Origin of the sequence: Anabaena cylindrica UHCC 0172 (assembly GCF_034931625.1) — a bacterium.
GTDB classification, from domain to species: Bacteria; Cyanobacteriota; Cyanobacteriia; order Cyanobacteriales; family Nostocaceae; genus Anabaena; species Anabaena cylindrica_A.
In genome coordinates, this window is sequence record NZ_JAYGGY010000021.1 from 1 (window position 1) to 57,671 (window position 57,671).

Genomic DNA, 57,671 nt, shown 5'->3' on the forward strand with positions numbered 1-57,671 from the left:
GGACTTAAAACGTTTTACTTCTAGTCCTAGAGGTCCAAAAAAACCACAGCCTCAATGACTCATTTAAATTTAGATTATACTGTCCTTCAATAATACCAATTAATTGATTTTCTCCTGAATTATTGAAGTAAATACCCGTACCGGAAGGTAAGCCTTGAGGAGTTGAGCCAAGGCTATATTTATCGAGAATGCCAGATAGTTGAATTTGGTCGTTAATGGGGTCAAAGTTTTGAATTAAAATAGGATATTGCAGATTAGAATTACTCTGATTATTTCCTAAGTTAAATAGTTCTGAATTATCAGTACCAACAAGAGCTTGACTCATATTAATACCAGTTGAATGAACAATTTTTTGTTGTATAAACTCTGATGACCATTTAATACCATTGGCAAAAACAAATTCCTCAATTTTCCCATTTTCATTAAATTGTTGATTGATGATAATACTATCAGATTGATTATTAGTGAAGGTAATTTTGAGATTTTCTGGCTGATTACTCACTTTTGACAATAGTACATTACTGGGTAAGATTCCTTCACCAAAAATTAATTGATCATTATTACTTGGACTATTATCAAAAATCAAATCATTACCACTACCGTAAGCAAAGAAGTATAGATCATTCCCATTTCCTCCTTCTAATAAATCTTTTCCGGTTTCAGTCGTATTCTCTGCAATGTTATTGTTTAAAGATTCATTGGTAAAACGACCAGATAGAAAATCATCTCCGTCTCCCCCTTGAATTAGATCAATACCTGCCCCTCCTACTAGATAATCATTACCGTTACCTCCATAAATAATCACATCTTGTTGACCTGAATTAGTAATATGATCATTGCCATCGTGACTAAAGATAAATTCTGCATTAATTTGATTTAGGTCAAGGGTTATAGAGTCAGAAGTAGAAACAAAAATAGCATCAAGTCCTTCTCCTGCATTAATAACTTGATCTTCTGCATCAATCAATAGGACATCATTACCTTTCCCGCCTTGTAATTTATCCGCACCTAAACCACCAATTAAAAAGTCATTATTATCACCACCTATTAAGGTGTCATTGCCATTTCCTCCATCAACAAATATAGCTTCTGTGCCTGATGTGTATAAGGTATCGCTACCATCATTTCCGATGACAATTGTGGCTTGATATTGATGCAAATCAAGAACATAATCTTGAGATTTTTCTAATACAAGTAAAGAATGTAACCGTTCAGGGGGGGGTGTAAAGAAGAAGAAAAATTACCCCCAAAATCAAGCAATAAAATTAAGCAGCTTTTAAAAAATTAGAATCATCAGCATCAGCAGTAACTTGTGGAAGCAAAGAAGGTGCAGTTTTCCTATCACGAGCAGCAACAACAGCCTGAGTCATAAACTCCAAAACATTGCGCTTTTGGGATTTGAGCGTTGTTACAACAGTGAGCATCCGAGCCACAAAAATACTACCAGCTTGAGTTTGAGAACCAAAGCTAGTCCGTCGCCAAATAACAGCAGGGCGAATAGCCCTTTCAGCAGCATTATTAGTAGGTTCGACACCAACAGTTGTCACAAATAACCACATCGCCGACTCAACTTTGAGTAATTGACGACAAGTGCGGACAGTTTTTGCTAAAGGTGTTTTTTCCCGACTGGTAATCTCATAACCGTCAGCTTCTTGTAAAGTTGCTCTGATAGATGAGCGAATCTCCTCAACCAACTCCACAAAATCTGCACGAGATAAAGTCCCATCTCGGACTCGATGCCAAAGTTCAAACAACTTCTCTTGTTGTTTCACCAGTGCAGTTCCCAATTCTGCGGAAACTCCAGTCCGTTCTGATATTTTAATAAATTCCCGTCGCAGATGCGCCCAACATAGTTGCCGACGTTCCAAGTCTACCCAGTTGTAAGCACCATGACGGTCGGAGTTTAAAATTCCACTGAAGTTTTCACCCAATAAATTCTTTGCGCTTTGGGTACAACGGGTCAGGGCTATTTCAAAAAATGTTACTAGGGGTGTGACTGCAACCCATAACCAGGCTTTTCTCTGTTCAGGATTGAGACCATCAATATTTCGTTGATTGAAGCTGGTTTCATCTGCTCCAACGACGTTTGCATTTTGGATATACAGTTTGGCTTCATCTACACTACTTCCTACGGCGTTACTCGCTTCCATTCGTAGTTTGTTAATGCTTGCCAATGATATTGAGATTCCAAATACTTCTTGCATGGCACTTTTTACCATTCTTTGACTGTGGCGATATACTCCACTTAGCAATGCCACTAGTGCTACTACTCTTACTCCGTAGCCGCTTGGGTTCACATCTTCTGGTAATACTGCACGAGTTTTAGTACCACATCCATTACAGGTCAACTGATGTAGACGATGTTCTATGACTATGGGATTGATGGGTGGAATTTCTACTCTCTGGTGACGATAGGGGTTTGTATCAACTCCAGTCAGGGCTGCTCCACAATTGGTACATTCTTCTGGATGATGTTCTTTTACTTCCTTGCATTCTTCTATGGGGTATAAGTCCCGACTATTTCCTTTATGACCTGGTTGACCCCCTCGTTTTTTACCACTTTTTGTCTTTTGTGGCTTTTTTCCAAATCCCAGTGGGTCACTTGAGGGTGGTGATGATGAGTTAACGGAAGTCCGATTAACTTTTTCTAATAATTGTTCTTGTACACTCAGGACTTCTGCTAGTTTCTTTTCCTGTTGTTCTATTTGCTGCGCCATTTCCTCCACCAGTTTTTTGACGCTGGTTGGAGTCTTTCCCCAATCTTCCTGGGATATCTGCTCTAAGTGATTGACGCGCTTTTGTTCCATGTTATTTAATTTATCAGATTTTGGGCAGAATTTTTTCCTATCTCTTTTCTACCCCCTGAACGGTTACTAAAGAATTAGCTAAATTTTCTAATTGGATTTGTATTATACCATCAAGATTATTGGTAAGAATGCCAAGTTTTTCTACTAATAATCCCGCATCCCCTAATAATCCTAAGTTGCCGTTACTATTGGTATAACTACTAACACGAAGGATTTTATTTCCTTCATATTCAGTATTAACTGTAATATTTTGCAAATTAATAGAAGTAATACCTGCACTCTCAAGATTAGAAAGTTCATTACTTTCAGAAATGCCATTTTGATTGAGGTCTTGCCAGATTAAGATTTCACTAAATCGTGTATCTTGGCTACTAATGATGCTGTCTTTATTACTATCAAATGTGGCTAATGCTTGAAGACCAGAATTAAATTTATTTCCGCCGAATTTTTCGGAGAATATTTCTTCAATACTGTTGATAGTGCCATCGAGATTAATATCAACGGTTAAAATACCATCTTTTGCGCTAACCCAACCTGTATTTTCAGTATAGCCATCTCCATCCATATCAAAGAAAATGTTAGAATCATCAAGGCTAATTAATTTAATGCCATCATTGTTTAAATCGAGGATTACGGGATCTATTCTTTCTAAAAGTCCTGAATTTGAATTAAGGAAAAATTCTTCTCTCTTTTCTTTTGTCCAGAAAATTTCATCTGAATTATTTATCAAGATTGAATTATTTACCAAATAGTCTATATTTCTTTCTAGCCAGTGATATATATTATCATCTACTGAAGACCAAAGTAATGATCCACCTAAGATTACTCCTCCTATAATTAATGCGGCACCACCAATTTCTACTGTTACTCCTGCTACTATCAAAAGTTCAACAATTTCTGTTCCAATTGCTGTTCCACCCAATGCAATCCCTTCTCCTGCACCAAAATCAAAAGTAAAACGTCCCCAATTAAATCCTTTTTCTTTGGAATAATAATCTTCCGAGGCTAATTGAATGGCGACTCCTATCAGTTTATTGGTTTTTCCGAGAATGCCTATTGAGTCTGCTAATTCATCACCATTTTTTTTCAGTAATTTTTTAAAATATTCTTCTAAAGCAGCCGTTTTACCAGACCAATAAGCACCCGGTACGTCAGTAAGTTGTAATGAATCAGGATAACCGTAAAACTCGACTATATTTTCAGCTATATTATCAATAGAAACAATATCAGCCGCAATACTATCAATATATTCTTCTAACCAATCTTGATAGATGGAAGATGAATCTTGATTTACTCCGTTATCATTGTTTGGTTTCGTTATTATACCACTTATTGAAATTACCTTCCCTTCTGGGTCTTTGGTAATAAAAAAGATGTTAGTTTCTGGATTGGTAATAATATTACCATTTGCATCTAGTCCATTGGTTTCTGAAATGGGTATCAAATTACCTTGAGAATCGTAGTAATATTGGTTCAGTGGTTGTTCCTGTAAATCAAGATTTTGATTGCCAGTATTACTATTTTGATTGTTATCTGCTGAAGAATTATTGCTTGAAGTAGTATCACTCGGCGAAGTAACTGATGAATCTGAATTGCTGTTATCGCTATTTACTGGTGGTTGTTCACTATTATCATCTGTAATATGACCATCACTATTATTTCCAGTAATTTCATTATCGGTCAAATTAGAACCATCGGAATTTAATAAATCTTCTGAAGGATCTGGACTATTATCATTAATATTTGTTGTCTCACTATCTTCTACTGGATGAGTATTAGGTTCACATTCACAGTTATTTAGATGATTATTTACAAAGTCTCTGAGTTCATCATCCCAGATATTTAAACCTGATGTTACAGCAGAAATCCAAGTCGCAATATCATCCGATGCGATCGCATTAGAAATTACAGAAACAGTTTCAAAAATATTTAAGAATTGATCCAGAGGAATTTCATTAAAGACTTGTCCTAATCCGGTTCTTGACAAATTAGATAGTTCGTTACCAAAATTATGACTAATAACTGTGGCAATTTGTCCTAAATAACTTAAACCTCCTAAAATATCACCATTTTCAATAGTTTGAATAGCAAAATATGTAGGATTAGCAATTTGACCTGCCGTCAATAACAATCTCACCGGATCAAAAAGACCATTAGCACTACTAATTAAGGCAGGATTCACCGTTGCAATGATATTAGCTACTCCTTGAACTACATTCAGCACTCCTAAGATAGATTGATCAGATTCAAATGCTAAATAAGAGCTATAGGCTGTACCAATAACTTGTTTAGAAACTTTGAGAGCTTGAATAATTGTCTCTGAACCCGGAGGTAAAACAGCAATACCAAAAGTAGCAATGGTCATTGTGGTTTGATAAATCGCTCCTAACCAATCTCCTTGAATTGCACTCTGAATCGCTCCAATTGCTCCACTAGCTGCAATTAATGAGCTACCAATGATATTAAGAGTGGAGGTTGCGGCTCCAATTGCTCCACTGATTGCTGGAGCTAAAAGACCTGTTAAAACTGTTCCTACTAAAGCTAAAGCAGAGGCCGCCAGGGGAAACGCATCTTATCAATAAGGACAATTGAATCTCAATAACGACCTATAAATTCGCATTAATGCCTCCTTATTGACAATACTTTAATCAATCACCATGACTCCAAAAAAATCAATCAAACGATAAATTAAGATTTCTTCGTTGATACATCAAAATTGTATTTTGTCAAGATAATTTAGATGCGTTTCCCCTGGTGTCGGTAGAGTCACTCATTTACTTATCCGAATGGGGATTCTATTCTTCAACGTCAAATTTTTGGATGTAGAATACAACTTAGAGATAAGTTAAAGATAACTGAAAGATAACCTTGTTAACTTTCTCTACTGTTTTTATTTACTAGTTTTTAATAAACTTAGAATATATTGTGTTTTGGACTACTAAAATTAATATTTTTTTATATTCTTGTCAGATTTGTTGACAAACCCTACCTTGTTATGTGTATTATTCTCATGAGATGAAAATAATGTTTCCTCTAAATAATGTTTCCTCTAAAAACAATTTTTTTAGATACACGCAACCTTGATTTAAGTGAATCTGTAAAAGCCGTAAAAGCCGTAAAAACCAGGTTTTTGCACTATTCATTTAATAAAAAGCATAAGTAACAATTTTAAGTAATTCATACAAGTTACTTAATCAAGTTTTCTATAGGCTAATTATTTAAACTTGCTTAACCTAATATCAATTGCTTAACTGGACAAAACCCATACATATAAACAGGATGTAGCTACTTATAACCATGCATAATATATATTGGAATATAAAAATAAACCTAAATCGGATATTCCTCAAAGCTGCATAAATTCCAGTAAAAATTTATTTGTCAATAGAGATAAACAAACATAGATGTATGAGGAGAAGAGTTGTGGAACGAGAACAGATTTTAAGTATCGTTTTGAAATATATCAAATTAAATTTATATATAGACAATCATTTAAATATTGATTTATCTAAATCTTTAGAAGACTTAGGAGGTGATAGTTCTGTAATTGAGGTAGTGGTTGCCTCATCACTAAAAGAACTGTTAATCAATGAGGAATATACAAAACTGCTAATTGAGAAAAATCTTAGGAGTATTAATGAATTAGTAGATATTTTAGTCGAAATTAAAAATATTAAAATCGCAGATCAAAATGGCTATCAAAATAGTAAAACTTTGATTTCCAAACAGAATAATCTTCTAGAAAACATAAAAGGACTAGACCTAAAAGAACTGGTAGATTTTTGGATCACTACTATTAGTAATGAAGTGGCTTCCATTCTAGGGCTATCTTCATACCATTCCTTCGATATCCATCAAGGTTTCTTTGAGATGGGTATGACCTCTCTAATGGTGATTGAGCTACAAAATCGGCTACAAAAAATATTGGGAGAATTATTATATATTGCCGATTCAATAGTATTTGACTATCCTTCTATCAACTCACTAGCTAATTATTTATTGACAAATATTTCCAAGCTAGATAATGGGAAAGAATCTCCCAAAAAGATGACATTCCTACAATCTGACACAGAAAATTCTCAAGAATTAGAAGCAGTCGCTATCATTGGCATAGGTTGTAGATTTCCGGGTGAAGCTAATAGCCCCGAAATTTTTTGGCAACTACTGAAAAATGGTATAGATGCCACATCTGATATTCCTAGTAACCGATGGGATATCGACTATTATTATGATAGCCGTCCCCAAATTGAAGGTAAAACCTATGTTCGTCGTGGCGGCTTTTTAAATGCAATTGATCAATTTGATGCCGAATTTTTTGGTATTGCTCCACGAGAAGCTATTAATCTTGACCCCCAACACCGCATTCTTTTAGAAGTTGGTTGGGAAGCATTAGAACACGCTGGACAAGCACCAGAAAAATTGATGTCTAGTCAGACAGGGGTATTTATTGGATTACTCAATGCAGATTATGCCAAATTACAAGTACAAACAGGTGATCCAACTAGATTTAATGCTTACTACGGAACAGGTACAACCTTAAGTGCAGCCGCAGGTCGATTATCCTATTTTTTGGGTTTACAAGGCCCTGCTATGGTGGTTGATACTGCTTGTTCTTCATCTTTAGTTACTGTCCATCTTGCTTGTCAAAGCTTACGTAATGGAGAATCTGATCTAGCACTTGCAGGTGGATGTAACCTCATACTTTCACCAGATAGTAGTATTTATCTTTCTCAAGCAAAAGCAATATCCTCTGACGGACGCTGCAAGACCTTTGATGTTACGGCTGATGGATATAGTCGCGGAGAAGGTTGCGGTATTGTAGTACTAAAACGACTTTCTCAAGCCATAGCTGATGGAGATAAAATTTGGGCAGTGATTCGTGGTAGTGCAGTCAATCACGATGGACATACTAGCGGTTTTACAGTTCCCAATGGATTATCCCAGGAAGATCTGCTGCGGAGTGCTTTGGATAATGCAGGTATAGAACCTCATCAAGTCAGTTATATAGAAGCGCACGGAACCGGTACACCTTTAGGAGATCCGATTGAAGTCAGAGCTATTAGTTCAGTTTTTAGTCAAGGACGGACTCCAGAACAACCATTAAGAATTGGTTCTGTAAAAACTAATATTGGACATTTAGAGTCATCTGCTGGGATTGCGGGATTAATTAAAGTAGCTCTTGCTCTCCACCATCAAGAAATTCCTCCTCATCTTCATTTTAAAAATCTAAATCCCAGGATTTCGTTAGAGTTAAGTAATCTCGAAATTCCTACAAAGCTGACTCCTTGGGTAAGAAGTACAGAACTTCGTCGTGCTGGAGTTAGTTCCTTTGGTTTAAGTGGGACAAATGCTCATATTTTGTTAGAAGAAGCTCCTGAGAATTTACCAAAAGCTGATATTCCAGAAATAGAACGTCCTGTACATATCCTCACATTATCAGCGAAAACTGAACAGGCATTAGGGGAAACTGTAGAGCAATATCGGCAATATTTGACGGAAAATTCGGATTTATCAATTGCTGATGTTTGTTATACTGCAAATACTGGGCGATCGCACTTTTCAGAAAGATTAGCAGTTATTTGTACATCTACCCTAGAATTACCAACTCAATTAACTACTATTTTAGAATCAAAACTCACATCTGATTCTTACTCTGTTAACACCAAAATTGCCTTTGTATTTTCTGGAGGTAGTTTGTTCCCAGAAATAGGCTATCAACTGTACAACAGTCAACCAGAATTTCGTCAAACACTGGAGCGATGTAGTCAGATTTTAGAACCCTATTTTGGGCAATCTTTCCTAGAAATTATTTATACAGATTTAGAACAACTCCCCACTGTGGGAAAGCCATTTGTATCCTTTGCTATAGAATATGCCCTAGCGCAAATGTGGCAATCTTGGGATATTCAACCAGATATTGTAGTTGGTTATGGTGTGGGTGAATTGGTAGCTGCTTGTGTAGCTGGTACTATGACTTTAGAAGACAGTTTTAGCATCCTAGAGCAAAGATTCACCAGTAGATTCATTTCCATTTCTACGCCCCGTATTCCTATCATCTCAGGGTTAACTAAACAAAAACTTACAGACGCAGAAATTTTTAATCCAGAATATTGGCATCAATGCTGGCAGAATAAAGTGTCAGACCTACCAACAGTTATAAAATCTGGTGAATCTAACTTATGGATTGTGCCTAATTATGGCAAATCTGAACAAGAGAAAGAAATTTGGCTACCATCTTTAAAACCAGGATTTGAAGATTGGCAAACCATAAGCGAAGGTCTGACTCAACTTTATCTACAGGGACAAAATATCAACTGGCAGGGATTTGATCAAGGTTATTTCCGACAAAAAGTAATTTTACCCACCTATTCTTTTCAAAGAAAACAATATTGGTTATCTCTACCGACCCAACCTCAATCTACTCCATTTTTCCATTCTCCATCTTTGCGTCGCCTCAATTCTCCGCTTACAGAAATCATTCAATTTGAGTCTCAAATTAGCTTAAATACTCTTTCTTTTCTAGCGGATCACAAAGTCTATGGAGTAATAGTTGTTCCTGCCACTTTATATATAGCTATGGTACTAGCTGCGGCTATAGAAATGTTCGGGGAAACTGCTTGTAGCATTGAAGAGTTAACTTTTCTCAAGGCATTAAGTTTAGATGAATTAGAAATTTGTACTCTGCAACTTATTCTTAAACCTGAAGGTAATCAAAAAACATCTTTTCAGGTATTTAGCTTAAACAATCAAGAACAGAATTGGCAATTACATATCACTGGAAATTTCAGAGTTAATAATAGTGAAAATATTAGCCATCAAGATTTAGCCAATCAAATTAAAAGCCGATGTCCAGATGTAAATACAGGTGAAAAAATTCTCTATGAAGCTGCTACTCAAAGAGGACTTTATTTAGGACAGAGTTTTCAATGGGTTAATTCCATTTGGCAGCAACCAGGAGAAGCTATTGGTGAAATTCAAGTTCCTTTAGGGATAGAAACAAATACTATATATCCCTTACATCCGGGATTAATAGATGCTTGTTTGCAAATGCTCAATGCTACCTTACCTGCACAAGCTTGGGATGGAACTGCCTATGTTCCAGTGAAAATTGATTATCTTAACTTTGTTTCTGTTCCTGATTTACAAACATCACTTTGGGTTCATGGTTTATTGAAGTCAGAAAATGTTGCAGATACAAAGACATTAGCAGGAGATATCTGGCTTTTTGATGACAACGGACAAGTTTTTCTAGAAGTTGGCAATTTAAAAGTTAAACAAGTCAGCCAAAATGCTCTATTACCTCAACATTCTCCTGAATTTGTTGATTGGTTGTATCAGCTAAAATGGCGATTAGTTACTCAATTTACAACTTCCAAATTGACAAAACAAGGTAGATGGATTATCTTTGCTGACCAAGGTGGTTTAGGTGAAGTTTTAGCTAATCATTTACAACAACAAGGACAACAATATACATTAATTTATTCAGGGCAACAAAATCATCAAAACACTGAACAAAAAATCTGGTTAAATCCAGAAAATAGAGATGAATTTGAGCAACTTTGGCAAAAGATATCTGAAGATAATCTGCCTTTGTTGGGTATAATTCATCTCTGGAGTTTAGATACTAAATCTTCAACAGAACCAACAGATCAAAAATTAGTTTGTTGTAGTAGCTTGTACCTGATTCAAACTTTAATCAAACAAGACAAATTCAAAAGTTACAAATTGCATTTTATCACCCAAGGCGCTCAGGCAGTAACTTCCCAAGATGATATTGCTATTGCTCAATCACCATTATGGGGAATGGTACGGACTTTATCCTATGAACACCCAGAAATAGATTGGCAAATTACTGATTTATTACCAGGGAATTTAGAGAATCAAGCTACATCAATTTTGGCAGAATTAGCCAATATAAATAAAAATGAATATGTAGCCTATCGAAAGCAAGAACGTTATGTTGCTCGGTTAGCTAAATATGAATCTCTATTAGGTTCTGAAAATAACTTCCAATTAGATGCAAATGCCACTTATTTAATCACTGGTGGATTAGGTGATTTGGGTTTAGCAGTTGCAGATTGGATGATTAAAAAAGGAGCGAAACATTTAGTATTAATGAGTCGTAGTGGTCGATGTTTATCAGATGAAAGATTAGTTAGATTAAAAGAATCTGATGCTAAAATTGTTATTGCTCAAGCAGATGTATCAAAACTAGCAGAACTCACTAAAGTTTTCCAAGAAATTAATCAGTTATTACCACCTTTACGGGGTGTAATTCATGCCGCAGGAATTCTGGATGATGGAGTTTTTATGCAGCAAGAATGGAGTCGTTTTACTAAAGTTATGAATCCAAAAATTAATGGTGCTTGGAATCTGCATACTTTGACTGCCAAAATGCCATTAGACTTCTTTGTTTTGTTCTCATCTGCTGCTTCTTTAATTGGTTCTGCTGGTCAAAGTAATTATGCTGCTAGTAATGCCTTTTTAGATACTTTGGCTCACTATCGTCAATCTCAAGGATTACCAGGATTAAGTATTAATTGGGGAGCTTGGTCAGATACAGGAATGGCAGCAAGAAATCAACGGAGTGAGCAACGTTGGCAAGAGGAAGGAATAGGGCAAATTCCTGTTCAATCAGGATTAGAAATTTTAGAACAGTTTTTACGAAGTTCAGATGCTCAAATTGGGGTTTTACCGATAGATTGGCAAAAGTTTGGAAAATCTTTTAGTAATAGTTTTATTCCACAATTTTTTACTGAGTTAGTCACAGATTTACAACCGATTAATGTAGAATCAAAACAGCAAAATCAAATTCGTCAACAACTGGAAACCGCATCTGTTGACCGTCGCATGAGTTTGTTTACAGAATACCTAAATAATGAAATTAAAAATGTTCTAGGTTTACCTGGCTCTCATACCTTAAAGTTACAAATGGGATTATTTGACATGGGTATGGATTCATTAATGGCGATTGAATTAAGGAATCGCTTGCAAAAACAACTAGAAACCAATTTACCTTCGACATTACTTTTTGATTACCCCACAGTAGAGACTTTAACAAAATATATAGCTGAAAAAGTTATGGGTTGGACTGCTACTCCCAATATAGAAGATAAAAAACAGCCAATTATTAACCAACAACCACAACAAGAAATCACAGATTTAGAGCAGTTTTCAGAACAAGAAATCAATGATCTTTTAGCAGCAGAAATGGCAGCAATTTCCGAATTAATGAAGGAGGCACGGTAATGAGCGACAATACCAATAATCAACTTCCTCAGCTAAAACAGGCACTTCTGGCATTAAAAGAAATGCGTAGCAAGTTGGAAGCGCAGAAGTATGCTAAAACCGAACCAATAGCTATTGTCGGGATGGGATGCCGATTTCCTGGAGGAGCAAACAATTCAGAAGCATTCTGGCAAATTCTTCGCAATGGAATTGACACGGCTACAGATATTCCTGCTGAACGTTGGGATATAGATGCTTATTACAATGCAGACCCAAATGCAGAAGGAAAAATGTATACCCGACAAGGTTATTTTTTGTCAGAGGTAGATAAATTTGATGCTCAATTTTTTAGTATTACACCACGGGAAGCTGTCACCCTTGATCCACAACAAAGGTTATTACTAGAAGTTAGTTGGGAAGCATTAGAAAATGCTGGTCAACCACCCCATAAATTGCGTCATACCCAGACAGGTGTCTATATGGGAGTCATGCACACTGATTACTCCCGACGTTTGACTGCTTTGGGAAATGCTGATTATTTAAATGCTTATTACGGTACGGGTAACGGTTCTAGTTTTTTATCAGGAAGATTATCTTATTTTCTCGGTTTGCAGGGACCTTCAATGGTAGTTGATACGGCCTGTTCTTCTTCCTTGGTGACAGTTCATTTAGCTTGTCAAAGTTTGCGTTTGCAAGAATGCGATTTAGCTTTAGCAGGGGGAGTGAATTTAATTCTGTTTCCAGAAGCAAATATAGCACTTTCAAGAATGCACGCCTTAGCTCCCGATGGGAGATGTAAAACCTTTGATGCTCAAGCAGATGGTTATGCACGGGGAGAAGGTTGCGGTGTGGTGGTACTCAAACGCCTTTCTGATGCACTAGCAGATGGCGATCGCATTCTCGCTCTGATTCGGGGTTCAGCTATCAATCATGACGGCCCCAGTAGCGGTTTAACTGTTCCTAGTGGGACTGCACAACAACAACTTTTACAGCAAGCTTTAGAAAATGCCTGTATCAAACCCGAACAAGTTGACTATGTGGAAACTCATGGAACGGGAACATCTTTAGGCGATCCGATTGAAGTCCAGGCATTAGAAGCAGTTTACGCTCAAAATAGAACTGCTCCATTACAGATAGCTTCCGTTAAAACTAACATTGGGCATTTAGAATCAGCAGCTGGTATTGCGGCTTTAATGAAGGTGGTGCTATCTCTGCAATACCAACAAATCCCTCCTCATTTGCATTTGCAGACATTAAATCCTCACATCACGTTGGATAGTAACTCGATTCAAATACCTACTGAATGTAAATCATGGGATGTTGAAGACAAAACCAGATTTGCTGGTGTTAGTTCCTTTGGACTGAGTGGTATCAATGCTCATTTGATCTTAGCAGAAGCTCCCAGTCGTGAGGAAAACCCAACTAATAACCAGCGTCCGCTGCAACTATTTACTATATCTGCGAAAACTCAACTAGCCCTACAACAACTTACTCAACGTTATGTTCAGCATCTCCGGGAACATCCTCAACTAGCCATTGCAGATATCTGTACCAGTAGCAATTGTGGTCGTAGTCATTTCTCCCATCGTTTGACCTTAATTACAGAATCTACCACAGATTTGCAGACTGACCTGCAATCCTTTATTTCTGGTAGTTCAGAACAAGTGCAGACATCGGACTGTACCAATACTCAAACACCGAAAATAGCTTTTCTCTTTACTGGACAAGGCTCGCAATATGTGAATATGGGTCGGGAATTGTACCAAACACAACCCTTATTTAGAGAAACTTTAGAAAATTGCGATCGCCTACTCAATCCCTATTTAGAACATTCTTTATTAGATATTCTCTACCAACAGGAAGAATTATCGCCAATTCATGAAACAGCTTACACCCAACCTGTATTATTTGCCATTGAATATGCCTTAGCACAACTATGGCTATCCTGGGGGATTCAACCAGATGTAGTTATGGGGCATAGTGTAGGAGAATATGTTGCTGCTTGTATAGCTGGAGTTTTCAGTTTAGAAGATGGTTTAAAACTGATTTTTAACCGAGCTAAATTAATGCAAGCTCTACCGAGAAATGGCAAAATGGCAGCTGTATTTGCCAGCACCCAACAGGTTAAAACAATTATTACCGACTATCAAAATCAGGTAGCTATAGCTGCTATAAACGGACCCACAAATACAGTTATTTCCGGTGAATCAACAACTATTGAGAAAATATTAAAAACCTTAGATACTCAAGGCATTACTTACCAATTATTGCAAGTATCCCATGCGTTCCATTCTCCACTCATGGAACCAATGCTGGCGGAATTTAAACAAATTGCCCAAAAAATTACTTTTCATCCTCCGCAAATTAGCCTTGTTTCTAACTTAACCGGACAATTTGTATCCTTTGCAGAAATTGGTCAAGCTGAATATTGGTGTCATCATATTCGGGAAGCTGTGCAATTTGCCCCCAGTCTAGAAATGTTGTACCAACAGGGATATGAAGTGTTTTTAGAAGTAGGTCCAAAACCGATTTTAACTGGCATGGGGCGGAGATTTTTACCTAGTGATGTTCTTTGGTTATCATCTCTCAATGTCGGTGGTTCAAATTGGCAACACCTGTTGAATAGTGTCAGTCAACTATATCTAAAAGGTGTAGAAGTTAATTGGGATAATGTTGCTGCTGATAACGGCAATAAATCTCTAGCTTTACCAACTTATCCCTTTCAACAACAAAAATTTTGGCCACAAGAATCTCAAAAAGTTTGGCATAATCAGGGATTACAAAAATCTGTGGTGGATAGAACATATCATCCTCTGATTGGGCAAAAATTTTATTCTCCTCTGTCTTCAGATATTCATTTTCAAACCACTCTGAGTTTAGAGAAATTTCCTGAGTTAGGAGATCATCAAGTTTATAATGCCATTGTTGTTCCAGGGGCTTTTTATCTAGCCATGTTCTTAACAGCAGCAATTGAGAAATTTAATATCAATCAGCAGCTAGTGATAGAAGATGTGGTATTTTTACAAGCATTAATTCTCACGGAAAACACAGAAAGGATAATTCAAATTATTTTAACACCAGCAGAATCAGGAATTTTTAACTGTCAATTATTTAGTCTTGATAGAGATGAAGCTAATAAAAAGTCTTGGATTCTTCATGCTTCTAGCAGATTAATGTTAGCTAATTCAACAATTTACACTATTGAAGAATCTATTTCACCTGTAGAAATTCAAGCTAGATGTTCAGATTACCAACCTAACTCAAAATCAGTTTATCAAGGAGCATTAACTAGGGGACTTTATTTAGGAAACTCCTTCCAGTGGTTAGATGCAATTTGGCGTACAGAGGGAGAAGCATTTAGCATTATGCAATCTCCAACTAACCTAAATAACCCAGAAATATATCCCCTACATCCAGGAATCATTGACTCTTGTTTTCAACTGCTGAGTGTTACCTTACCTGAAGAAAATCGCCACTCTACTTCCTATCTTCCCATCGGTATTGAGAAACTGTATATCCAAGTTTTACCATTAAGTCATAATCAATTACAAAGTTATGTGCAATTGCGAAAATCATCCTCATCGCAGTTGTTAGTAGGTGATATTCAATTAATTGATGAAACCAACCACACTTTAGCTACAATTCAAGGGTTAAAACTCAAAGTTGTTAACCCAGAAACTTTAAAAACAAATGCTGTACAAACTTGGCAGCAATGGCTTTATAAAACTCATTGGCAACAGCAATATAATATACTAAATAGCGCATTAATTCAACCTAAGAGATGGCTAATTTTCGCTGATACAGATGGATTTGCTACCTCTTTAGCTGAATACTGGCATCAACAACAACAGATTTGTACATTAGTCTATCCTGGTAGTGAATATCAACTCACAGCTAATGGCAATTATCTCATTAACCCCCATGTACCTGCTGATTTTCACACTTTAATTCAAGAGGTAATTACTCACAGTAATGAAGATATTCCTTGGGGTGGGATTGTGTATTTATGGGGCAGAGAAAAGACTTTCCATAAAAACATTACAACTGAGGAAATAGAAGCAATTCAAACACTTAATTGTGCGGGTGTACTGCATCTAGTTCAAGCATTAGCAAAAGTTGAAATTTTATCTCCCCCTAAACTTTGGATTATTACTAGAAACACTCAAGCCATTGGACAAATTAATTCTCTATCCTTAGAACAATCTCCTCTATGGGGAATGGGGAGAGTCATTGCTTTAGAACATCCAGAAATTTGGGGTGGTTTGATAGATTTAGAGTCTCCATCAACAGCTAATGATTTAAATTTATTGTGGTCAGAATTAACCCAAAACTCAAGAGAGAATTTAGTTGCCTTCTGCGAAGATAAACGATATGTCGCCAGGTTAGCACCGATAGAAGAAACAATTTCATCTCCATCAAAATTACCGATTTCTAGTGAAGGAACTTATTTAATTACAGGTGGACTTGGTGCATTAGGTTTACAAGTTGCTAATTGGCTGGTAGACTGTGGTGCTAAATATTTGGTACTGACTACTCGCAGAGGAGCAACTGAAGAAACTGCGGAAAAAATACAACTGTTAGAACAAAAAGGAGTCAAGGTATTTGTAGTCAAATCTGATATTTCTCAACCAAAATCTGTGGCTGAAGTTTTACAGAAAATTTATGAAACTTTGCCTCCATTACAAGGTATTATACATTCAGCCGGAGTATTAAATGATGGCGTTATTCCTAATCAAAACTGGGAACAATTTTCTCAAGTCTTAGCACCAAAATTACTGGGAGCATGGAACTTACATAATCAAACTTTAGACCTATCATTAGACTTCTTTGTTTTATTTTCTTCTGCTGCTTCTTTGATTGGTTCTTATGCTCAAAGTAATTACGCTGCTGGTAATGCCTTTTTAGATGCTTTAGCATTGTATCGTCAATCCCAAGGATTACCAGGTTTAAGTATTAATTGGGGTCCTTGGGCTGAATCGGGAATGGCTACAGCCTTATCTGAACAGTTACAAAAACGTTGGCAAGCACAGGGAATAGGGGAAATTCAACCATCACAAGGTTTAGATATCTTAGCCTATTTACTAACATCTGAAATTGGGCAAGTAGGGGTACTACCGATTAAATGGCAACAGTTTCTACAACAGTTTTCTAGTGGTAGTGAGCCGACTTTCTTAGCGAATATTGCTCAAACTACAGGTTTACAAACTCAGTCAAATTTACCTGTACAACCTGCACAATTTGTGCAACAATTAGCAGCAGCTACCTTGAGTCAACGTTGGCAACTTTTAGCGGAATATATCCGTAGCCAAGTAGCTCAAGTAGTAGGTTTATCATCCCCAGAAGAAATAAGTTTACAACAGGGAATGTTTGACATGGGGATGGATTCTCTGATGTCTGTAGACTTAAAAAATCGGTTACAAAAAACCTTTAATTGTGTTTTACCGTCTACATTAACTTTTGAATATCCAACCATTGAGGCATTAGCAAATTACTTAGCTCAACAAATTTTAGGTTGGCAAGAAAGTAGCACCGAAAATGTAGATAATTCATCACCAGATGCAGCAGAGGAAAAAGTTTTATCTGAATTAGAAGAACTTTCCGAAGATACAGCAGAAGCTCTATTAGCTGAAAAATTAGCAATGCTGGAGGCAAATATATATGAGTAATATTTCTGAACGGATAGAACAGCTTTCTCCTTTAAAAAAAGCCATGCTTGCTATAGATAAAATGCAAGCAAAAATCAGTCAACTGGAACAAGAAAAGAATGAACCAATTGCTATTATTGGTCTGGGGTGTCGCTTTCCGGGAGATGTAGATAGTCCCCAGAAATTTTGGCAACTGCTTCACAATGGCCAAGATACCACCAGGGAATTACCCACAGATCGCTGGGATATGGATGCCTATTACGATCCTAATCCTGGTGAACTGGGCAAAATCTATACCCGTTATGGTTGCTTTCTCTCCCAAGTTGACCAATTTGACGCAGATTTCTTTGGTATTTCTCCCAGAGAAGCAATGAGTATGGACCCCCAACAACGTCTATTGTTGGAAGTGAGTTGGGAAGCTTTAGAAGCAGCAGGTCAAATTCCTGAACGACTCAAAAACACTCAAGCAGGTGTGTTTGTAGGGGTGATGTACAGCGATTACAGTTATCGCTTCATTAATACAGGCAATCCCACATACTTTGATACCTACACAAGTTCCGGGGTTGGTGTCAGCTTCAATGCGGGACGGTTATCCTACCTTTTGGGACTGCACGGCCCTTCAATGGTCATGGATACAGCTTGCTCATCTTCCCTCGTTTCCGTTCATTTAGCTTGTCAGAGTTTGCGATCGCGAGAATGTAATATTGCTTTAGCAGGTGGTGTCAATCTGATTTTATCCCCCGAAGTTACCGTCGCTCTCTCACGTCTGCGAGCTTTAGCACCCGATGGTCGTTGCAAAACTTTCGATGCTGCTGCTGATGGTTACGCTCGCGGAGAAGGCTGTGGGATGATTATCTTAAAACGCCTTTCTGATGCTCTTGCAGATGGTGACAATATTTTAGCTGTAATTCGTGGTTCAGCAGTTAATCATAATGGTGCAAGTAGTGGATTAACGGTACCTAATGGACTTGCTCAACAAACATTAATGAAGCAAGCATTAGAAAATGCCAAAATTAAATCTCATCAAGTTAGTTATGTTGAAGCTCACGGGACAGGAACATCTCTAGGAGATCCCATTGAAGTGAGATCGTTAGGAGCAGTTTATAGCGAAAATCGAGATGCAAATCAACCTCTTTACATTGGTTCAGTAAAAACTAATATTGGGCATTTAGAATCAGCCGCCGGCATTGCTGGTTTAATCAAAGTTGTACTAGCTTTACAACACCAAGAAATTCCTCCTCATTTGCATTTACAAACCGTAAATCCTCATATTTCTTTAGCCGAAAATAAAATTCAAATTCCCCAAACACCAACACCCTGGACAGAAATTGAAAATAGAAGAATTGCCGGATTAAGTTCTTTTGGGTTGAGTGGAATCAATACCCATTTGATTATTGAATCAGCCCCTGAACCTGTAAACTCTAAAAAGAATTCTGATTTACCTCAAACTTATTTACTACCTTTATCTGCTCAAACACCAAATGCACTTAGAGATTTAGTAAGTAAATATCAAACATTTTTAACATTATCAAAAAACTTTTCCTTAGCAGAAATTTGTTACAACGCCAGTTTACGACGTAGCCATTATCGTTATCGGTTAGCAATCATTAGTAATTCTCTAGTAGATGTTCAAAATCAGCTAGAGGGTTGTTTAGAGAATAGAAATTTAGAATTACCTGAACCAGTTAAAAAGGCTTTTATTTTTAGTGAAAGTGATAGTAACTGGTGGGCAATAGGACGAGAATTATTAGCAAAAGAACCAGTTTTTAGAGAGATATTAGAGAAGTGCGATCGCTTATTTATCAAAAATGCAGGTTGGTCTTTATTAACAGAGTTAGAAGCAGATAAACTTTCATCGCAGTTAAATCAGTCTCCCATAGCCAAAGCAATCATAGTAACTCTGCAAATCGCTCTTGCAAAACTGTGGATAGCATGGGGAATTAAACCAGATATGATTGCAGGTGAAGGACTAGGAGAAATAGCTGCGGCTTATATCGCTGAAGTTCTAGATTTAGAATCTGCTATCCAGTTACTTTTTATCCAGATTGCACATCAAAAAGAAAAAACTTTTGATTCAGCACTCTCTACCCAAATAGCAACAATTCCTATCTATTCTCGCATTACAGGAAACTTAGGAAATGGACAAGGAATAAAACCTTTAAATTGGGGAGGAATCAGTGCTAATTCTTCATCTTTGACCGACATAGTTAATTGCTTAATTGCTAACGGTTGCAACACTTTAATTGAGATTAATTCAGAACCAGTTTTAACCGAAGAATTTGCTCAAAAGTTAAAAATCATCAGTTTATCAAACCCAAACCAAGCTAATATTCGTACTCAACTTTTAGAAAATTTAGGAAAACTCTACACCCTTGGTTGTCAAATTGCCTGGGACAAAGTTTATAACTTTAATTCTCGCCATATATTATTACCCACATATCCTTGGCAGCGAGAAAGGCACTGGTTAGATATTCCAGAACATGACCATAAATCAGTTAAATGCCTGTCAGTAAATCAGCGTAATTCTCCAACCAATCATCCATTTTTAGGTTATCTTTTAGGAGACATTGCCCATTTACCAGGACAATATCTGTGGGAAGTTGAAATAAATATTCAATCTCTTCCTTACCTAAAAGATCATCAAATCCAAGGCAGAATAATTTTACCCGGTGCAGCTTATATAGAAATGGCTTTATCTGCCACTAAAGAAGTATTTGGTGCTAAAAATCATACGGTTAAAAATGTCTCTTTTCAAAAGCCATTGTTTCTAAGTTCGGAAAACTCACAAACTGTCCAAATTCTGCTAGATACTTCTGAAACAGAAGCTAGTTTTAAAATCTTCAGTCGTAGCACAAAAGCTTTACCTAAAACAACTTGGATTCTCCATGCAACGGGTAATATTTCTTTAGGACAAACTGATATTAATGCAGTTAATTTCCAAAAAGTAGAACTTGATGTTATCCAAAATCGTTGTCAGGAAAATCTCTCCGCAGCAACCCACTATGCGACTATGGCCAGCTACGGGTTAGAATATGGAACTTGTTTTCAAGGAGTACAACAAATTTGGAGACAGGAACAGGAAGTATTAGCAAAAATTCAGTTACCAGAAAATCTCCAAACAGCCGATGATTATTATCAGATTCATCCTGTTATTTTAGATTCAGCATTTCAAACTTTTGGAGCAGCAAAATTACCAAATAATCAACAGGAAGAAAAGATAACTTATTTACCTGTTGGCTTAGAAAGATTAACAATTTATGGTCAGGTAAATCAAAAGCTTTGGAGTCATTTACTACTTAAACCTCAAGCTGAAGACAGACAAAGTTTAGAAGGTGATATCTTTTTGCTGAATGAGCAAGGAGAAGTAATTGTTGAAATTATCGGATTTAGAGGACAGCGATTAGATTCAACTATCCAAAAAACTGCTCAATTTGATATTGAAGATTGGTTTTATAAAATTCAATGGCAACCCCAACCAATTAATCAAAATCTATCAATAATTGAGCAACAGGGACACTGGTTAATTTTTGTAGATAGTCCTGAAGTTGGGCAAAGATTAGCTAGTTTATTGGGTGAAAATGGTGATACTTCCACTCTTGTATTCCCAGAAGAAATAAAATCACCTCTCCCTGTTGAATCTATTCAAATCAATCCAACTGATTTTGCTGATTTTCAAGAGATTTTACATCAATATATTCAAAAGAAAGAAACACCATGTAAAGGTATAATTTACTGTTGGGGATGGAATAGTTTCCAAATTCAGGGAACAAGAACTCTACCAGAAAATCCAGAATTATTGAGTTGTGCCGCACTGTATTTAACTCAGGTTTTGGTGAAAACTGGTGCAATAGATTTACCAAGGTTATGGATAGTAACCCAAGGAATTCAAGCAATTAATCACTACAAAAATAATAGTGTTTCTCTGTTGCAATCTACTCTTTGGGGATTAGGTAAAGTTATTATTTTGGAACATCCAGAAGTTCGTTGTACTTTGGTTGATTTGAGTTCTGAGCATCTTCTTGAACAGTTACCCAACCTAGTACAAGAAATAAAATACAGTGGCAATGAAAATCAAATTGCATGGAGAGAACAAACACGCTATGTTGCTAGATTAGTAAGGTCAAATCAAGATAACATAGCCACATCTTTATTTACTACTGATGCTACTTACTTAATCACTGGAGGAATGGGAGGATTAGGTTTAGTTATTGCTGAGTGGATGGTAGCACAAGGCGCTCGTCATTTAGCTCTGATGGGTAGAAGTACACCTTCAGAAAAAGCTCAAAAAACAATTGCCCAAATGGAAAAAATGGGGGCGGTTGTGCAGGTTGTAACGGCGGATGTTTCCCAAAGTCAACAAGTTGCTGATGCTTTAGATACTATTGAGAAATCAATGCCTCCCATTCAAGGAATTATGCACGCCGCAGCCGTGCTTGATGATGGGATTTTATTACAATTGAATCAAAAACGCTTTCAAAAAATAATAGCTCCGAAAATTTTAGGCGCTTGGAATTTACATATTCACACCCTACATCGTCCCCTAGAATTCTTCGCTCTTTTCTCCTCTGCGGCTTCTTTAATTGGTTCACCAGGACAAGGTAATTATTCTGCTGCCAATGCCTTTTTAGATGCTTTAGCTGATTATCGTCAAAGTCAAAGTTTAACTGGTTTAAGTATCAATTGGGGTGCTTGGTCTGAGGTGGGTTTAGCAGCTAGTCAGGTGAATGAAAATGATAAGTTTGCTAATAGCGGTTTTGGTAGTATTTCTCCCTCTCAAGGATTAACAGCTTTGGCTCGACTTCTACACAATAAATCATCTGTACAAGTAGGTGTCCTGCCAGCGAATTGGCCAATATTAAAGCAAACTACTCCTGCTTTAGCTGAATTACCGTTATTACAAAATTTGATGTCTGAAGCTGCTCAGATATCACTCAAACAGCAAAAATTACCTGATCTTTCTACAAAAAAACGTTCCCAACTTCTAACTACAGAATTGAGTGAGCGTGAACCACTTTTAACAACTTGGTTAAGGGAATATATTGCCTATGCTTTGAGATTGCCGACAGAGAAATTAGATATCTATAAATCTCTCAATCATGTAAATCTTGATTCATTAATTGCTATTGAACTCAAGAATTGGATTGAAGCAGAAATAGGAATCAATTTCCGGATGGCAGAACTTTTGGAAGGACCTAGTATCACTGAACTTGCTACTCAAATTTTAGCCAAATTTAACATTACATTTATCCAAGAAATAAATCCAGAGGCTAACCAAAAGCCATCAGAAAACATTGCTACTGAAGATTGGGAGGATGGTGAACTATGACCACAACACAATTATTAACGGATCTTTCACAAAAAGGTGTGGAATTGTGGGTTGAGGATGACCGCTTACGTTATCGCGCTCCTAAAGGAGTAATGACTGAGGATTTACGCACAAAATTAGCTGAAAACAAAGCAGAAATTCTGGCTTTATTAACTACAGTTTCTGCCAAGGAAGAGATATCTTTAAACCAGTTAACTACTGATTTTCAACAGCAATATGAACCTTTTCCTTTAACGGATTTGCAACAAGCTTATGCTATTGGTTGTGGTCAGTTTTTTGAATTAGGAAATGTCCGCGCTCACTATTTTGTGGAACTGGAATTATCTACATTAGATGTGCAGCAAATGAATCAGGCTCTCAAAGCATTAATTCAACGCCATGAAGCTTTGAGAGTAATTATTAGACCAGATGGACAACAACAAATTCTCAAAGAAACTCCTGACTACACAATTGAAGTTGTTGATTTGCGTGGTCAAGATGCAGAATTTGTTAATACCCAAATAGAAAAAGTCCGTCAACAAGTTGCTCATCATGGTCCTTCTATAGATACATGGCCGTTGTTTGAAATCTGTGTACATCGTCTAGAAGATCAAAAATATTTACTCCACTTTAATATTAGTCTTCTCATTAGCGATGCTCTCAGTAGTGGGATTTTATTTCAAGAACTGGCGCAGTTTTATCAACAAAATATTCTGCTACCTTTAGAAATTTCTTACCGCAGTTATAACGTAGCGATCGCTCACAATAAAAACTCTAAAAATTACCAACAAGCCCGCGAATATTGGTGGCATCGTTTAAATAGTCTCCCACCAGCCCCGGAATTACCATTAGCTAAACAACCTAGTAATTTAGACTTCTCCCGCTTCCGGCGTTGGAGTTGGCGTTTAGCACCTGAAAAATGGCAAAATTTCAAACAAATGGCTAGTAATTTCGGTTTAAAACCTGCTTCTACTATTTGTGCTGCCTATGCTGCTATCCTCAAAGCTTGGAATAAAAATCCCCAATTTACTATTAATATCCTCTACTTCAATCGTCTGCCATTACACCCAGAAGTTTACAAAGTATTGGGGAATTTTAGTTCTACAGTTTTACTAGAAGTAGATGGTTCTCAACATCATAACTTTGCCACTTTTGCCCGCGCTGTGCAAAAACAATTATGGGAAGATTTAGAACACAGTGCTATTAGTGGTGTGGAAGTCTTAGGCGAACTTAATCGCCTCCAAGGAGGGAGTTCTAAAGCCACAATGCCAGTTACTTTTGCAAGTGCATTAGGATTAGATTCCCGCAGTCAAGATAGTGATCATAATGCAGCTAGTGAATTTTGGACTTTAAAGCAAAGTGGGATTCAAACACCCTTCGTTTTATTAGATCATCAAGTGCTGGAAGATCAAGGGGCTTTAGTCTTAAATTGGGATGCAGTTGATGAAGTTTTTCCCCCAGGAATGATGGAGGATATGTTTAATACCTATTATCAATTCCTGGAAAAATTAGCAGCAGATATAACTGCTTGGGAAAGGAATGATCTGCAATTAATCCCTCCTGAGCATCTGCAACAAAAAACCCTAGTTAATGACACTGCTACAGACATTTCTGAAAAAACTCTGCACGGTTTATTTATTGAACAAGTTGCTCAACGTCCACAGCAACCAGCAGTTATTTCTCCTCACCGGACATTAACTTATCAAGAACTCGATCAATATTCCCATCAAATTGGCCAATGGTTACTGCCAGCAGGAGCAAAGGTCAACAAGCTTGTGGCAGTAGTCATGGAAAAAGGATGGGAACAAATAGTAGCAGTGCTAGGAATTTTAAAATCTGGGGCAGCTTATTTACCCATTGATCCAGCATTACCAAAAGATAATCTTTGGTACATCTTAGAAAATGCTGATATTGAAATCATTTTGACTCAATCTTGGCTAGATGAAAAGTTGACTTGTCCAGAAAAATTAAAGGTTCTCTGTGTTGATCAATTTACTCAAAATGAGTATTTGCCGAATACAGATTTAGCTTTATCAACTTTACAAACTTCTTTAGATTTAGCCTATGTAATTTACACCTCTGGATCAACAGGCAGACCCAAAGGAGTAATGATTGATCATCGGGGTGCTGTTAACACTATTTTGGATATCAATCGCCGATTTGCTGTTAAACCAGGGGAAAGAGTCTTTGCTATCTCATCCTTGAGTTTTGACCTTTCTGTGTACGATATCTTCGGTACTTTAGCTGCGGGTGGTGCGATCGCTCTCCCAGATAAGGAGTTTACCAGAGATCCGGCTCATTGGTTAGAAGTGATGACACGAGAGCAAGTCACCATCTGGAATTCTGCTCCTCCACTGATGAAGTTGCTGGCTGAATATACTGCTGGACGATCTGATAAGTTACCACCAACTCTCAGACTAATTTTATTAAGCGGTGATTGGATTCCTCTCAAACTACCAGAGCAAATCAAGTCTCTATTGCCAGAAGTTAGTGTTATCAGTTTGGGAGGTGCAACAGAAGCATCAATCTGGTCTATTTCTTACCCGATTGACACAGTAGAACCAGACTGGAATAGCATTCCCTACGGTCTTCCTTTGAGTAATCAAACTTTTCATGTATTAGATGAATCACTCAAACCCTGTCCGACTTGGGTAACGGGACAATTATACATTGGCGGTATTGGTTTAGCTTTAGGATACTGGCGTGATGAAATCAAAACTGCTACCAGCTTTATTGAGCATCCGCAAACAAAAGAGCGTCTTTATCGCACAGGAGACTTAGGACGTTACCTAACTGACGGTAATATTGAGTTCTTAGGAAGGGAAGATTTTCAAGTCAAAATCCGGGGTTATCGCATCGAGTTAGGTCAGATAGAAGCGGCTTTGACTCAACACGCAGACATACAAGCACTGGTGGTGACAGCAGTCAATGATGCACAGGGAGATCAGCAATTAGTCGCTTATGTAGTTCCTGAACCTGGACGAGTTCTCAATCATCAAAAACTGCGAGAATTTCTGCAAGAAAAGCTGCCAGAGTATATGATTCCTGCCGCTTTTGTTGTTCTGGAAGCTTTACCAATCACCGCCAATGGTAAACTTGACCGTAAGGCTTTACCAAAACCCGAAGATAATATTAGCGATAGCAGCGATCGTTTTGTCGCTCCACGAGATACTCTGGAATTAGAATTGGTTCAGATATGGAAAGAAACATTACACATCCATCATATTGGTGTGACTGATAACTTCTTTCATCTTGGTGGTAACTCCATTTCTGCTGTTCGCTTAATGACACGAATTCAACAGCACTTTGGTCAATCTTTACCACTATCAACACTCTTTCAACTAGGAACTGTTCAAGAACTTGCACAACAACTCCGCCAACAACAACCTGCTCGTCCTTGGTCTCCACTGGTAGAGATTCAAACTAAAGGAAATGCCACTCCATTTTTCTGTGTTCATCCAGTTGGTGGTAATGTTTTCTGTTACATGGAATTGACAGATGAACTTGGTTCTGAGCAGCCATTTTATGGACTGCAATCACCAGGGCTAAATCCAGATTTTGAGATATTAACTAGCATTGAGCAAATGGCCAGTTGTTACATTCAGGCTATTCGCACTATTCAACTTGATGGTCCTTATCTATTAGGAGGATGGTCTTTTGGGGGTGCAGTTGCTTTTGAAATGGCTCAACAGTTGCATAATCAAGGTCAGCAGGTAGGTTTATTAGCAATTATTGATTGTCAAGTTCCTGATGCAAATATTGTCCTGGATGAAGCACTTTTAGCTGCCTGGTTTATCCAAGATTTAGAAGGTAACTTCGAGCTTGATTTATCAGAGTTAAGAAGTGAATTGCAAGCCATGAATGCCGATGCACAATTGGACTACATTCTTGCTCAGGCAAGAAAACTTAATCTTGTGCCAATTGACGCTGGACTTGCACAAATTCAGCATCTTTTCCAAGTTTTTAAAGCCAATATGCAAGCTCTGTATAACTACAGACCAAAAGCATATCCCAACCCATTTGTTTTACTCAGGGCAGAAGCACAAACTGAACAATATCAATCAATTGGTGATTTGGGTTGGAGACAGTTTGCTCCTGGTGGTCTTCAGGTACATACCATTCCTGGAAACCACTACACAATTTTCCATGAACCTCATGTATCTTTACTGGCTAAATATTTAAAAAATAGCCTCTTGAAAGCTGGGGGAGCAGGAAAATAATTCTGTTCAAAATTCACTGAATACTACATTATTTACAGGAGTTAACAATGGTTTTACCAAATTTTCTACCAGATATTGATGTCAAAGCATTCCTTGCTCTTAGCCATAGTCTTTATTGGTTTTTAATTACTAATGCTTCTGCTGTAAGAAGAAAGGGTGGACGCACCGGAGAAACTCAAGGTGATGGAAAAGTTGCAACTGAGAGAGTAACTACGCCTAAAGCTAACCCTGCACTTGTATCTACAGTAGTTACCTACATCATGTACTATCTTCTCCTCACACTTTGGTGGTTTAAACCCAACTTAGCTGGAGGATTAGTTTTACCTGTTTATTTACCACTCCAAATTACTGGAATAGTGTTAATTATGATTGCCTTAATTGTCAAAATTTGGGCTTTCTGGACTTTTCGCTCTTGGCGTTTATACCCACAAGTTGATCCTGGACATCAATTAGTTCAATCTGGCCCTTATGGTCGTGTACGTCATCCACTTTATTTCGCTTTTCAATTGTTATACTTGGGTTCTTTCCTGCTAGTACCACGCTTAGGATTTTTACTACAGTTCATGGCTAATTTCTTCACACATGATTACCGTTCTAAAGTGGAAGAATCTGTATTAACTGAAGCCTTTGGAAATGAATACACAGAATATAAAGAGCGGACTTCTCGACTGATTCCTTGGGTTTACTAAAAGATAGCTTGATAGCAATTTTCTCTTGCTTTAAATCAATCTATATTCTTAGGGATGCGATATTATCGTGTCCCTAATATCTATTAGCGGGCTAAAGGTTTCCGAGTTGATAATTTTAAAAAATATGTCTATAAAAGATTGACATTTATCAAATATAAATATATAATTAAACTACAAACACTAAGCAAAATAACAAACTTCAAAAACCAGGTCTTCTGACCAGATCATACTGATTCTATCCAAAATTATTTTGCTTAATAAGGTTTAGAAATTCATAAAAAAATAACCTTTTAAGGCAATAATTTTATGGCTTTTGAATGAGGTTTTGCATAAAGTTATTGACATAGAACTAAAATTTGCAGACGTTTCTAAATCAAAGGAGAAAATTAAAGCCATGCAATTAATTTATAATATTCTCGATGGACTTGTTACCATGTCATTACCTAAGAGAATATTTGCTTCTTTGGGTTTATTTATTCTCGTGGTTGCTTTGTTGGGGTCTGTATACCTGTTGTTCAGAACTTATAATTTAGTAGGATTAGGTGTTCTGCTTTTCATTTTTCAAGTTTTAGTTCCTCGTGATTCAATTCTAGAACGTATGGAAATGAAAAAAATACAAAAGCAAGAACAAGAACAAGTGAATAATCAAGTATCTCTCAATGTCTAAATAGATAGGGATGTACTTGTAAAAAACTGCCAATTTCTCAAGTGTCTATAAAAATCCTAGCTCCAAAAATAGGGATTAAAACCTAGCTGATATTACTTGGAAATTTAGCTGCAACTAGATTTTGAACTTCTTGCTGAAGAAGTTCAAAAAGATATGGTAGTAAAGAATTGAATCTTCTTTTCATCATCACTAGGCAGAAGTAACATTTGTAAGAAGTTTTCTACAAAGCTACTCTAAAGTAGCCTAATAAATTTTTTGCTATTATGGGAGTATGAGTTGGAAATCTCGTGATATCATTCCTCATGAATTTTTTCAGAATTAATCACGTTCTAAAATTCTACTATCGGAAGTTGTTTCTTTTTCATAACTCCTAATAGCCATTTTTAAATGCCTTCGTTTCTACACAATCAAAGTTCATTTTAGTAGTAGAAAATAGGTATGACTAAACCTTATTTAGTCATACTATCTATGTTTCATATATCTGTCTGCACTACTGTGCCGAAATTAACCTAATTTTTGGTTGTAATTTTTGTATAGACTTAATTTAAATTGGTTGAGTCAACCAAAAATATTTGCTGACAATTAGATTTTTCATAATTCTCAAGAGACGATATTTCATTGATCTCAAGTATCCTAACATAGGAAAAAATAACCATGACTGACATGATAGAAAAACCAGGCAGAGAGTTATTAGAAAAGCAATTCCAAGATGATAAACCTGAGATAATTGAAACATTAAATAATACGTCTAATGTACTAGAATACAATTTAGATACTGCTACTCAAGAGACTATTACTATAGGTAATCATCCCTTAACCATAAAAGAAGTTGTTAAGGTTGCTCGTCGTGATGCAAGAATAGCTATAACCAAGAATGAAGAAATTTTGGAGGGTGTTAAAGCATCATATAACTATATTGAAAATGCTGTAAAAGCTGGGCAGCCAATTTATGGTATTACCAGTGGTTTTGGCGGCATGGCAAATGTGACTATTTCCCCAGAATTAGCAGTTGATTTACAAAAAAATTTGGTTCGTTATCACAAAGTAGGTGTAGGAAAGCCATTACCATTAGAAGATATTAGAGCGGCAATGCTCTTGCGTGCTAATTCTCATTTAAAGGGTGCATCAGGAATTAGATTAGAACTGATCCGACGTATAGAAATATTCTTGAATGCTGGTGCAACTCCTCATGTACTTGAGTTTGGTAGTATTGGAGCAAGTGGTGATTTAACACCACTCTCCTATATCACAGGTGCATTATTTGGACTTGATAGCAGTTATAAAGTTGAAATTAATGGTGAAGTCATAGATGCCCTAACGGTGCTGGAACATTTTGGTTTGCCACGATTACAACTCCGTCCAAAAGAGGGGTTAGCAATGATGAATGGCACATCAGTGATGACTGGTACTGCTGCAAATTGCGTATATAATGCCCAAATAGGTTTAGCTTTATCAATGGCAATTCACGCATTGATGATTCAGGGTTTGAATGGAACAAATCAGTCATTTCATCCGTTTATTCATCAATGTAAACCCCATACCGGCCAGATTTGGGCAGCATCTCAGATGCTGGAATTACTAGAAGGATCAGGTTTAATCCGCAATGAGTTAGATGGTTCCCATGATTATCGAGGACATCAACCAATTCAAGATCGTTACTCATTGCGTTGTTTGCCTCAATACATGGGACCAATTGTAGATGGAATCCAGCAGATTGCTAATCAAATTGAAGTAGAAATGAATTCTGCTACAGATAATCCATTAATTGATGTGAATAACCAAGCAAGTTATCACGGTGGAAATTTTGTCGGACAATATGTAGGAGTAGCAATGGATCAATTGCGCTACCACATTGGTATGTTAGCTAAACATCTTGATGTGCAAATTGCGCTTTTGGTAGCACCGGAATTTAGTAATGGGCTTTCTGCTTCTTTAGTTGGTAACACTAAAAACTCCATCAATATGGGTTTGAAAGGGCTACAAATTACTGGTAATTCCATCATGCCCCTGATCAGTTTTTATGGCAATTCAATTGTGGATAGATTTCCCACCCATGCTGAACAATTTAACCAGAATATTAATAGTCAAGGGTTTAACTCAGCTAATTTAGCTCGTCGTTCTGTAGAAATGTTTAATCAGTATCTAGCGATCGCTCTAATTTTTGGAGTCCAAGCTGTTGATCTGCGAACATATCTAGTAGCAGGACATTATGACGGTAGTACTTGTTTATCTCCTGGCACTAAAGAATTGTATTTAGCAGTCAGAAAGATTGTAGATAACTCACCTTCACGCAATCGTCCTTATATCTGGAATGATGATGAGCAATTTTTGGATGAACATATCAGTTTAATTGCTAATGACATTTCCACTGGTGGTTTAACTGTACAAGCTGTTAAAAATCTTGTATCTAGTTTAGCATAATTAGCTAATCTGGCTCTCTTGTGAATTCTGTGATACGTTCTAACTATTTTTTTGCTAAGTCTTTAGTTAGAATGATTTACCAAAATTTACAAGAGAGTCACTAACAGTATAGTTTTTACCCAGAGTTGAAAGATTATGAACATAGCACATCATTTGGAAAGAGGAAATCGGCTATTTCCTCATAAAGTAGCTCTTATATTTGAAGGTAAGTCCTTCACATATAAAGTTTTAAATGAAATGGTAAATATAGCTGCTAATGGCTTAAAAAAGCTAGGAATTGAGAAAGGCGATCGCATAGCTTTATTTTTACCTAACATTCCTGAATTTATTATTTCTTACATAGCTATTTTAAAATTAGGAGCAATAGCAGTCTCACTTAACACAATGCTCAAAGTAGATGAAGTGAAGTTCATTCTCAATGACTGTACTGCTAAGATAGTGATTACCACAGCAGAATTAAGTAAACAAGTACCAGAAACAGAATTACCAACACTAGAACAGATTATTATTGCTGAAGGTATTGTTACTAAAGGCATTAGTTTAACTCAATTATTAGCTGGTGTTTCTCCAGATTTTGATGCTATTGAATTAGAACCTCAATCACCAGCAGCTATTATTTATACATCAGGAACTACAGGCTTTCCCAAAGGTGCTACTTTGTCTCATGGTAACATTATTTCTAATAGTTACGCCCATAAAAATTGTTGTGGAATAACTCATAATGATCGCTTACTTCTTTATTTACCTTTATTCCATTGCTTTGGTCAAAATGCTATTCTCAACAGTGGACTCAATGCTTGTGCCACAATTGTTCTAGAACGAATTTTTCAACCTGATCAGTTGCTAAAAACGGTTGCTAATGCACAAGTGACTATGTTCTTCGGAGTGCCTACGGTCTTTATTCTATTTCTAAATAAAAACCTCAGTATTGATCATCTCAAATCAGTGCGCTATTACTTTGCCGCAGCTGCTCCAATGCCTTTAGAAATTAGTCAAAAATGGCAAGAAAAGTATGGTCTAGTTATTCATGAAGGATACGGTTTAACCGAAGCTTCTCCATGTACAACTTATAATCATACTCTAAAGTATAAACCTGGTTCTATTGGTGAAGCAATTGAGAATGTAGAAGTTAAAATTATCAATTCTGATGGTACTGAAGCTCAAGTTGATGAATTAGGTGAAATTATCATTCGTGGGACAAATATCATGCTAGGCTACTGGAATCGTCCTGAAGAAACAGCTAAAGCTATTCAAAATGGTTGGCTGCATACTGGTGATATTGGACGGAAGGATCATGAGGGTTATTTTTATATTGTTGACCGTCTAAAAGATATGATTAATGTCTCAGGATTGAAGGTCTATCCAGCAGAAGTGGAAAATATAATTTATCAACATCCTGCTGTTGCAGAAGTAGCTGTCTATGGTATTCCTAATTCACTGCAAGGAGAAATAGTTAAAGCTCACATTCGTCTGCAATCAGGTCAATTAGTTACTCAAGAAGATATCATTAAATTCTGTTCTGAAAGGATGGCAACTTATAAAGTTCCCCGGAATATTCAATTTGTGGATTCCATACCCAAAAACCCTACAGGTAAAATCCTCAAAAAAGCTTTACGTGAACAAGAATTAGTAACTACATCTAGATAACAATAATTTGCATATTTTAATAAAGTTTTCGTGTTTATTATCATCACCAATACGATAACTAAAGTTATGTCTAGTGTGAATAAATAGTTGAAGCTGCGAAAATTTGCACTGGAATAAATTAATGAACAAAAATTTGATTAGTTTGAATTTTTAATGCTAGTCAAACAGTTCAGACTTAAACACATCAGGAGGATTAACTAAATGCTTACCGTTCAAGAACCAGAAATTCAAGAAAAAGAGATTCCACAACAGGAATATGATGTTGTCATCATGGGTGCAGGTTTTGCAGGTGTTTGTCAAGCTAGACACTTAATGTTAAAAATTCCTAATATTCGTGTGGCAATGGTTGATCCTCGACCAGAAGATCGTACAGATAAAGACTTGAAAATAGGGGAATCAACTATTGAGATTGCCACTATGTTTATATGTAAAGAGTTAGGTTTGTATGAATATATAATTGAGAACCATCCCCCTAAATATGGTTTAAATTTTCACTGGCCTAAAGATACAACCACGACAGAAGGTATTGATGATTACTATCATATTTGGGCTAATCGTCAACCTCCTATGGCTTCAACTCAAATGAATCGTGCTAAATTTGAACGCGATCTCATTGCCATGAATAAAAAAATGGGTGCTACTTACTATAAAGGGCGTGTTGCTGATGTAGATATAACACCAGGAGATGCTATTAAAACTGTTCATGTTAAACTTGGCAGTGACAGCATCAACCTAAAAGCAAAACATATCATTGATGCCGCAGGTCGTAAGTTCATAATTGGTAAAAAAACAGATAACGTTACCTTTGACCCATCAGACCTTTTTGGTGTAAATAGTGGTTCAGTATGGGTACGTATCAACAATGTAGATCGCACTCTTTTTCATGATGGTTATGACCCAACGGCAGGTACTTGTAGTCACTACTACGGTACAAATCATTTCTTTGGTCATGGTCATTGGTTATGGATGATTCCTACGGAAATAGATTCTAAAGAGTTATCAATTGGTGTGATCTATCATCGGTCTGTCATCTCTGATGACCAAATGAATACTAAAGAAAAGTTCTGCGCTTTTTTGAAAGCAAATCATCAGCTTTTGTACAAACTTGTTAGTAGTAGTGAGGGTATAGATTTTCACTATCGTCCACAAGTTGCACACATGAGCAAAACCTTATTTTCTGAAGATAACTGGTACGTAGTTGGTGATGCAGCTTATATCTTCGATGCGTTCTATTCCACGGGAACAACCATGGCCTCCTTAGCGATCGAAGGAGTCACAGAAATCATCCGTGCTAAACTTGCTAACAAAGCTGATGCAGAAACAAAACGTACTGCTTACAACGACTTCAATATCGCATTTGCCAAGAACATTAACCAACTGATATATGATCACTGGAAACAACTAGGTAATGCTAGTGTCATGAGTTGGCGCATTTATTTTGATTATATGTTTTGGTTTGGCGTGTTATTACCAATGTACATTGGTAAATGGCATTTAGACTTAACATTTATTAAAGGATTTGTAGCCTTTACAAAATCCTCAATTAATTCAGGTAATGGTTTTAATAAACACGTATACGACCTGTTTACAGAAGTTATCAAAAAAGGTAACAACATTGGTTTGATGGATTGCTACAGAGCAGATCAACTAATTTTTGGATACCATACTCCTAAGCATTTTGATGATTTTCTGGAAAATGCTAAGTATGAAACTGCTCGTTGTAATGTTTTTGCGGGAATGAAAAATACCTTTTTCTTCCAAGCTGTTTGGTATACTATGTTCCGTTGGAAAGCTTTTGGTATTCTTGGTGTATTAGCTCCAAAATATTTCTACTACACTGTTGAACGCTTAATGAGATCAGCAAATGCCGCAATAGCAGAAATGGTTTATAAATATCAAATCAGCAAAGTCCCAGTTAACACCAAAGTAGAGGAAATGCGTCAAGAATTCAACGCTACCTATCAATATCGTGCAGAGTTACAACCTTGGAGTAAAGCATAGTTTGATATCAATTTACTAAAAACTATAAACTTGATACAAATAGATTTTTAGTAAGGGTTTAGCATCGCTAAACCCCTATTTTTTGTATCCTTTTCAAGGTTATTAAAGCCTGTCAAGCTAAAAAATTTAAGATGTAGAGTGTTTTAAGATAAAAGTCTATAATGCACTGTAATTTTTCCATTCTACAAAATTTACAGACTATTACCTTGACAACGTTTAATTAATCGTTCAACATTATCCCAAACTCGATTATCTGGAGCGACAAAAGGTTTTTTGATAATCTTGTAATCAAGAGTTTGCTGAGATGTATCAAGGTTAAATTCTAAAACAATTTGCCCGATTATCGTATTAATTGTCACAGTTCCTTGATTACCAGGAGTGTGAATAGTTCCATCTTCAGCATCACTTTTGGCTTTCATACATTCAAAAATTGCCTCCGTGATTCCAGAAAAAGTTTTTTCCTTAACCATAAATAACCTCAATGTAAAAGTAATTACGTTGCTTTTATAGAAGGGAGTATGAAAGGTTTAAATTGTTGTATAATATCAGTGATATTTAAGAACTTACTAAACATCCATCTTCCATTTTCACAATTCGATCTGCAATATCTAAAATTCGATTATCATGAGTAACTAACAAAATAGTACAACCTTGTTCCTTAGCTAATTGCTGCATTAAATTAACCACATCTCTACCAGATTTACTATCTAAGGCTGCTGTAGGTTCATCTGCTAAAACTAATTGAGGATGATGTACTAAAGCACGCGCAATAGCTACCCGTTGTTTTTGTCCTCCTGAAAGTCCATCAGGATGATAATTCAGTCTTTCTACTAACCCCACAGTTGTTAACATTGCTGCTGCTTTAGCTTGTGCTTCTCGAAAGGAAATAGTATGATCATTTTCAAAAGGCATTTGTACATTTTGTTGTGCTGTCAAAAAACCTAACAAATTATGTGCTTGAAAAATATAACCTATATTTCTTCGCACCTGTACCATTTCATTTTTAGTCGCACCGTATAATTCTTTACCCAATATTTTTAAATTTCCTGATTGTACAGAACGCAAACTACCAATTAAAGTTAGTAAGGTAGTTTTTCCTGAACCAGAAGGTCCAGTCATAATCACAATTTCCCCTGGTTGAATTTCTAGATTGATATCAAAGAGAATTTGTTTTTTTAATACACCTTCACCATAATAGTGATTAAGATGAGAAACAGAAATTGCAGGTGATGTATCCATAGTTAATTGTCCTTAGAAAACATCAGCAGGATCAGCAGATTGTAATTTTTGCATGGCAATTAAAGCTGAAATTGAACACATGATAGTTGTGAGGATAAAGATAAATAAGGCTCTATCTACAGTCATCATGATTGGTAACAATGTTGCTTGACGAGTCATAAAATATAAAAATTGAGAAATCGCAAATCCAGGTATAAAACCGATAGCTGCTAAAATCAAAGCTTCTTGAAATACAACTATTAGTAAATAGCTATTTTTAAACCCTATAGCTTTTAAAGTTGCATATTCTGGTAAATGATCAGAAACATCACTATAGAGAATTTGATAAACAATCACCGCACCAACTACAAAGCCAAGTATTGCACCTAAAGTAAAAGTAAATCCTACAGGAGTACTAGTATTCCAAAAGCTTTTTTCTTGCTTCATGAAATCTTGTTTAGATAAAACTTTTACATCTTTAGGTAAATTATTTCTTAAATTATCAATTACCTGATTTACATCTGTATCAGGTTCTAACTTTATCAATCCAAAATCTATTAAACCTTCCTGTCTTCTTTTAGTACCAAATAAACGCAGAAAATTTATATCACTAGTAATAATATTACCATTCACTCCAAAAGAAGTTCCTAAACTGAATAAACCAACTACATTAATTTGCCGATTGTTTAATTCTGTAGTAACTTTCTTGTTAACTGTGAATTCAGAAACAATATTTCCAAATTCTTTACGTGAAATTTGATCAAATAATACTGTATCTGGCTCTCTCAGATATTTTAAATTCTCCTGTATTCCTGGTAAATTAACTACATTTTCCTCTGGATTAAACCCAATGACGAAGATTCTCCACGTTTCGTCGTTATCAGGATTTTTCCAGGGAATAGAATCTAAATAAATAGGACTGACTGATTTTACTCCTGTAAAACCCAAGGCTTGATATAATCTTCTTTGGGAAAATTGATCTAGAGAAATTAACGATTTATAACGAGAACTGACTAAAACAACTTCTCCTTCTAAACTATTGTGTAATTGTACTGCACCATCAAACAAGGCTTCACGAATACCCAGTTGTAAAAACATTAGAACGTCAGCAAAAGCAATCCCAGCGATAGCTACCGCCATCCTTGCTTTTTCTCTAGATAACTGCAACCAAGCTAAGGGGATTTTTCTTTTAAACATCACCACCAACCTATCATTAATTATCTTTATCTATCTGCGTTTAATCATCAAATATTTATCTATTTATTTAAAGAAATTTCCACCCTTACCTTAGAATTAGTCAACCCAGTAACACGCTGACTAGATTCAGCATCTAGACGAATTTTAACTTCTACAACTCGTGCATCAATATCAGCCGCAGGATCAGTATTTAATACATCTTTTTTAGCTATTAATAAGCCAATATGATCAACTTTTCCTTTTAGTTCTCCTGGCAAATTAAGTTGAGTAATAGTTGCTGATTGTCCTAATTTAACGCGATTAATGTCATTTTCATAAACTTCTGCAACTACATACATTTGATTGGTGTCACCAATTTCTACAATACCTTTATCACTAACAACTTCCCCTGACCATGTATGAACTTTGAGAATCTGTCCATCTTTAGGAGAACGTACATAAGCTAAATTTAAATCTGCCGCTGCTTCCTGAACAGATGCTTTTGCACTACCAATTTCTGTTATTGCTGCTTGCACATCTGTAGGACGTACTTCGGCTATTCTATTTAATGTGGCTTTTGCTTGTCTAAGTTTTTCTGTTAATGTTTCTGATGTCTGGCTACGATTAGCAATAGCTTCTCGCAAACTCGCTTGCGCTGTTTCTAAAGTTAATTTTTTGCTATCACGAGTAGAAGTGGAAACTGCACCTTCTGTTTGCAGAGATTGATAACGTTGATATTCTAATTCAGCATTTTTTACTTCTGCTTCTAAACGTTTCACTCTAGCAATTCTCGCAGCACTTTCTTGACGTAATTCTGCTTCTAGTTCAGAAATTGTTGCTTTTTGTGCGTCAATTTCTCCTTGTTTTGCACCAGCTTTTACCTGTGCTAAACGAGATTCTGCAACTTTTACCTTTTGTTTAGTTTGGTTGAGTCCTGCTAAACGCCTATCTCTACTATCTAAAATCGCTATTACTTGTGCTTTTTTGATGCGATCGCCTTCTTTAACTAAAAGTTGTTCTACTCGGTTACTACCAGCCATCTGGGACACCGATACTTGAATTACTTCTCCTTGGGGTTCAATGCGTCCTAAAGCTGTTACTGCTTTGATTACTGGACCGTTATTAGCCGCTAATGTAGGTGATTTAGCAGTTTTTTGCAGACTTGACAACAAGTATAACGACCCACAAACACTTGTTAAAGCTAAAGCTAACACAATTACAATCCATCGATTTGGATACTTGAAAATTTTTTCTGTGTGGAGATGAAAATTCTGCATAAATGTGACCATCTAAGTTTCATCTGATAAATTTGCTATATACAGTTTTATTGATTAAAATAGTTTTATTCAACTTTTTGTATACAATGCTTAGTATAATCTTAAATAAATATCTGTCAACTCCCGAAAGGAGACGTGAATAGGGAACGGGTAACAGTGAGGTTTGTTGTTTAGATACAAGGTTTGTTGCTTGTTTCTTCTTCCACCCTTTATTGAATCTGAGTCCCCCACCTATAAGTGGTAAGCGTTAAATTTGGTCTAAATCCCCTGTTACACTCATCCGTTGTTCCCTGTTTACTTTTAAGTAGTTTCTTATGAGTTTGTCATATGCAATCTTGTCTTCTTTAATTGAAGCACCTCATAGCGGATATGATCTTTCTAAGGTTTTTAGCGAATCTGTGGGTTTTTTTTGGCACGCCTCGCAACAGCAAATTTACAGGGAATTAGGCAAACTCGAAACACAAGATTTGATTGTTTCCGAGATAATTCCCCGTGAAGGTCGTTTGAATAAAAAAATCTACTCAATCACAGAACTAGGGAAACAGCATTTAGTTGAGTGGATGAGAAAACCCAGTGAACCGGATGTGATTAGAGAAGATATTTTAGTTAAAATATTTTCTGGTAGTTTAGTAGCAATTAATGTCTTGATAGAAGATGTGGAACGTCGTCGTAGAATACACCTAGATAAATTATCTAAATATCGAGAAATTGAGCAAAAACATTTTTCGCAACTAGAAACATTAACTCATCCAGAAAAGCTAAAGCATATTGTTTTAAAAGCAGGTATTCACTGTGAATCAGAATGGATAGATTGGTGTAATGAAGCTTTAGAAATGTTAAAACAATCACAAATGGACGATATTGTGACTTGCACCATAAAATAAGCTTTTAGCTCGCTTTATGCTTCAAGAAGTAGGTATTAATTTTATACTTGTTTGAGTGGACATCTGTTGGTGACTTTAGATGGCACTCAGTATTTTAGTTCTGGGACGATTCATTGTGAGTGTTGTTCAAGTCGCACCCATAAAAATGGCACTGTCACCTACTTTCATAGCGCGATTTTGCCCGTAATTGTGGCACCAGGTCAGCCCCAGGTGATTTCCTTACCCCCTGAGTTCATTACTCCCCAAAATGGTTCCCAAAAACAAGATTGTGAAGTGGCAGCAGCCAAGCGATGGATCAATAACTATGCCTCAGAATTCAAAAATCAACCCATCACTTTTTTGGGAGATGACCTCTATAGTCGTCAGCCGATGTTTGAACATTGCTTAGAACATGGGATGAATTTCATCAGCACTTGCCTACCTGAATCCCATACCGCACTCTATGATTGGCTAGACTACCTCAACGGCATTGGAGAAGTCAAGACTTTAGAAATTAGCCAGTGGCACAAATGCTCAAAAGAAATTTACCGCTATCGCTACGTCAATCACATTCCCTTGAGAGACACCCAACCTGCCTTGGAAGTCAATTGGTACGAACTCACTCTCACCCGTCAGTCTGATGGTAAAGTTCTTTATCAAAATGCCTTTGTTACTTGCCATGAACTGACAGATGAGACTGTTCAGTCGGTAGTTAGCGCGGGTAGAAGTCGCTGGAAGACCGAAAATGAAAACCACAATGTCCTTAAGACCAAGGGTTATCATCTGGAACACAATTTTGGACACGGGCAACACCATTTAGCCTGCTTCCTCCTCACCCTCAATCTCTTAGCCTTTCTCTTCCACACTGTTTTACATCTCTTTGATAAACCTTATCAACAAATCCGCTTGCAGCGCGGCACTCGTAAAGGTTTCTTTCAAGATATTCTCTCCCTCACCAAGTATTTACTCTTTGACAGTTGGCAACATTTAATTGACTTCATGCTCAACGATTCACCACTCTCTTCTCCGACTGAATTCCTCTTAAATTTTTGAATTTGGAATTGCTGTTGCTGAAGATGGTAGTTATATCGTCACCCTCACCGTCACCGATACAAATGGCGGTGCAACCAGCGAAATCCTCAGCATACAAGTCAACAATGCTGCACCTATAATCACCAATATCTCCGGTGACACCAATACACCAATATTGATGAAGGTGCAATTGCCAACTTTAGTGCCACTGCCACAGACCCAGGAAATGATCCCATTACTTACACTTGGAACTTTGGAGATGGCACCGATACAGCAATTGGAGAAAATGTCAATCACACCTTTGCTGACACCGTTACCCTTAGGTTTGCATAACATAGTCAAAAAATAGTTAAAAGGGTGTTAAATAGCAAACCCAGACCCCTACAACCATTGATGACTAGAAGCTAAAACCCTTACATAGTAAGATTTATCAAATGGCTCAGGTCAGATTTGAACTGACGACCCCAGGCTTATGAGTCCCGTACTCTAACCAACTGAGCTACTGAGCCGTGTTGTTTTATCAACTTCTATTAAGATAGCATACAAATTTAGCTGTGGCAATTCCCAATTTAAAAAATATCCCTAAAAATAAAAAAATAAAAGAGGGAGTTTATCCCCCCTCAAAAAACAAGGCAATACTTGAGTTAAAACCAGTTAGGCATTACAAACGATCCTTTGGAGGCATGAAAGCAATTGGGTTCACTGCACCCTTACCTGCTGGATGAACTTCAAAATGGCTGTGAGGCCCAGTACTAAAACCAGTGCTACCCATCGCAGCAATTGTTTGCCCTTGTTCTACTGATTGACCTGCTTGTACTAAAATCCGGCTGTTGTGAGCATAACGAGTCTTGCTGCCATCAGCATGGCGAATCTCGACTAAATTGCCATAACCACCATTATTCCAGCCTGCCTTTTCGACAACACCAGGAGCAGAGGCGTAAATTGGTGTACCAGTGGAGTTTGCAATATCAATACCCCTGTGCATTCTCCCCCAACGCCAGCCATAGCCAGAGGTCAGTACGCCTTTGGCTGGCCAGATATAAGCTGTTGTGGAAGAATTAGAATTTTGGTCAACAGATCTTGGTAAGTATATATCCACTGCGGCCAAAGGTGGCAAAGCTGGAGATACTCTACTTCCTCGCAATTTACCTAAGGAATCAGTATTGATTGTACCTGCGGGAGGAACTACCAATTTAATACCACTTGAGTTCCGAGAAGAACTGCCAGCAAAAGCTGTTTGATTTCGGAGAAATTCTGGGTTAATTGGCTCGTTAGTGATACGAGCAGCACGGAATGGGGGCTGAACAGGTTTTCCACTGTAGCTGGGCAGAATTGGTTTAGGTACTGGTATTGCGATCGCATTCAGTCGTGAATTCACCTGAAAAGGCTGCAATTCATTCGCATTTTCAACAGAAATGGGAATTCCGGCATTACCATTTTCAGAAACTGAGGAGATAACTATTCCAGACTCTTGAGCGCGGTATTTTTCGCGTAGTCTCTCAATTTCAGCTTGTAAGCTACGGAGACGCTCGTTACCTTTGGCCTTAACTACCTTTTGAGGTTGTCTTTTAGCCGTTCGCGCTTCAGCAACACTATAGCTGAGTGGAGTATCGCCACCAATACCATCAGAAGCTGCTTTGATTTCAGTAGCTGGGTTCTGAAGCTGATTATCCTCAGCTACTGGTACAGGTATAGAGACTCTACTGGTGATAGCAGGAGTATTTACCCGCAGCTGATTTTCTTGAACTACTGGGATAGTAACACTGCTTTTGTTGCCAACTGCTAATGACTGTGATACCTGAGGTAGATTGGCTTCTAAATTAGGTTTGTTCACAGGATAATTAGCAACTGTGGTATTACTTCCAGATTGGATGAAAGTAGGACTAGTTGGTACAGTTGCCTGGTCAAAACTGCTACGTCCTGCTCTAGCACCAGGAATAATCAGTTGTTGGCTGATTTGCAGCTGATTAGGATCTTCTAGATTATTAGCTTTGACTAGTTCTGAGACTGAAGTACCGTAATTATTAGCAATTTCTGCTAATGTATCTCCGGGTTTAACTTCGTAGGTTTTTAGAGCTGATTGGGCGATAACTTTGGGTGCGGCTAGTGCAGGTTTTGTTACCTTCTGCTCTGCCTCACTTGTTTGTTTCTCCTGTTTTAATTTTGATATCAGGCTGGTTTGTTGGGCATCTCTGAATTTTTCCGACCGCGCTGCCAATGTGTTATCAGCTACAGTGGTTGGTTGTGCTATCTCAATACCAGCTTGTGATAAGTTTTGGGTCTCCTCAGACCGCAACTCCGCCAGACTATTTCTTAAACGGTTCGATTTTTCTTGTAAACGATTCAGAGCAAATTCTTGCTGCGCTTTCAGTTGTGCATTAACGTCATTACTGACTGTGTTTGCTGCTGCCACAGTGATATCTGTGGTTTGACTGCCAGCAACGCCCTGATTTCGAGTAAATTGTTGTCCTGTTTCCGGCAGATATTTATCTGCTTGTAATCTGGATTGAGCTGAATTGCTATCTAATCCCTGCCCCATTTGGGGTTGTAAGTAGACTGCATTTTGGTCGATTTCTAGTGGAGAAATTTGCACAGCCATTTCCTTGGCTGCAACTGGCCATTTAGCTTCAAGCCCAGGCACTTGCGAAACTGCTGTTGGTTCCAAGATGACAGGATTTTCAGGCACGCTCGCTGATGAGACGGCTTGGGACTCCAGCTTTGTGGCTGTAAATTTGATCTCATTGTCAGAAGCAGCTGGAATTGTTGAGGCTGCTTTTTGACTGCCAACAGGAGCGGCTGCTTGGGCTTGATCGCTTTGTCGAGTCACCAAAAGGCTGGTTGCGCCCATTGAGATTGCCAAGCCAATCATTGCGGCCTTGGTTCCCGCTCGGCGGTTTGGTTTGTGATTAGTCTCATTTAACTGCACTACCGGGACACCATCGCTGTTAGGGGTATTGTTCAACACAGCCTTCACTCTCTTTTTCAATGCTCGTTTCAAAGACGACCTCCTATGATCACTAGCGTTCAATAGACCTTGATTTTTCAGTTGGATACTAATCAATGATTTAGATCACATTAAACGACATATCAAGATCACATTCACCAGAGATACTTACGCAAGATTAACCTGCTTCTCTGATTTAGACAAGTTCATACTTGTTAGTAAACCTTAAAATTTTCGTGTTGACTTGTCTATTACCACTCTTCATAAAGTCCAGGACTGCTCGCTGTTGACAGTTATCTATGCCGATTTTGCTTCTGTAAGCGGGGATTTAGAGATGATTTTGCTGAATCCACGATCGCTGTTAGCATTTGCTCTGCTGTGATTTCTGAAAAAACGATGTTCCTGCTGTTGATATTTTCTAGGTTTTTTTATCCAATCAGTCTTATCAACACGAGACTTTACGCGGTTTATTCCCTAAAAAACAACCGTACAAACTCGCAGCAACTTTTGAGGTATTTGATTGTGTCTGAAAATACAAATAGTCAAGATGCTCTCCTGTTAAGGTTTTTGATGATTTTGTCCCTTTGCCAAATAGAATTTGAGTTCACTAAAATCTATCATTGACAATTGACGTAAAATCAAAGTTTATATACAAATTTCTTATATACAACAAGGGACAGGGAATAAGAAATAGGGAATAGGGTTGAAAGTCCCTTGATATAAGACTTTGTTCTCAAATTTTATGCCTCATTTACCTGAAATTTGCTGTACTGGTTAGCAGTATTGTAAATAACCTAACTGACGGCGGGACTCAAATAAGCTGATGGCCACACTTACAGATAAGTTCAAACTGCGAACTCCAGGTTCAGTCATGGGTATGTGGAGAATGGAGTCACACTGGGAGAGAACGGTTGCAGATAGACCAGTAGTTTCACTACCAAATAACAGCCAATCATCAGCTTGAAATTGACAATTTAGATAGTTGATGCTACCTCTGACGCTAAAGCCTAACAATCTGCCTCCACGCTGCTGATGAATGATTTTGAATGCTTCTAGAGATTCGTGATTGTGCAGCTTGACATAAGGCCAGTAATCTAAACCTGCTCTTTTGAGGTAGCGATCGCTAATTTCAAATCCTAAAGGTCCGACTAAATGCAGTTCTGTGCCTGTAGCGGCGCAAGTACGAGCAATATTGCCTGTATTGGGGGGAATTTGTGGGTTAACTAAGACTACCTGCGGCATGGTCACGTAATATTAAGAATTCTATAGAACACTGTATTGTAATTAGAAAATCTACCTAATGACAGATATCGGCGACCTATAGGTTTTGTTAATAGGTCTGAAGTTGTCACGAAAGATTAGAATTTTAAAACGAAAAAAGTTGGGAATTTGGGTAATTACTAATGGGTAATTGGTAATTGGTAATTGGTAATTGGGCATTGGTCATTGGTCATTGGTCATTGGTCATTGGTCATTGGTCATTAGGAAAAACTCTTCTCCCCTGCTCCCTGCTCCCTGCTCCCTGCTCCCTGCTTTTTCTCTGTCACCTATTCCCTAAGTCAATAAAGACGAACAGAGTTTGTTTTCTAGTTCCTGTTCCCGTTCTTGGGTAGCTACAATTGCTTGGTTAATGACACGCTGGGCATCAAAACCAACTTTGTGTAACTGTAACCACTGTTGGGCTTCGTTACCTTCGCGGAGAATTTTCTGTAAAGGCGAGAGAAAACAACTAAAGCCTTTTTGTTTAGCTATTGCCCAAACGTCTTGATATATCTGGGAAATCCAATCTCTGGCGAGAATAGTCCTACCATCTTGCCAATGTTGCAATTGGGCATCAAGACTGGCTGTGGCTGCTGCCATTTCGTTTTTAGCAGTTAATGTGATGAGTTCTTCAGGAGATAAGCTGCTTTGGGTTAAAGGATCGATGCTGGGATTGTCAATGATTTGTAACAATCGCGCTTCTAGTAAAGCTGTTATTGCTAATAAGGAAATAGGGTCTGTAACTAAATCGCAAATTCGCAGTTCTAAACGATTTAGATCATAAGGGCGGCGATCGCCATTTGGCCGCACCGATGTCCACAAATGCCTAACATTTTGCATTGTTCCGGCAGCTAGTTGTGCTTCTACCCATTGAATATGATCGGCGTGACTGGCAAATAAAGGGACATGAGGGGGGGTTTGGGGGAAAAGTCCCCAACGGGTGGAATGATAGCCTGTGGCTTGACTATTTAGGAAAGGAGAGGAGGCACTGAGGGCTAAAAATAGAGGTGCTTCCAGCCGGATAATTCGACAGGCACGCATTAAAATTTCTGGGTCACTGATACCAACATTGATGTGTACGCTGGCTGTGACTACTTTTGTGCCGTAGGTTTGCTCAATGTAGTCATGATATGGGTTGGTGGGGTCAGAACGGTAAAAGCGATCGCTCCCACCCAAGGATAAGGTACTTCCTGGGATTAAGGTGTAATCGCCTAAACCCTGCAAATATTTACGCAATGTCCGCCGAGGACGCAACAAACCACATAATTGATTTTCATAATTAGTAGATGGATTAGTTATGTATTCTACGTTGCGGCTATCTGGCTCCCGCATAAACCCATCTACATCTGTGATGATTTGGTCGGAGAGTCCGACGATTTCACCTTGAGGTGTACCAGTATACATCTCAATCTCAAAGCCTTTAGTTAAGACCAATTTATTCTCCTAGGCTCTCCTAATTTGAATAAATTGTATCTAATTAGACGAATTTCTGCATCAAGGATGATCGTGCAGAATAGTATAGGTATCCTTGTAATTATCTTATTTAGCTGCTTTTAAAATTTTTCATACCTACTCGCAAATTATACACTAATAATATCACAAGAAATTAATAGGTCAATATCAATCGCCCAAAAGACGAAAACTCGTAAATTATTGATAATATCTTTCAAGATTATTGAGAATAGATTAGATATTTTTCTCAATAAGCCTGAAAATACATATTTTGGTTAAATCCATATTGAAAAAACTTATAGAAGTTAAGAAACTTGAGAGTAGAAATTTTTGCTTTTCCTAACTTCTGTCCTGATAATACTACCTTATCAAGATGTGAAGACCGATCCAGGTAAGAGCTTTCCTGTTTTTACAATAGTTCTATAAGGAATCAAAGCTCTGTGTATATGGAGTAATTTATATCAAAATCTATGCAACCAACTAATCCAAACCAATTTACAGAAAAAGCCTGGGAAGCGATCGCTCATACTCCCGATGTCGCCAAGCAATACCAGCAGCAGCAGCTAGAAAGCGAACACTTGATGAAAGCACTGCTGGAACAAGATGGATTAGCTAGTGCTATTTTTACTAAAGCAGGTGCAAATTTAGTAAAAGTGCGCGATCGCACCGAGCAGTTTATTGTCCGGCAACCGAAAGTGTCAGGTAGCAGTAGTTCTGTATATTTAGGACGCAGTTTAGATACACTACTAGACCAGGCAGAAAAATATCGCCAGGAATTTAAAGACGAATATATTTCAGTTGAACACATATTATTAAGTTATGCCAAGGATGATCGCTTTGGTAAAGCTCTATGCCAAGAATTCGATTTAGATGAAAACAAACTAAAAAATATTATTAAACAAATTAGAGGGAGTCAAAAAGTGACAGACCAAAGTCCAGAAGGAAAATATCAAGCACTAGAAAAATATGGGCGTGATTTAACAGATGCTGCCCGGAAAGGTCAATTAGATCCAGTCATTGGTCGTGATGAAGAAATTCGCCGCACCATTCAAATTCTCTCTCGTCGGACTAAAAATAACCCCGTATTAATCGGTGAACCTGGTGTAGGTAAAACAGCCATAGCTGAAGGTTTAGCACAGCGGATAGTTGCTGGAGATGTTCCCCAATCTCTGAAAGATCGGACATTAATTAGCTTAGACATGGGAGCTTTAATTGCGGGAGCAAAATTACGGGGTGAATTTGAAGAACGCCTGAAAGCAGTATTAAAAGAAGTTACCGATTCTGGTGGTAATATTGTTTTATTTATTGATGAAATTCATACTGTTGTCGGTACAGGTGCAAACCAAGGTACAATGGATGCAGGTAATTTGTTAAAACCAATGTTAGCGCGGGGAGAGTTGCGTTGCATCGGGGCAACAACTTTAGATGAATATCGCAAACATATCGAAAAAGATGCGGCTTTAGAAAGACGCTTTCAACAAGTTTATGTAGATCAACCAAGTGTAGAAGATACTGTTTCGATTTTGCGTGGTTTGCGAGAACGGTATGAAAACCACCACGGGGTCAAGATTTCTGATATTGCCTTGGTTGCAGCTGCGACATTATCGAGTCGTTATATTAGCGATCGCTTTTTACCAGACAAAGCCATCGACCTAGTAGACGAAGCCGCAGCCAGGCTGAAAATGGAAATTACCTCCAAACCCGAAGAACTGGATGAAATCGACCGCAAGATTTTACAGTTGGAAATGGAAAGGTTATCACTAAAAAAAGAAAGTGATGCTGCTTCTAGAGAACGCCTCGAAAGACTCGAAAAAGAACTTGCCGATTTCAAAGAAGAACAAAGAACTTTGAGTACACAATGGCAATCAGAAAAAGACATCATCGACAAAATTCAATCCGTTAAAAAAGAGATTGAAAAAGTTAACCTCGAAATTCAGCAAGCAGAACGTGACTATAATCTAAATCGTGCTGCTGAATTGAAATATGGTACATTAACCGATTTACACCGTAAGTTAGAAGCAGCAGAAGGTGAACTGACAAATACTCAAGGAAGTGGTAAATCTCTACTACGAGAAGAAGTTACCGAATCTGATATCGCCGAAATTATTTCTAAGTGGACAGGAATTCCCATCAGCAAATTGGTAGAATCGGAAAAAGAAAAACTTCTGCAATTAGAAGATGAACTTCATCACCGTATCGTCGGCCAAGCGGAAGCAGTCACAGCAGTAGCAGATGCAATTCAACGTTCTCGCGCTGGACTTTCTGACCCTAACCGCCCCATAGCTAGTTTTATTTTCCTCGGTCCCACCGGTGTAGGTAAAACCGAATTAGCTAAAGTCCTGGCTGCATATATGTTCGACACCGAAGAATCTTTAGTGCGGATTGATATGTCAGAATATATGGAGAAACACACCGTTTCGCGGTTAATTGGTGCGTCTCCCGGATATGTGGGTTACGAAGAAGGAGGACAATTAACAGAAGCAATTCGTCGTCGTCCTTATTCGGTGATTCTATTCGACGAAATAGAGAAAGCACACCCTGATGTATTTAATGTTTTCCTGCAAATTCTGGATGATGGTCGCGTTACTGATGCCCAAGGTCGGACAATAGACTTTAAGAATTGTATTATCATCATGACTAGTAATATCGGTTCGCAGTACATTTTAGATGTATCTGGCGATGATTCCCGTTATGATGAAATGCGTCATCGAGTCATGGAAGCAATGCGGAGTAGCTTCCGTCCTGAGTTCCTCAACCGAGTTGATGAATTTATCATCTTCCACAGTTTACAAAAATCGGAATTACGAGAAATTGTCCAGTTACAAGTAGATAGACTCAGAGAAAGATTAAGCGACAGAAAAATATCCCTGCGATTATCCGATTCTGCTCTTGACTTTTTATCTGAAGTAGGATATGATCCGGTGTTTGGAGCAAGACCATTAAAACGGGCAATTCAGCGGGAGTTAGAAACCCAAATTGCCAAAGCCATCTTGCGGGGTGAATTTAATGATGGTGATACCATCTTTGTTGATGTGCAGAACGAACGTCTTTCGTTTAGTCGTTTACCCGTTGAGGTATTCACCAGCTAGTTTCAAAATAGTCGGTTTACTGGCGGTATGCAATTGAGTGAGATACAGTCAGTAAATCGCATAACCTGTAGAAGTGGGGTTTCCCCACTATCAATTCTATTGCATCTAAGATTCTGGATAATGCATATTTAAATTCGGTAGATGTCTATTAATATTTTTATATTTTTGGCAAATTAAAATTTTTTACTCATCAAAATAATTAACTAGAATGTACTCTCAATCAAGGTATTTTTGAGTAAGAGAAAAATATAAACTATGCGTGTATATGTCTTTAGAACAAGTTGAAAGTTTTTACGAAATGTTGAGTTCAGAGATGACCCTTTATGAATTATACCATCACAGTTGCTGTCAAAGAGGAATTTTTGACAGTTGTCATTGGGATAAAGCAAAAATTGTCAATTTTGCCGCTAATCTTGGCTACAGTTTTACTGAAGGTGAATTAGAGGAATTATTATTTACAAGTGAGCCGGTCAGATTAATTCGTAATTCGTAATAGTACTTCTGTTCTTGTTAAGGAAGTGAGTGGGTTTACACTCAGTACTCACCCTACCCACTTACCTATTTACTAAGCATTCTAAAAAGATGAACCAGGCTGCTGTAAAAACTCTTCTTCCTCTGGGGTAGAGACACGTCCCAAAATTTGGTTACGATGAGGAAAGCGCCCAAAATGGGAAATTATTTTCATATGCTCAAAAGCAGACTCAATCGCAATAATACTATCAGAATCGTGACTAAGTTGCTGAAATAGCTTCACACATTGACGCTGATGATCTAAATTTTCACTGTGTTCAAAGGGTAAGTAAATAAACCAGCGTTGTACAGGCAATAATTCCCGGTCATAACCTTGTGCAACTGCTTGTTGTGCTGCTGAGAGTGCTTCCCAGTCAGTTGCAAAGGCTTCTGGGGTATCACGAAACATATTTCGGGGAAATTGATCTAGCAATAATATCAAAGCTAGACAGGTTTCGGGTGTATTTATCCAATCGGCTAAATATCCCGTTGCTGCTTTTTGGTAATCTTCAAGAAACAGGGTGCGGATTTCTGCATCAATCTCTGGTTGTTTGTGAAACCAAAATTGTTGAGGTTTACCGTAATCTGATTCATCAGGATGACCAAACCAAAATTCCAAAATAGCTATTGCCTTTGACATTGCTTTTATTGATTATTACAAAGCACTTGTCGCATTTTACGCATATTTATAGGTAATTCCAAACTCATTGCTTGTTGAATGAAAATTGAAGGAATGGGAATATGAGGTGTTGCTTGGACAGAATAAGCTATCAATGTGCCATTACCCCAATCTTTCAGGTCTAAATTGGCATGAAAGTCTTCAAAACTGCCTTTTTCCATCTTAAATTGAATTTGTTGACCTATGACTTCAACGACGTTCAGGTAAATTTCAACTTGGGCTGTAAAAAATAAAAATGCTTTTTGTGCTGCTTGATACAGAAATTTTCCGTCGCCTTTAGATGTAATTTCGCTTTTAGTGATATCAGGAAAATATTGTACCCAACGTGGGTAGTCAGTAATTTGCTGCCATACATTGGAGCGGACTAAGGGTAAATACATCCACGCGGTGACAGCACCACCCCAGGTAGTATGCGATCGCGTTTCCAGCAAAATTTCACCCTGTAACAGCAATTTTTGCTTGTCTTGACTCCATAACATATTTGAGCCTTTTGTAGTTGAGTCTGAGATATTAAACGCAGACATAGTTATTCTCATCACTCCTCAATGAACAGACTGAACCAAGCTGTGAAACTGGAAATCATCAGGTTTAATAGATTTCACCCACTCCATTCTAATTACATTAAATTTGGAGACTTTCTGGAAATGATTTCATATAAGTTTATTTTGACTAAAAACGACTAGAAAAATATATCTTAATATTACTTAGCATTTGCGTTAATTACAGCCGTAGCAGATGCGTAGATGAAAAATTGCGTAAATAACAGCTAGAATGACAAACATGATTGATGTCTCAACTTGCAATCCTTGTATTTAAGCATTTTCATGCTTGGTCTTGAGTATACAGCAGTTTACGTAGTTATGAGGTACAAAGTCTAAATTGAAACCTGTACACAAAGCCAGTTTTACTCCTACCTCCTGAACTCCTGAACTTCTGACTCCTGAATTCTGCTGTAGCTGTAAATTTAACTGAAATTGAGAGGAAAATAGGGTGAATCAATCTTCCATAAATCGCAAATTAACCCAAATACTGGGCATCCTTCTGGGTATGGGAATAGCCATTTGGGTACTCAGAGGCTTGGGAATCCTGACTTTTATTCCTGGTGGTGTGATTTTGCTATTGTTCTTGACAGCGATCGCACTAGGGATTTTAAATTCTCTTCAAAGGAGATGGTGGCGTGTTTGATATTTATTAAATTAAATACTTTTCGTTTGTTCGCGTCTGCGTCTTGCTAAAAATATATTTACAGCATATTGCAGGTAAATGAGGTAAAAAAATTTAATCCCAAAGCTATACCAAAATAAGGATTGATACTCCCTGCTTTTCAAAGCAGGGAATAAACATTATTTATCGACAACTTCGATATTTAATGTGATAAACCAAACCACGATGAGCTAGATCAAAGGAGTCAACCGTTGCCATACCTTGACCACTAGCGATCATTGCCGCATTCACCCGCATATTTACACTATCTCCGCAACGTGACCATATATTACCCACAGTTGCTAATTTATCTCGAACATTGTAGTCAGTTTCACCTCTAAATGTTCTAGAAAAGACAGGGCCACGCTGACCAGCAAAAAAGTACTCCGATCTTAGTCTCCCAGTTGTAGAAGGAGCAACATAACCCCGATAATCAGCATCGTAGAAGGAAATTTGAAAGCCTTGAGGTACTTTAATGGGAATGCTCATGTTGCAGCTTTTGCGTCTCTCTGATGATTTATTGCCTAGAGCTATAAACTGATCAAAGAGAATACTTAACTCTTGTCCATCGGGACTAACGTTGACACTAGCAGACCCTTCAGGACAACCGTTACCACCATATTCTGCCCCTAAAATTGTCACTGTTTCGTTAGCAAAGGCAGGTCCGACAGCAGCTGTCATTAGTGTAGATGCAGCCAGAAAAACTTGGATAAATTTGAGAGATGTATTCTTGAAATTTTGGTAATTCATAATTTTAAATTCCACAGTTTTTAACCAAAGTTGTTATAAACAACTTCGTGAAAATCAAGACTGATATGAGGATTAATTTGGCTTGTTTGGAACCAAATTAGAAAACTAAAATTTTCAACAACCTCTTGAGAATTAAGACTGATATGAGGATGTGTTTTGTTCCTAGTAAACTAAATTAGAAAATGAAAAAATTTTCCATAACCTCTTGAGAATCAAGACTGATATGAGGATCAATTTGGTTCCGAACAAACCAAATTAGCAAACAAACTTAACGTGTTTATAATAAGAGACTGCCAAATAAAACAATATCCCATAGTTTTTAGGATAGGGAGCGAAAAAGTCATTTTGATTCGGTTAAATAGGATAATTTATTTTTTGGAATTCACTGAAATGCATATAAGATAGTATATGCGAACTAATTGAATTGAAATTTTAAGGAAGGATTAATAAGAAAAAATCTGATTAATTTAACATGAAGAAATAAAAAGATGGTAAAACTGCAAAGCTGATGTAGTAAGTCTTCTAAAATCTAAAATCTAAAATGGTATTACCGTTAAAAATTGTCGTTATTGGTGGTGGGGCTGCGGGATTTTTTGGTGCGATCGCTTGTGCCGAAGCTAATCCCCACGCCCAAGTTACGTTAATCGAAGCCAGCCGTCAACCTTTGGCAAAAGTGCTAATTTCTGGTGGGGGACGCTGTAATGTCACTCATGCCTGTTTTTCCCCAGAAGAGCTAGTCCTCAATTATCCCAGGGGTGGAAAAGCCTTGCGGGGTGCTTTTACTCGTTTTCAACCTCTAGACACCGTAGCCTGGTTTGTGGCTCATGGTGTAAATTTGAAGACTGAAGCTGATGGGCGGATGTTCCCCATTACAGATCGTGCCGAAACTATAGCTGAATGTCTGATTAAAGCTGCCTTTACTGCTAAGTTAGAACTGAGTATTGGTACACCTGTAATTTCTGTAAACCGACAAAATGAAGGGTTTGAAATTATTTTCAAGTCGGGAGAAACTAAATATTGCCATCGCTTGCTCTTAGCCACAGGCAGCAGCATTATAGGTTATAAAATCGCCAGAGAATTAGGTCATCACATCGAACCCGCAGTTCCCTCCTTATTTACCTTCAACATTCCTGATCCTCAATTGCGAGCATTAGCTGGAATTAGCGTTAATCCAGTAAATCTGCGATTATCAATTGCAGGCAAAAACCAATTACAACAAACTGGCCCCTTGTTAATTACCCATTGGGGTTTAAGTGGTCCCGCTGTCCTGAAACTTTCCGCTTGGGGTGCGAGAGTTCTTAATCAAAACCGCTATCAATGTAAATTATTCATTAATTGGTTGCCAAACTTACAACAAGAAGAAGTTAGACAAAAGCTGTTAGATGTCAAAGAGGAATGGGGCAAAAAAGCGATCGCACTCCATCGAGGTGTAGACTTACCTCACCGTCTCTGGCAATATCTGATCAGCCGTGCAGAGATAACCACAGAAGACCGTTGGGCAGGTATTTCTAACAAAACCTTAAATCAGCTAGTTCAAGAAATTTCTCAGGGAGAATATTTAATTAGCGGTAAAGGTGCTTTTAAAGAAGAATTCGTTACCTGTGGTGGGGTTAGCCTCAAAGAAGTTAACTTTAAAACAATGGAAAGTAAGCTAGTTCCGGGTTTATACTTTGCTGGGGAAATCTTGGATATTGATGGTATCACTGGTGGCTTTAACTTCCAAAGTGCTTGGACAACTGGCTACTTAGCTGGAAGAGGAATGGGGATTGAAGAAGTTCAGAAGTAAAGAATATGGCTGGAATCGCCTATATTACAAGCCTTGTAGAGTTTAATTAGGGTTTGCTGAAAAAGTTATCTGTGAGGGCAGGGAACAGGGAACAGGGAACAGTTTCAGCCATTTGCATCTCCTCAGTTTCCCAGATTCGCTCAGGAAAAATGCACCTGTTTTGAGACACCATCAGCCAAAACCTTGCACTTTATTGTGATCAAAATTTCCGAAATCCTTATCAATAAACGATTTCAGCTTTATTCATCAAGCCCTAATTAGGATTTGCAGGTTAAAAATGAGCGATCGCTTGTTTTTCTGCATTCTCCTCATTTTGTAATTTTTCACCTATTCCAGCAATAGAACCCGATCACCAAACTTAGCACCCAGTTTCCGATCATAAGTCAGCACCTGAGTATCAGATTGAAGTGCTGCTGCTACGAATAACGTATCGTAGAACGAATGACTTGCCTCGACTGCTAGTTTTAGAGCCAGATATCGAATTTGAGAACTGGAAATCATGACATCAACCAATGCCTCGGCATCTTGCATGGCATCTAGTCCCATTTGCAACGGTAGTTGTCGAAATTGTATCCATTGCCAAATCACATTGCCCAACTCAGCAAACAACGAATCAGGCACCACAATTTGATCTACACTTTCTAAAGCAGCGATCGCCTGTTCATACCTGTCTTCTACGCGCAATAAAGCATAGGCAAACACCATTGTATCAATTACCATCAAGGTCGTCCTGCTAATTTCCACGACTGCACTTGACTTTCTGTTTCCGTCGGTAATGCCTCCACCCGTTGACGAATACGATCAAGCACTTCATTCCGTCGTTGTCCATAGCATTTTTGCAACAAATCGCTGACCTCTTGCTCCATCGAAACCCCTTTTTGTGCCGCCAAGCGTTTAATGCGATCAAGCAACTCATCAGATATATTGCCAATGGTAATTGTTGCCATACTGCCTCCTTTGCTAGTACTGGTCTACTACCGAGTCATTACCTAAATGATAGCACTTTGATGGCATTTGATTAATCGCCTGGATTACAAGCCTTGTAGAGTTTAATTAGGATTTGCAGGTTAAAAATGAGCGAATGTACAGTAACTGAGCAAAATGTGATAAATAAAAAGCAAATGAAAATATATGATCCAATAATGAAATTTAGTGAAATTCTCAGCCAATTAGCAGACACAGTTACTTCCCACAGTATTACTAGTCAGCCCAACCAAAACCCAGAAATTACTGGAGTAGCAGCTATTGATGAAGCTAAAAAGGGTAATATCAGTTATGTGGAAGGGAGAAAATTTGCCTCTTTAATTAATTCTACGAGTGCTAGTGCTTTAATTTTGCCTGTAAATGAACAATTACAGCAGCAAGCCACAGAAAAGGGTATCGCATGGTTAGCAACTCCCGAACCAAGATTTTTATTTGCCAAAGCGATCGCTCTTTTTTATCAACCATATCGTCCAAGTCCAGATATTCACCCTAGTGCAGTCATTCACTCCACAGCTAAAGTCGGTGATAATGTCTATATTGGCGCTCATGTTGTGATTGAATCAGGGGTAGAAATTGGTAATGGTGCAATCATTCATCCCAATGTGGTGGTTTATCCAGATGTGAAAATAGGCGATCGCACTACCTTACACGCTAACTGTACCATTCAGGAACGTAGCATTATCGGTGCAGACTGCGTAATTCATAGCGGTGCTGTGATCGGTGCAGAGGGTTTTGGCTTCGTTCCCACCCGCACAGGTTGGTTAAAAATGGAACAATCCGGTTATACAGTTTTAGAAGATGGAGTAGAAGTGGGTTGTAACTCTGCGATTGATCGTCCCGCAGTGGGAGAAACCAGAGTTGGACGCAATACCAAAATTGACAACTTAGTGCAGATAGGACATGGATGTGAAATTGGTTCTGGTTGTGCGATCGCAGGTCAAGTAGGTATGGCTGGAGGAGCGAAGATTGGAAATCGGGTAATTTTAGCCGGACAAGTAGGGATTACCAATAAAGTCAGAATGGGAGATGGTGCGATCGCATCTGCTCAAGCCGGCATTCACAATAATATCGCACCGGGAGAGATTGTTTCTGGTAGTCCAGCAATGCCACACAAACTATATCTCAAAGTATCTGCTGTTTATCACCGCTTGCCAGATTTATATCAATCTTTGAAACAGTTGCAGCGTCAATTAGGACAAAAGTAAACACTGATTATAACTTGGATACTCCCTCCCCACTCAAGGAATAGACATAGAGTTAACCCCAGAACAGACTGATTTTTTGCTCAATTAATGTCTAATTTTGCGCTGGGAAGGGAGTAATAAGAGCGATCGCTTCTTCTAAGTGTTCCTGAATCACTAACCCCTCTCGCTCCAGGATTGCTCGTTTAGCCGCATCTTGTGCAACCCTCACAGCTTGAGCCGCAGAAAAATCTTTCATCTGCTCAATAATTCTTGGCCAGTTGATAGATCCCACTTCAATAGCAGATAGTGTTTCCTTTAGTATAAATTCTAGCTCTTGTTCTCCGGGTTTGGGTACTGCAATCAAATCATCAAATCTTCTCCACAGGGCAGTATCCAACGATTTATTCAAATTCGTAGCCGCTACCATCAGCCCAGAAGAAGGTTGAAACTCATCCAAAATTTGCAAAAATGTATTTACTACTCGCTTAATTTCTCCCACTTCTTGAGAATCTTCTCGTGTTTTAGCAATCGAATCACATTCATCAAGAAATAACAAACATGGACTTTTTGCAGCATCCTCAAATACAAGTCTCAAATTACTCGCTGTTTCGCCTAAAAAAGACGACACCATTGCATCAAACCGAACTTTCAAAAGTGGTAAACCAGTATTCCAGGCTAAACGCTCTGCTCCTAGCGTCTTTCCACAGCCTGGAGGTCCATATAGAAGAATTTTTTGCCTGTAACGTAGTCCATGATGAGCCAGTCTATCTCTCGCTGCATATTCACGCTCAATTCGGCAGAAACGTTTCTCGATATTTTCGGGCAGTACCATGTGATGCCGCAATTGATCCCTTGGTATGATTGTCACCAAAGGAAGATTAAACCGCTTACTGGTTGGTAATTCAGTTAAAGCTTGTAAGTTTCCTGGTGCTGTTCGTGTAGCGTCTTGTAGAGAAGAAACTTGTTTATTAAGCTTGGTAGACCTTTCTTTTTGGCTCTTTTTAGTAATATTCTCTAATTGGTCAGCTAGGAGTGTATGTCCCCTACTGCGTTCTTCCTCTATAACTACGTATGTGAGTTTATCAATCGCTTCTTGGTCTGAACTAGCGATCGCTCTAAACAATCTCTTGAGAAGCTCTGCTTTCATAACGCCTCTCAGTAAAAATAGTAATTTTTAATCACTTCAGTACTATTGTACTATATTGATATGGTACATTGCAAATCATAACCCAATCCCCTGTCCCTCATAATTATATTTAAGTTATGTAAACCAGAGAGGATATTAATGTATGTCCAAACCCAAACTTAGCGATGACGAAATTACCCAACGTGGCAAAGAACTCTATGAAAATAGCATTCGTTCTCAAGTAGAAACACCAGAAAATATCGGCAAAATTATCTCAATCAATGTTGAGACTGGCGAATATGAAATAGGTGATGATTTACTGACAACAAGTTTGCGGCTACGAACCAAACAAGCAGATGCAGCACTTTGGACAGAAAGAATTGGGTTTAATGCCGTCTATGCGGCTGGTGGTACATTGTTTAGGACGATAGAGTGATAAATGAAACTATAGTTGGGCTTCAAGTTCAATATAGATATTCAAGGAGTAGGACGAGAAAAAAGATTGATT

34 protein-coding genes and 1 tRNA gene are annotated in these 57,671 nt (G+C 37.7%); 18 read left to right on the top strand and 17 right to left on the bottom strand.

The window, feature by feature from the left end:
• Window positions 1–4: 4 nt before the first annotated feature.
• The 3 genes from VB713_RS08040 to VB713_RS08050 form a co-directional block, all read right to left on the bottom strand.
• Window positions 5–1,159, bottom strand: coding sequence for a calcium-binding protein (locus VB713_RS08040; protein WP_323311042.1), 1,155 nt, complete (start codon window positions 1,157–1,159; stop codon window positions 5–7).
• Window positions 1,160–1,265: 106 nt separating this feature from the next.
• Window positions 1,266–2,807 carry an IS66 family transposase gene (gene tnpC / locus VB713_RS08045; protein WP_323311043.1) on the bottom strand — a complete coding sequence of 514 codons (1,542 nt, stop codon included), beginning with the start codon at window positions 2,805–2,807 and terminating at the stop codon, window positions 1,266–1,268.
• 37 nt (window positions 2,808–2,844) lie between these two features.
• The gene (locus VB713_RS08050; protein WP_323311044.1) at window positions 2,845–5,172 is read right to left on the bottom strand and encodes a hypothetical protein; all 2,328 of its coding nucleotides are present in this window, start codon (window positions 5,170–5,172) and stop codon (window positions 2,845–2,847) included.
• Window positions 5,173–6,230: 1,058 nt separating this feature from the next.
• Between VB713_RS08050 and VB713_RS08055 the strand changes: the two genes are divergently transcribed.
• The 9 genes from VB713_RS08055 to VB713_RS08095 all read left to right on the top strand — a co-directional run bounded on the left by VB713_RS08055 (window position 6,231) and on the right by VB713_RS08095 (window position 34,630).
• Window positions 6,231–12,056, top strand: coding sequence for an SDR family NAD(P)-dependent oxidoreductase (locus tag VB713_RS08055; RefSeq protein WP_323311045.1), 5,826 nt, complete (start codon window positions 6,231–6,233; stop codon window positions 12,054–12,056).
• The gene (locus tag VB713_RS08060; protein WP_323311046.1) at window positions 12,056–17,701 is read left to right on the top strand and encodes a type I polyketide synthase; all 5,646 of its coding nucleotides are present in this window, start codon (window positions 12,056–12,058) and stop codon (window positions 17,699–17,701) included. Before VB713_RS08055 ends, VB713_RS08060 begins: the two co-directional genes overlap by 1 nt.
• On the top strand, window positions 17,694–23,006 hold the full coding sequence (locus VB713_RS08065) for a type I polyketide synthase (RefSeq protein WP_323311047.1): 5,313 nt from the start codon (window positions 17,694–17,696) through the stop codon (window positions 23,004–23,006). The genes VB713_RS08060 and VB713_RS08065 overlap by 8 nt, the downstream gene beginning before the upstream one ends.
• Window positions 23,003–27,205, top strand: a complete 4,203-nt coding sequence (locus VB713_RS08070; RefSeq protein WP_323311048.1) for an amino acid adenylation domain-containing protein — start codon at window positions 23,003–23,005, stop codon at window positions 27,203–27,205. The genes VB713_RS08065 and VB713_RS08070 overlap by 4 nt, the downstream gene beginning before the upstream one ends.
• 47 nt (window positions 27,206–27,252) lie before the next feature.
• Window positions 27,253–27,894: an isoprenylcysteine carboxylmethyltransferase family protein gene (locus VB713_RS08075; RefSeq protein ID WP_323311049.1), complete on the top strand. Its 642-nt coding sequence runs from the start codon at window positions 27,253–27,255 to the stop codon at window positions 27,892–27,894.
• A 394-nt stretch (window positions 27,895–28,288) separates the two neighbouring features.
• Window positions 28,289–28,561, top strand: a complete 273-nt coding sequence (locus VB713_RS08080) for a hypothetical protein (protein ID WP_323311050.1) — start codon at window positions 28,289–28,291, stop codon at window positions 28,559–28,561.
• Window positions 28,562–29,215: 654 nt separating this feature from the next.
• On the top strand, window positions 29,216–30,982 hold the full coding sequence (locus VB713_RS08085) for an aromatic amino acid ammonia-lyase (protein WP_323311051.1): 1,767 nt from the start codon (window positions 29,216–29,218) through the stop codon (window positions 30,980–30,982).
• A gap of 135 nt (window positions 30,983–31,117) precedes the next feature.
• Complete coding sequence (locus VB713_RS08090) at window positions 31,118–32,629, top strand: long-chain fatty acid--CoA ligase (protein ID WP_323311052.1); 1,512 nt, start codon at window positions 31,118–31,120, stop codon at window positions 32,627–32,629.
• A 201-nt stretch (window positions 32,630–32,830) separates the two neighbouring features.
• Complete coding sequence (locus VB713_RS08095; RefSeq protein ID WP_323311053.1) at window positions 32,831–34,630, top strand: NAD(P)/FAD-dependent oxidoreductase; 1,800 nt, start codon at window positions 32,831–32,833, stop codon at window positions 34,628–34,630.
• 191 nt (window positions 34,631–34,821) lie between these two features.
• Here VB713_RS08095 and VB713_RS08100 read toward each other — a convergent pair whose 3' ends face one another.
• The 4 genes from VB713_RS08100 to VB713_RS08115 form a co-directional block, all read right to left on the bottom strand.
• Window positions 34,822–35,100 carry a hypothetical protein gene (locus VB713_RS08100; RefSeq protein WP_323311054.1) on the bottom strand — a complete coding sequence of 93 codons (279 nt, stop codon included), beginning with the start codon at window positions 35,098–35,100 and terminating at the stop codon, window positions 34,822–34,824.
• An 85-nt stretch (window positions 35,101–35,185) separates the two neighbouring features.
• Window positions 35,186–35,869, bottom strand: coding sequence for a DevA family ABC transporter ATP-binding protein (locus tag VB713_RS08105; RefSeq protein WP_323311055.1), 684 nt, complete (start codon window positions 35,867–35,869; stop codon window positions 35,186–35,188).
• 12 nt (window positions 35,870–35,881) lie between these two features.
• Window positions 35,882–37,045: an ABC transporter permease DevC gene (gene devC, locus VB713_RS08110; protein WP_323311056.1), complete on the bottom strand. Its 1,164-nt coding sequence runs from the start codon at window positions 37,043–37,045 to the stop codon at window positions 35,882–35,884.
• A 59-nt stretch (window positions 37,046–37,104) separates the two neighbouring features.
• Window positions 37,105–38,301 (bottom strand): ABC exporter membrane fusion protein, encoded by a 1,197-nt coding sequence (locus tag VB713_RS08115; protein WP_323311057.1) that lies wholly within the window; start codon window positions 38,299–38,301, stop codon window positions 37,105–37,107.
• A 314-nt stretch (window positions 38,302–38,615) separates the two neighbouring features.
• Here VB713_RS08115 and VB713_RS08120 point away from each other — a divergent pair, with 314 nt between their 5' ends.
• From VB713_RS08120 to VB713_RS28235, 3 genes are all read left to right on the top strand, one after another.
• On the top strand, window positions 38,616–39,185 hold the full coding sequence (locus VB713_RS08120; protein ID WP_323311058.1) for a PadR family transcriptional regulator: 570 nt from the start codon (window positions 38,616–38,618) through the stop codon (window positions 39,183–39,185).
• A gap of 69 nt (window positions 39,186–39,254) precedes the next feature.
• Window positions 39,255–40,217 (top strand): ISNCY family transposase, encoded by a 963-nt coding sequence (locus tag VB713_RS08125; protein WP_323311059.1) that lies wholly within the window; start codon window positions 39,255–39,257, stop codon window positions 40,215–40,217.
• A gap of 153 nt (window positions 40,218–40,370) precedes the next feature.
• Entirely contained in the window at window positions 40,371–40,529 is a 159-nt protein-coding gene (locus VB713_RS28235; RefSeq protein ID WP_416242416.1) for a PKD domain-containing protein, read from the top strand.
• Between the two features lie 102 nt (window positions 40,530–40,631).
• On the opposite strand, the gene VB713_RS08130 is transcribed toward VB713_RS28235, so the two are convergent.
• The 4 genes from VB713_RS08130 to gshA all read right to left on the bottom strand — a co-directional run bounded on the left by VB713_RS08130 (window position 40,632) and on the right by gshA (window position 45,834).
• Window positions 40,632–40,705 (bottom strand) — tRNA-Met (locus tag VB713_RS08130).
• Window positions 40,706–40,857: 152 nt separating this feature from the next.
• On the bottom strand, window positions 40,858–43,194 hold the full coding sequence (locus VB713_RS08135; protein WP_323311060.1) for a peptidoglycan DD-metalloendopeptidase family protein: 2,337 nt from the start codon (window positions 43,192–43,194) through the stop codon (window positions 40,858–40,860).
• A gap of 720 nt (window positions 43,195–43,914) precedes the next feature.
• Window positions 43,915–44,382, bottom strand: a complete 468-nt coding sequence (locus VB713_RS08140; protein ID WP_323311074.1) for a tRNA (cytidine(34)-2'-O)-methyltransferase — start codon at window positions 44,380–44,382, stop codon at window positions 43,915–43,917.
• Between the two features lie 312 nt (window positions 44,383–44,694).
• Window positions 44,695–45,834 carry a glutamate--cysteine ligase gene (gene gshA, locus VB713_RS08145; protein ID WP_323311061.1) on the bottom strand — a complete coding sequence of 380 codons (1,140 nt, stop codon included), beginning with the start codon at window positions 45,832–45,834 and terminating at the stop codon, window positions 44,695–44,697.
• 488 nt (window positions 45,835–46,322) lie between these two features.
• On the opposite strand from gshA, the gene clpB reads away from it, so the two are divergent.
• Both clpB and VB713_RS08155 read left to right on the top strand, forming a co-directional pair.
• Entirely contained in the window at window positions 46,323–48,941 is a 2,619-nt protein-coding gene (gene clpB, locus VB713_RS08150) for an ATP-dependent chaperone ClpB (protein ID WP_323311062.1), read from the top strand.
• A gap of 265 nt (window positions 48,942–49,206) precedes the next feature.
• Window positions 49,207–49,434: a Nif11-like leader peptide family natural product precursor gene (locus VB713_RS08155; RefSeq protein WP_323311063.1), complete on the top strand. Its 228-nt coding sequence runs from the start codon at window positions 49,207–49,209 to the stop codon at window positions 49,432–49,434.
• Window positions 49,435–49,515: 81 nt separating this feature from the next.
• Here the strand turns inward: VB713_RS08155 and VB713_RS08160 are convergent, their stop codons facing one another.
• Window positions 49,516–50,091: a DUF924 family protein gene (locus VB713_RS08160; RefSeq protein ID WP_323311064.1), complete on the bottom strand. Its 576-nt coding sequence runs from the start codon at window positions 50,089–50,091 to the stop codon at window positions 49,516–49,518.
• 5 nt (window positions 50,092–50,096) lie between these two features.
• Window positions 50,097–50,654 carry an SRPBCC family protein gene (locus VB713_RS08165; protein ID WP_323311065.1) on the bottom strand — a complete coding sequence of 186 codons (558 nt, stop codon included), beginning with the start codon at window positions 50,652–50,654 and terminating at the stop codon, window positions 50,097–50,099.
• Between the two features lie 466 nt (window positions 50,655–51,120).
• On the opposite strand from VB713_RS08165, the gene VB713_RS08170 reads away from it, so the two are divergent.
• Window positions 51,121–51,315, top strand: coding sequence for a hypothetical protein (locus tag VB713_RS08170; protein ID WP_323311066.1), 195 nt, complete (start codon window positions 51,121–51,123; stop codon window positions 51,313–51,315).
• Window positions 51,316–51,477: 162 nt separating this feature from the next.
• On the opposite strand, the gene VB713_RS08175 is transcribed toward VB713_RS08170, so the two are convergent.
• Window positions 51,478–52,083, bottom strand: coding sequence for a DUF4360 domain-containing protein (locus VB713_RS08175; protein ID WP_323311067.1), 606 nt, complete (start codon window positions 52,081–52,083; stop codon window positions 51,478–51,480).
• A gap of 541 nt (window positions 52,084–52,624) precedes the next feature.
• Between VB713_RS08175 and VB713_RS08180 the strand changes: the two genes are divergently transcribed.
• Entirely contained in the window at window positions 52,625–53,869 is a 1,245-nt protein-coding gene (locus VB713_RS08180; RefSeq protein ID WP_323311068.1) for an NAD(P)/FAD-dependent oxidoreductase, read from the top strand.
• A gap of 327 nt (window positions 53,870–54,196) precedes the next feature.
• Here the strand turns inward: VB713_RS08180 and VB713_RS08185 are convergent, their stop codons facing one another.
• Both VB713_RS08185 and VB713_RS08190 read right to left on the bottom strand, forming a co-directional pair.
• The gene (locus VB713_RS08185; protein ID WP_323311069.1) at window positions 54,197–54,589 is read right to left on the bottom strand and encodes a type II toxin-antitoxin system VapC family toxin; all 393 of its coding nucleotides are present in this window, start codon (window positions 54,587–54,589) and stop codon (window positions 54,197–54,199) included.
• Window positions 54,589–54,816 (bottom strand): FitA-like ribbon-helix-helix domain-containing protein, encoded by a 228-nt coding sequence (locus VB713_RS08190; RefSeq protein ID WP_323311070.1) that lies wholly within the window; start codon window positions 54,814–54,816, stop codon window positions 54,589–54,591. The genes VB713_RS08185 and VB713_RS08190 overlap by 1 nt, the downstream gene beginning before the upstream one ends.
• A 195-nt stretch (window positions 54,817–55,011) precedes the next feature.
• On the opposite strand from VB713_RS08190, the gene lpxD reads away from it, so the two are divergent.
• A complete protein-coding gene (lpxD, locus tag VB713_RS08195; RefSeq protein WP_323311075.1) occupies window positions 55,012–56,058 on the top strand; it encodes a UDP-3-O-(3-hydroxymyristoyl)glucosamine N-acyltransferase in 1,047 nt (348 codons plus the stop codon).
• Window positions 56,059–56,149: 91 nt separating this feature from the next.
• Here the strand turns inward: lpxD and VB713_RS08200 are convergent, their stop codons facing one another.
• On the bottom strand, window positions 56,150–57,184 hold the full coding sequence (locus VB713_RS08200) for an ATP-binding protein (protein ID WP_323311071.1): 1,035 nt from the start codon (window positions 57,182–57,184) through the stop codon (window positions 56,150–56,152).
• Window positions 57,185–57,326: 142 nt separating this feature from the next.
• On the opposite strand from VB713_RS08200, the gene VB713_RS08205 reads away from it, so the two are divergent.
• Window positions 57,327–57,599, top strand: a complete 273-nt coding sequence (locus VB713_RS08205; protein WP_323311072.1) for a hypothetical protein — start codon at window positions 57,327–57,329, stop codon at window positions 57,597–57,599.
• The last annotated feature ends 72 nt before the right edge of the window (window positions 57,600–57,671 follow it).

Coding starts and splice junctions, on each gene's coding strand:
- VB713_RS08065 (WP_323311047.1), top strand. CDS start 17,694: ATGAGTAATATTTCTGAACGGATAGAACAGCTTTCTCCTTTAAAAAAA.
- clpB (WP_323311062.1), top strand. CDS start 46,323: ATGCAACCAACTAATCCAAACCAATTTACAGAAAAAGCCTGGGAAGCG.
- devC (WP_323311056.1), bottom strand. CDS start 37,045: ATGTTTAAAAGAAAAATCCCCTTAGCTTGGTTGCAGTTATCTAGAGAA.
- VB713_RS08180 (WP_323311068.1), top strand. CDS start 52,625: ATGGTATTACCGTTAAAAATTGTCGTTATTGGTGGTGGGGCTGCGGGA.
- VB713_RS08205 (WP_323311072.1), top strand. CDS start 57,327: ATGTCCAAACCCAAACTTAGCGATGACGAAATTACCCAACGTGGCAAA.
- VB713_RS08165 (WP_323311065.1), bottom strand. CDS start 50,654: ATGTCTGCGTTTAATATCTCAGACTCAACTACAAAAGGCTCAAATATG.
- VB713_RS08095 (WP_323311053.1), top strand. CDS start 32,831: ATGCTTACCGTTCAAGAACCAGAAATTCAAGAAAAAGAGATTCCACAA.
- VB713_RS08080 (WP_323311050.1), top strand. CDS start 28,289: ATGCAATTAATTTATAATATTCTCGATGGACTTGTTACCATGTCATTA.
- VB713_RS08070 (WP_323311048.1), top strand. CDS start 23,003: ATGACCACAACACAATTATTAACGGATCTTTCACAAAAAGGTGTGGAA.
- VB713_RS08185 (WP_323311069.1), bottom strand. CDS start 54,589: ATGGTAATTGATACAATGGTGTTTGCCTATGCTTTATTGCGCGTAGAA.
- VB713_RS08115 (WP_323311057.1), bottom strand. CDS start 38,301: ATGCAGAATTTTCATCTCCACACAGAAAAAATTTTCAAGTATCCAAAT.
- VB713_RS08175 (WP_323311067.1), bottom strand. CDS start 52,083: ATGAATTACCAAAATTTCAAGAATACATCTCTCAAATTTATCCAAGTT.
- VB713_RS08160 (WP_323311064.1), bottom strand. CDS start 50,091: ATGTCAAAGGCAATAGCTATTTTGGAATTTTGGTTTGGTCATCCTGAT.
- VB713_RS08100 (WP_323311054.1), bottom strand. CDS start 35,100: ATGGTTAAGGAAAAAACTTTTTCTGGAATCACGGAGGCAATTTTTGAA.
- VB713_RS08105 (WP_323311055.1), bottom strand. CDS start 35,869: ATGGATACATCACCTGCAATTTCTGTTTCTCATCTTAATCACTATTAT.
- VB713_RS08140 (WP_323311074.1), bottom strand. CDS start 44,382: ATGCCGCAGGTAGTCTTAGTTAACCCACAAATTCCCCCCAATACAGGC.
- lpxD (WP_323311075.1), top strand. CDS start 55,012: ATGAAATTTAGTGAAATTCTCAGCCAATTAGCAGACACAGTTACTTCC.
- VB713_RS08085 (WP_323311051.1), top strand. CDS start 29,216: ATGACTGACATGATAGAAAAACCAGGCAGAGAGTTATTAGAAAAGCAA.
- VB713_RS08200 (WP_323311071.1), bottom strand. CDS start 57,184: ATGAAAGCAGAGCTTCTCAAGAGATTGTTTAGAGCGATCGCTAGTTCA.
- VB713_RS08190 (WP_323311070.1), bottom strand. CDS start 54,816: ATGGCAACAATTACCATTGGCAATATATCTGATGAGTTGCTTGATCGC.
- VB713_RS08050 (WP_323311044.1), bottom strand. CDS start 5,172: ATGACCATTGCTACTTTTGGTATTGCTGTTTTACCTCCGGGTTCAGAG.
- tnpC (WP_323311043.1), bottom strand. CDS start 2,807: ATGGAACAAAAGCGCGTCAATCACTTAGAGCAGATATCCCAGGAAGAT.
- VB713_RS08155 (WP_323311063.1), top strand. CDS start 49,207: ATGTCTTTAGAACAAGTTGAAAGTTTTTACGAAATGTTGAGTTCAGAG.
- VB713_RS08060 (WP_323311046.1), top strand. CDS start 12,056: ATGAGCGACAATACCAATAATCAACTTCCTCAGCTAAAACAGGCACTT.
- VB713_RS08120 (WP_323311058.1), top strand. CDS start 38,616: ATGAGTTTGTCATATGCAATCTTGTCTTCTTTAATTGAAGCACCTCAT.
- VB713_RS08090 (WP_323311052.1), top strand. CDS start 31,118: ATGAACATAGCACATCATTTGGAAAGAGGAAATCGGCTATTTCCTCAT.
- VB713_RS08075 (WP_323311049.1), top strand. CDS start 27,253: ATGGTTTTACCAAATTTTCTACCAGATATTGATGTCAAAGCATTCCTT.